The 54,918-nt window shown below is 58.7% G+C and carries 57 protein-coding genes and 2 tRNA genes (2 of these 59 running past the window's edge); 28 read left to right on the forward strand and 31 right to left on the reverse strand.

The window, feature by feature from the left end:
• The 5 genes from AC1RQB_RS15485 to AC1RQB_RS15505 all read right to left on the reverse strand — a co-directional run.
• A protein-coding gene (locus tag AC1RQB_RS15485; RefSeq protein WP_063341887.1) for an MFS transporter crosses the window boundary here: on the reverse strand, positions 1-868 show its 5' portion. It extends 671 nt beyond the left edge of the window; 868 of the gene's 1,539 nt are visible here — the first part of the coding sequence; it begins with the start codon at positions 866-868; the stop codon falls past the left edge of the window.
• Between the two features lie 250 nt (positions 869-1,118).
• Positions 1,119-2,039, reverse strand: a complete 921-nt coding sequence (locus AC1RQB_RS15490) for a LysR family transcriptional regulator (RefSeq protein ID WP_063341886.1) — start codon at positions 2,037-2,039, stop codon at positions 1,119-1,121.
• A gap of 124 nt (positions 2,040-2,163) precedes the next feature.
• Complete coding sequence (locus AC1RQB_RS15495; protein ID WP_063341885.1) at positions 2,164-4,512, reverse strand: FdhF/YdeP family oxidoreductase; 2,349 nt, start codon at positions 4,510-4,512, stop codon at positions 2,164-2,166.
• Positions 4,509-5,348 carry a formate dehydrogenase accessory sulfurtransferase FdhD gene (gene fdhD / locus AC1RQB_RS15500; protein ID WP_063341884.1) on the reverse strand — a complete coding sequence of 280 codons (840 nt, stop codon included), beginning with the start codon at positions 5,346-5,348 and terminating at the stop codon, positions 4,509-4,511. The genes AC1RQB_RS15495 and fdhD overlap by 4 nt, the downstream gene beginning before the upstream one ends.
• Before the next feature lie 91 nt (positions 5,349-5,439).
• Positions 5,440-6,327 carry a LysR family transcriptional regulator gene (locus tag AC1RQB_RS15505; protein WP_008068714.1) on the reverse strand — a complete coding sequence of 296 codons (888 nt, stop codon included), beginning with the start codon at positions 6,325-6,327 and terminating at the stop codon, positions 5,440-5,442.
• 137 nt (positions 6,328-6,464) lie between these two features.
• On the opposite strand from AC1RQB_RS15505, the gene lysM reads away from it, so the two are divergent.
• Entirely contained in the window at positions 6,465-6,905 is a 441-nt protein-coding gene (gene lysM, locus AC1RQB_RS15510; RefSeq protein ID WP_063341883.1) for a peptidoglycan-binding protein LysM, read from the forward strand.
• Positions 6,906-7,032: 127 nt separating this feature from the next.
• On the opposite strand, the gene yrfG is transcribed toward lysM, so the two are convergent.
• Positions 7,033-7,695 carry a GMP/IMP nucleotidase gene (yrfG, locus tag AC1RQB_RS15515; RefSeq protein ID WP_008068716.1) on the reverse strand — a complete coding sequence of 221 codons (663 nt, stop codon included), beginning with the start codon at positions 7,693-7,695 and terminating at the stop codon, positions 7,033-7,035.
• Between the two features lie 88 nt (positions 7,696-7,783).
• Between yrfG and nudE the strand changes: the two genes are divergently transcribed.
• Positions 7,784-8,350, forward strand: a complete 567-nt coding sequence (gene nudE / locus AC1RQB_RS15520) for an ADP compounds hydrolase NudE (protein ID WP_063341882.1) — start codon at positions 7,784-7,786, stop codon at positions 8,348-8,350.
• Positions 8,347-9,180, forward strand: coding sequence for a 3'(2'),5'-bisphosphate nucleotidase CysQ (gene cysQ / locus AC1RQB_RS15525; RefSeq protein ID WP_063341881.1), 834 nt, complete (start codon positions 8,347-8,349; stop codon positions 9,178-9,180). Before nudE ends, cysQ begins: the two co-directional genes overlap by 4 nt.
• A 117-nt stretch (positions 9,181-9,297) precedes the next feature.
• On the opposite strand, the gene AC1RQB_RS15530 is transcribed toward cysQ, so the two are convergent.
• The 5 genes from AC1RQB_RS15530 to AC1RQB_RS15550 form a co-directional block, all read right to left on the reverse strand.
• Positions 9,298-9,756: a YiiD C-terminal domain-containing protein gene (locus AC1RQB_RS15530; protein WP_008068720.1), complete on the reverse strand. Its 459-nt coding sequence runs from the start codon at positions 9,754-9,756 to the stop codon at positions 9,298-9,300.
• 40 nt (positions 9,757-9,796) lie between these two features.
• Positions 9,797-11,191, reverse strand: coding sequence for a sigma-54-dependent transcriptional regulator (locus tag AC1RQB_RS15535; protein WP_008068723.1), 1,395 nt, complete (start codon positions 11,189-11,191; stop codon positions 9,797-9,799).
• A complete protein-coding gene (locus AC1RQB_RS15540) occupies positions 11,188-12,996 on the reverse strand; it encodes a sensor histidine kinase (protein WP_063341880.1) in 1,809 nt (602 codons plus the stop codon). The genes AC1RQB_RS15535 and AC1RQB_RS15540 overlap by 4 nt, the downstream gene beginning before the upstream one ends.
• A gap of 106 nt (positions 12,997-13,102) precedes the next feature.
• A complete protein-coding gene (gene rfbC, locus AC1RQB_RS15545) occupies positions 13,103-13,648 on the reverse strand; it encodes a dTDP-4-dehydrorhamnose 3,5-epimerase (RefSeq protein ID WP_063341879.1) in 546 nt (181 codons plus the stop codon).
• Between the two features lie 141 nt (positions 13,649-13,789).
• Positions 13,790-14,314, reverse strand: coding sequence for a DUF3916 domain-containing protein (locus AC1RQB_RS15550; protein ID WP_081235250.1), 525 nt, complete (start codon positions 14,312-14,314; stop codon positions 13,790-13,792).
• Positions 14,315-14,534: 220 nt separating this feature from the next.
• On the opposite strand from AC1RQB_RS15550, the gene AC1RQB_RS15555 reads away from it, so the two are divergent.
• The 4 genes from AC1RQB_RS15555 (at position 14,535) to AC1RQB_RS15570 (ending at position 20,223) form a co-directional block, all read left to right on the forward strand.
• Positions 14,535-17,447 (forward strand): aminotransferase, encoded by a 2,913-nt coding sequence (locus AC1RQB_RS15555; RefSeq protein ID WP_063341878.1) that lies wholly within the window; start codon positions 14,535-14,537, stop codon positions 17,445-17,447.
• A 329-nt stretch (positions 17,448-17,776) separates the two neighbouring features.
• On the forward strand, positions 17,777-18,655 hold the full coding sequence (gene aguB / locus AC1RQB_RS15560; protein ID WP_008068730.1) for an N-carbamoylputrescine amidase: 879 nt from the start codon (positions 17,777-17,779) through the stop codon (positions 18,653-18,655).
• 3 nt (positions 18,656-18,658) lie between these two features.
• Positions 18,659-19,765, forward strand: coding sequence for an agmatine deiminase (gene aguA, locus AC1RQB_RS15565; RefSeq protein ID WP_008068731.1), 1,107 nt, complete (start codon positions 18,659-18,661; stop codon positions 19,763-19,765).
• Positions 19,766-20,010: 245 nt separating this feature from the next.
• The gene (locus tag AC1RQB_RS15570; RefSeq protein ID WP_008068732.1) at positions 20,011-20,223 is read left to right on the forward strand and encodes a hypothetical protein; all 213 of its coding nucleotides are present in this window, start codon (positions 20,011-20,013) and stop codon (positions 20,221-20,223) included.
• 114 nt (positions 20,224-20,337) lie between these two features.
• Here AC1RQB_RS15570 and AC1RQB_RS15575 read toward each other — a convergent pair whose 3' ends face one another.
• On the reverse strand, positions 20,338-22,431 hold the full coding sequence (locus AC1RQB_RS15575; protein WP_063341877.1) for a TonB-dependent receptor: 2,094 nt from the start codon (positions 22,429-22,431) through the stop codon (positions 20,338-20,340).
• Between the two features lie 254 nt (positions 22,432-22,685).
• Between AC1RQB_RS15575 and AC1RQB_RS15580 the strand changes: the two genes are divergently transcribed.
• From AC1RQB_RS15580 to AC1RQB_RS15610, 7 genes are all read left to right on the forward strand, one after another.
• The gene (locus tag AC1RQB_RS15580) at positions 22,686-23,357 is read left to right on the forward strand and encodes a DsbA family protein (RefSeq protein WP_063341876.1); all 672 of its coding nucleotides are present in this window, start codon (positions 22,686-22,688) and stop codon (positions 23,355-23,357) included.
• Between the two features lie 17 nt (positions 23,358-23,374).
• The gene (locus tag AC1RQB_RS15585; protein WP_063341875.1) at positions 23,375-23,770 is read left to right on the forward strand and encodes a nuclear transport factor 2 family protein; all 396 of its coding nucleotides are present in this window, start codon (positions 23,375-23,377) and stop codon (positions 23,768-23,770) included.
• Positions 23,771-24,005: 235 nt separating this feature from the next.
• Positions 24,006-25,292 (forward strand): OprD family porin, encoded by a 1,287-nt coding sequence (locus tag AC1RQB_RS15590; RefSeq protein ID WP_063341874.1) that lies wholly within the window; start codon positions 24,006-24,008, stop codon positions 25,290-25,292.
• Positions 25,293-25,524: 232 nt separating this feature from the next.
• On the forward strand, positions 25,525-26,271 hold the full coding sequence (locus tag AC1RQB_RS15595) for a 2OG-Fe dioxygenase family protein (protein ID WP_008005252.1): 747 nt from the start codon (positions 25,525-25,527) through the stop codon (positions 26,269-26,271).
• A 46-nt stretch (positions 26,272-26,317) separates the two neighbouring features.
• Positions 26,318-26,731 carry a GNAT family N-acetyltransferase gene (locus AC1RQB_RS15600; protein WP_177319480.1) on the forward strand — a complete coding sequence of 138 codons (414 nt, stop codon included), beginning with the start codon at positions 26,318-26,320 and terminating at the stop codon, positions 26,729-26,731.
• Entirely contained in the window at positions 26,728-27,444 is a 717-nt protein-coding gene (locus AC1RQB_RS15605) for an AzlC family ABC transporter permease (RefSeq protein ID WP_008068738.1), read from the forward strand. The genes AC1RQB_RS15600 and AC1RQB_RS15605 overlap by 4 nt, the downstream gene beginning before the upstream one ends.
• The gene (locus tag AC1RQB_RS15610; protein ID WP_008068739.1) at positions 27,423-27,740 is read left to right on the forward strand and encodes an AzlD domain-containing protein; all 318 of its coding nucleotides are present in this window, start codon (positions 27,423-27,425) and stop codon (positions 27,738-27,740) included. The genes AC1RQB_RS15605 and AC1RQB_RS15610 overlap by 22 nt, the downstream gene beginning before the upstream one ends.
• Here the strand turns inward: AC1RQB_RS15610 and AC1RQB_RS15615 are convergent.
• Positions 27,657-28,583, reverse strand: coding sequence for a LysR family transcriptional regulator (locus AC1RQB_RS15615; protein WP_063341873.1), 927 nt, complete (start codon positions 28,581-28,583; stop codon positions 27,657-27,659). The two genes, AC1RQB_RS15610 and AC1RQB_RS15615, sit on opposite strands and share 84 nt — an antisense overlap.
• Positions 28,584-29,318: 735 nt before the next feature.
• On the opposite strand from AC1RQB_RS15615, the gene AC1RQB_RS15620 reads away from it, so the two are divergent.
• Positions 29,319-29,540, forward strand: a complete 222-nt coding sequence (locus AC1RQB_RS15620) for a tautomerase family protein (RefSeq protein WP_007897514.1) — start codon at positions 29,319-29,321, stop codon at positions 29,538-29,540.
• Positions 29,541-29,582: 42 nt separating this feature from the next.
• Positions 29,583-30,293 (forward strand): SDR family NAD(P)-dependent oxidoreductase, encoded by a 711-nt coding sequence (locus AC1RQB_RS15625; protein WP_063341872.1) that lies wholly within the window; start codon positions 29,583-29,585, stop codon positions 30,291-30,293.
• Positions 30,294-30,359: 66 nt separating this feature from the next.
• Here the strand turns inward: AC1RQB_RS15625 and AC1RQB_RS15630 are convergent, their stop codons facing one another.
• Entirely contained in the window at positions 30,360-30,683 is a 324-nt protein-coding gene (locus AC1RQB_RS15630; RefSeq protein WP_063341871.1) for a hypothetical protein, read from the reverse strand.
• 296 nt (positions 30,684-30,979) lie between these two features.
• On the opposite strand from AC1RQB_RS15630, the gene AC1RQB_RS15635 reads away from it, so the two are divergent.
• Both AC1RQB_RS15635 and AC1RQB_RS15640 read left to right on the forward strand, forming a co-directional pair.
• Positions 30,980-31,729, forward strand: coding sequence for a hydroxypyruvate isomerase family protein (locus AC1RQB_RS15635; RefSeq protein WP_063343907.1), 750 nt, complete (start codon positions 30,980-30,982; stop codon positions 31,727-31,729).
• A 67-nt stretch (positions 31,730-31,796) separates the two neighbouring features.
• Positions 31,797-31,997 (forward strand): hypothetical protein, encoded by a 201-nt coding sequence (locus AC1RQB_RS15640; RefSeq protein ID WP_241824465.1) that lies wholly within the window; start codon positions 31,797-31,799, stop codon positions 31,995-31,997.
• A gap of 291 nt (positions 31,998-32,288) precedes the next feature.
• On the opposite strand, the gene AC1RQB_RS15645 is transcribed toward AC1RQB_RS15640, so the two are convergent.
• The 7 genes from AC1RQB_RS15645 to AC1RQB_RS15675 form a co-directional block, all read right to left on the reverse strand.
• Positions 32,289-32,364 (reverse strand) — tRNA-Thr (locus AC1RQB_RS15645).
• Between the two features lie 78 nt (positions 32,365-32,442).
• Positions 32,443-33,267, reverse strand: coding sequence for an FkbM family methyltransferase (locus tag AC1RQB_RS15650; RefSeq protein WP_063341869.1), 825 nt, complete (start codon positions 33,265-33,267; stop codon positions 32,443-32,445).
• Positions 33,268-33,610: 343 nt separating this feature from the next.
• Entirely contained in the window at positions 33,611-34,840 is a 1,230-nt protein-coding gene (locus tag AC1RQB_RS15655; protein WP_063341868.1) for a methyltransferase, read from the reverse strand.
• Positions 34,821-35,510, reverse strand: coding sequence for an ABC transporter permease (locus AC1RQB_RS15660; RefSeq protein WP_008068747.1), 690 nt, complete (start codon positions 35,508-35,510; stop codon positions 34,821-34,823). The genes AC1RQB_RS15655 and AC1RQB_RS15660 overlap by 20 nt, the downstream gene beginning before the upstream one ends.
• A complete protein-coding gene (locus AC1RQB_RS15665) occupies positions 35,507-36,202 on the reverse strand; it encodes an ABC transporter permease (protein WP_008068748.1) in 696 nt (231 codons plus the stop codon). Before AC1RQB_RS15665 ends, AC1RQB_RS15660 begins: the two co-directional genes overlap by 4 nt.
• A 78-nt stretch (positions 36,203-36,280) precedes the next feature.
• On the reverse strand, positions 36,281-37,027 hold the full coding sequence (locus tag AC1RQB_RS15670; protein ID WP_063341867.1) for an ABC transporter substrate-binding protein: 747 nt from the start codon (positions 37,025-37,027) through the stop codon (positions 36,281-36,283).
• A gap of 13 nt (positions 37,028-37,040) precedes the next feature.
• A complete protein-coding gene (locus AC1RQB_RS15675) occupies positions 37,041-37,814 on the reverse strand; it encodes an ABC transporter ATP-binding protein (RefSeq protein WP_008068763.1) in 774 nt (257 codons plus the stop codon).
• 552 nt (positions 37,815-38,366) lie between these two features.
• Here AC1RQB_RS15675 and gabP point away from each other — a divergent pair.
• Positions 38,367-39,761, forward strand: a complete 1,395-nt coding sequence (gene gabP / locus AC1RQB_RS15680; protein WP_063341866.1) for a GABA permease — start codon at positions 38,367-38,369, stop codon at positions 39,759-39,761.
• Positions 39,762-40,125: 364 nt separating this feature from the next.
• Positions 40,126-40,452: a hypothetical protein gene (locus AC1RQB_RS15685; protein ID WP_063341865.1), complete on the forward strand. Its 327-nt coding sequence runs from the start codon at positions 40,126-40,128 to the stop codon at positions 40,450-40,452.
• 84 nt (positions 40,453-40,536) lie between these two features.
• Here AC1RQB_RS15685 and AC1RQB_RS15690 read toward each other — a convergent pair whose 3' ends face one another.
• From AC1RQB_RS15690 to AC1RQB_RS15705, 4 genes are all read right to left on the reverse strand, one after another.
• The gene (locus tag AC1RQB_RS15690; protein WP_063341864.1) at positions 40,537-40,995 is read right to left on the reverse strand and encodes a hypothetical protein; all 459 of its coding nucleotides are present in this window, start codon (positions 40,993-40,995) and stop codon (positions 40,537-40,539) included.
• Positions 40,996-41,001: 6 nt separating this feature from the next.
• The gene (locus AC1RQB_RS15695; RefSeq protein WP_063341863.1) at positions 41,002-41,418 is read right to left on the reverse strand and encodes a hypothetical protein; all 417 of its coding nucleotides are present in this window, start codon (positions 41,416-41,418) and stop codon (positions 41,002-41,004) included.
• 37 nt (positions 41,419-41,455) lie between these two features.
• A complete protein-coding gene (locus AC1RQB_RS15700) occupies positions 41,456-42,430 on the reverse strand; it encodes an alpha/beta hydrolase family protein (protein ID WP_063341862.1) in 975 nt (324 codons plus the stop codon).
• Positions 42,431-42,499: 69 nt separating this feature from the next.
• The gene (locus AC1RQB_RS15705; protein WP_063341861.1) at positions 42,500-43,558 is read right to left on the reverse strand and encodes a PDDEXK nuclease domain-containing protein; all 1,059 of its coding nucleotides are present in this window, start codon (positions 43,556-43,558) and stop codon (positions 42,500-42,502) included.
• A 262-nt stretch (positions 43,559-43,820) separates the two neighbouring features.
• Between AC1RQB_RS15705 and AC1RQB_RS15710 the strand changes: the two genes are divergently transcribed.
• On the forward strand, positions 43,821-44,270 hold the full coding sequence (locus AC1RQB_RS15710; RefSeq protein ID WP_063341860.1) for a hypothetical protein: 450 nt from the start codon (positions 43,821-43,823) through the stop codon (positions 44,268-44,270).
• An 84-nt stretch (positions 44,271-44,354) separates the two neighbouring features.
• Here the strand turns inward: AC1RQB_RS15710 and AC1RQB_RS15715 are convergent.
• The 5 genes from AC1RQB_RS15715 to AC1RQB_RS15735 form a co-directional block, all read right to left on the reverse strand.
• A tRNA-Phe gene (locus AC1RQB_RS15715) sits at positions 44,355-44,430 on the reverse strand.
• 103 nt (positions 44,431-44,533) lie between these two features.
• The gene (locus tag AC1RQB_RS15720) at positions 44,534-44,806 is read right to left on the reverse strand and encodes an oxidative damage protection protein (protein WP_007897448.1); all 273 of its coding nucleotides are present in this window, start codon (positions 44,804-44,806) and stop codon (positions 44,534-44,536) included.
• A complete protein-coding gene (gene mutY, locus AC1RQB_RS15725; protein ID WP_063341859.1) occupies positions 44,803-45,870 on the reverse strand; it encodes an A/G-specific adenine glycosylase in 1,068 nt (355 codons plus the stop codon). The genes AC1RQB_RS15720 and mutY overlap by 4 nt, the downstream gene beginning before the upstream one ends.
• On the reverse strand, positions 45,867-48,101 hold the full coding sequence (locus AC1RQB_RS15730) for an AsmA family protein (protein ID WP_063341858.1): 2,235 nt from the start codon (positions 48,099-48,101) through the stop codon (positions 45,867-45,869). The genes mutY and AC1RQB_RS15730 overlap by 4 nt, the downstream gene beginning before the upstream one ends.
• A gap of 77 nt (positions 48,102-48,178) precedes the next feature.
• Positions 48,179-48,583 carry an acetyl-CoA sensor PanZ family protein gene (locus AC1RQB_RS15735; RefSeq protein WP_063341857.1) on the reverse strand — a complete coding sequence of 135 codons (405 nt, stop codon included), beginning with the start codon at positions 48,581-48,583 and terminating at the stop codon, positions 48,179-48,181.
• 258 nt (positions 48,584-48,841) lie between these two features.
• On the opposite strand from AC1RQB_RS15735, the gene AC1RQB_RS15740 reads away from it, so the two are divergent.
• The 7 genes from AC1RQB_RS15740 (at position 48,842) to AC1RQB_RS15770 (ending at position 54,708) form a co-directional block, all read left to right on the forward strand.
• A complete protein-coding gene (locus AC1RQB_RS15740; RefSeq protein WP_063341856.1) occupies positions 48,842-50,506 on the forward strand; it encodes an OFA family MFS transporter in 1,665 nt (554 codons plus the stop codon).
• Positions 50,507-50,777: 271 nt separating this feature from the next.
• The gene (hisB, locus tag AC1RQB_RS15745) at positions 50,778-51,371 is read left to right on the forward strand and encodes an imidazoleglycerol-phosphate dehydratase HisB (protein WP_007939452.1); all 594 of its coding nucleotides are present in this window, start codon (positions 50,778-50,780) and stop codon (positions 51,369-51,371) included.
• Positions 51,371-52,009, forward strand: coding sequence for an imidazole glycerol phosphate synthase subunit HisH (hisH, locus tag AC1RQB_RS15750; RefSeq protein WP_008068774.1), 639 nt, complete (start codon positions 51,371-51,373; stop codon positions 52,007-52,009). Before hisB ends, hisH begins: the two co-directional genes overlap by 1 nt.
• Positions 52,010-52,267 carry a DUF2164 domain-containing protein gene (locus AC1RQB_RS15755; RefSeq protein WP_063341855.1) on the forward strand — a complete coding sequence of 86 codons (258 nt, stop codon included), beginning with the start codon at positions 52,010-52,012 and terminating at the stop codon, positions 52,265-52,267. It begins immediately after the preceding gene.
• Positions 52,268-52,366: 99 nt separating this feature from the next.
• On the forward strand, positions 52,367-53,104 hold the full coding sequence (gene hisA / locus AC1RQB_RS15760; RefSeq protein WP_007897434.1) for a 1-(5-phosphoribosyl)-5-[(5-phosphoribosylamino)methylideneamino]imidazole-4-carboxamide isomerase: 738 nt from the start codon (positions 52,367-52,369) through the stop codon (positions 53,102-53,104).
• 9 nt (positions 53,105-53,113) lie between these two features.
• Positions 53,114-53,884, forward strand: coding sequence for an imidazole glycerol phosphate synthase subunit HisF (gene hisF, locus AC1RQB_RS15765; protein WP_007897430.1), 771 nt, complete (start codon positions 53,114-53,116; stop codon positions 53,882-53,884).
• A 68-nt stretch (positions 53,885-53,952) separates the two neighbouring features.
• Positions 53,953-54,708, forward strand: coding sequence for a substrate-binding periplasmic protein (locus tag AC1RQB_RS15770; RefSeq protein WP_063341854.1), 756 nt, complete (start codon positions 53,953-53,955; stop codon positions 54,706-54,708).
• A gap of 3 nt (positions 54,709-54,711) precedes the next feature.
• Here the strand turns inward: AC1RQB_RS15770 and AC1RQB_RS15775 are convergent, their stop codons facing one another.
• Positions 54,712-54,918, reverse strand: the final stretch of a protein-coding gene (locus AC1RQB_RS15775; protein WP_063341853.1) for a trypsin-like serine peptidase. 1,032 nt of this gene lie beyond the right edge of the window; the window shows 207 of its 1,239 coding nt (coding positions 1,033-1,239); the start codon falls outside the window, past its right edge; the stop codon is at positions 54,712-54,714.

The raw sequence follows: 54,918 nt of genomic DNA on the forward strand, positions 1-54,918 counted from the left end.
CGAACGACAGGTTGCGGATACCCAACATCTGCAACTTGAAGAACGGAATCGGTTGCGACCACTCATTGATCAGGAACAACACCAGCAACAGCAACCCGCCGCCGAGCAGTCCACAGATCAGGCTCGACTCGAACCAGTCCAGCCGATTGCCTTGCAGAATGCCGATCACCAGCATGCAGATCGCCGGGAACCCCAGCAGCAAGCCACGCCAGTTGAATGACTTGAAGCGTTCCAGCCGCAGCGGATCCTGGGGCAAACCGTAGGCCACCGCCGCCATGGCAAACAGGCACGGCACGACGATTTGCCAGAAGGTCCATTGCCAGCCGACGTACTCGGTCCACAACCCGGCCAGCGGTGTACCGAGACCGGGGCCGAAGGTTGCCGTCAGGGCATAACCGGCCAGGCCATAGAGTTTCACGTTGGCCGGCAGGAACCGCAGGGCAACGGTCATCAGCATCGGCGGCAACGCACCGCCTGCCAGGCCTTGGAAGGTGCGCATGACCAGCAGGCTTTCGTAATTCGGAGCGAACGGGCACAACACACCCAGCAGGGTGAATGCACTGATCGCGTACAGCGTGAAGCGGCGCAACGAAAACGTCACCGAACACCAAGGGGCAAACGCCATGGCGGCCACCGAGGTCGCGGTGTAACTGGCGACCAGCCAGGTGCCTTCGTCGTAACCGATGGACAACGCGCCGCGGATATCGGCCAGCGCGACTTTGGTCACCATCTCGTTCAGGCCCGACATCAGCACCGCCAGTAACACGCCCACCAGGCCGATGATGATTCGCGGGCCGAAGACCGGTGGCGCGACGGCGGCCGTTGGTTTGGCCGCAGCGAGAGGCGCCGTGACCGTGAGGGAAGTCATTACTGCAAGCTCCGGAAGGGGAATACCGAAGCATTTTAGGGAGCGTGGAAGGTTACGAAAATTGACTTATTGGCAGCTTATAAGTGTGTTTCATGCAGCAATCAAATCGGATGGCTGGCCAATTTTTGAAACGACACAGATCCCCTGTGGGAGCGGGCTTGCTCGCGAAGGCGGTGTGTCATTCAGCATTGATATTGACTGACATACCGCTTTCGCGAGCAAGCCCGCTCCCACAAGGGGTTGCGTCAACTCAGCTTGGTTGTGCGGCCAACCACGTCTCATCGCAACAAGTTTTGAGGGTTTCACGCATCCAGCGATGGGCCGGGTCCTTGTCGAAACGCGGGTGCCAGGCCTGGGTCAGCATCAGGGTTGGTAACGGGATCGGCAGGGTGAACGAGCGCAGTTTCAAGCCCAGGCGTCGCACGCTCAGCAATGCCTCCTTGGGCACCGGCAGAATCAGATCGGAATCCGGCAAGGCGAACATCGCCGCATGGAAACTCGGTGCAATCACCGCCACCCGCCGCTCCAGCCCCAAGGCGTTGAGCGCCGTGTCGATCGGCCCGCGGGCGATCCCGCGACGGGACATGCTGATATGGGAAAACCCGGCGTAACGTTCGGCGGTGATTTCTTCGTCGAACAACGGGTGATCTTCACGCACCAGCCCGACAAAGTGCGTGGAAAACAGGTTCTGAACCTTCACTTCCGGCATCAGCGGACGATTGTTGCTGACGCTTAAATCGATACGTCCTTCACGCAAGGCTTCGTCGTCTCCATCGCCCTCAGGAACGAAGCGCAATTCGCAATGCGGGGCCTGGCGTTCCATCGTGTCAAATAGCTTGCCGCCGTAAACGCCAACAAAGAAATCATTGGCGCGAATGCTGAACCGCCGGCGCAAACTGCCCAGCTCCACCTCATCGGCGGAGCGGAACAGCAAAGCGGCCTGCTCCACCAGGTCCCGCACCTGCTCGCGCAACTCCAGTGCCTTGGGCGTCGGCACCAAGCCTCGACCGGCGCGCACCAGAATCGGATCGCCAATGGCCTCGCGAATCCGCGTCAGCGTCCGGCTCATCGCCGCCGGGCTGAGGTTCATCCGCCGTGCAGCGCCTACCACACTGCCTTCATCGAGCAAGGCGTCGAGGGCGACCAACAGGTTCATGTCCGGGAGTTGCATGCTGAGCACTCGTGTCTGATCTGGATTGATCCAGACGCAATGCTAGCAAACATCTGCCTGACGAATGTATTGGCAGGTCTGTGAGAGCGAGCCTGCTCGCGATGGCGTCAGCTCAGACGCCGCGTTAAGCCGACTTGGCCAAAATCAACCCAGTCTCACTCGCCGCTTCCAAGCGAATCGCTACAAACTTCGATGTCGGCGTATGGCTGCCATCCCCGGTGCTTTCCAGCGGCACCAGCGGGTTCACTTCCGGATAGTAAGCGGCCGCTTGCCCGGCAGGAATGTCAAACGCCAGCAGCGTGAAACCCTTCACCCGACGCTCACGGCCATCATCCCAAATCGAAACAATGTCAGCCTTCTGCCCGGGTTTGAACCCGAGGCGAATGATGTCGGCTTCATTGACGAACAGCACATCGCGCTGACCTTTCACCCCGCGATAACGGTCATCAAGACCATAAATCGTGGTGTTGTACTGATCGTGGGAGCGCATCGACTGCATGATCAGGTCCGGCAGCACGCCGGTGGCGCGGGTGCGCTCATGCACTAGATGTTTGGGCAGCCTGTTCGCACGGAAGTTGGCCCGACTCGATGGGGTATTCCAGCGACGTGCACTGGCGCTGTTACCCAGGTAGAAACCACCCGGGTTCTGGATTTTCTCGTTGAAGTCCCGGAAGCCCGGGATGGTGTCGGCGATCAGGTCGCGGATGCGGCTGTAATCGGCCACCAGCCAGTTCCAGTCCACCGGTTTGCTGCCCAGGGTTGCGGCGGCGATCCCGGCGATGATTGCAGGCTCCGAGCGCATCTGGTTCGACAGTGGCTGAAGCTGACCGTTGGAGGCGTGGACCATGCTGAACGAGTCTTCCACGGTCACCGCTTGGGCGCCTTCGGCCTGGATATCGATGTCGGTACGACCCAGGCACGGCAGGATCAGCGCGTCTTTACCGTGGGCCAAATGGCTACGGTTGAGCTTGGTGCTGATCTGCACGGTCAGGTCGCAGTTGGCCAGAGCCTGGAAGGTACGCGCACTGTCCGGGGTGGCTTGGGCGAAATTGCCGCCCAGGCCGATGAAGACTTTCGAGCGGCCGTCGGCCATGGCGTGAATCGCCTCGACCACGTTGTGGCCGTTTTCACGGGGAACCTTGAACTGGAAGCGCCGCTCCAGAGCGTCGAGGAACGCCACCGGCGGACGTTCGTTGATGCCCATTGTCCGGTCGCCCTGCACATTGCTGTGGCCGCGCACCGGGCACAGACCGGCACCCGGCCGGCCGATGTTGCCGCGCAACAGCATCAGGTTGGCGATTTCCTGGATGGTCGCCACCGAATGACGATGCTGGGTGATGCCCATCGCCCAGCACATGATCACGTTCTTGCCCTTGGCGTACATGCGCGCCGCTTGCTCGATTTCCACCAGGGTCAGGCCGGACTGTTCGACAATCTGCTCCCACGGGGTGTCGTCGACGATGCCGAGGTATTCCAGAACGTTGACGCTGTGTTCATTGAGGAAGTCGTGGTCGAACACCGCAGGCTCACCAGCCTTCTGCGCATCGCGCTCCCATTGCAGCAGGAACTTGGCCATGCCGCGCATGATCGCCATGTCGCCGCCCAGTGCCGGGCGGAAGTACGCGGTGTTGGTCGGCTTGTCGCCGTTGGTGAGCATTTCCAGTGGGTGCTGTGGATGCTGAAAACGTTCCAGACCGCGTTCTTTCAGCGGGTTGATGCACACCACCTGAGCGCCGCGTTTCACCGCTTCGCGCAGGGGTTCGAGCATCCGCGGGTGGTTGGTGCCGGGGTTCTGGCCCCAGACGAAAATCGCATCGGCGTGTTCGAAATCATCGAAGGTCACGGTGCCTTTGCCGACGCCAACGCTCTGCGCCAACGCAACACCACTGGCTTCGTGACACATGTTTGAGCAGTCGGGGAAATTGTTGGTGCCATAGGCGCGCACGAACAATTGATAGAGGAACGCCGCTTCGTTGCTGGCGCGGCCCGAGGTGTAGAACTCGGCCTGATTCGGGCTCGACAGGCCGCGCAGATGTTTGGCGATCAGGGTGAAGGCATCATCCCAGCTGATGGGTTGGTAGCGATCGGTTTCGGCGTTGTAGCTCATCGGTTCGGTCAGGCGGCCCTGATATTCAAGCCAGTAGTCGCTCTGTTCCAGCAGCGAGGTGACGCTATGTTTGGCAAAGAATGCAGCGTCGACACGGCGTTTGGTCGCTTCCCAGTTCACCGCTTTAGCGCCGTTCTCGCAGAACATCACCATGCCCTTTTCCGGAGAATCGCCCCAGGCGCAACCGGGGCAGTCGAAGCCGCCGTTCTGGTTGGTCTTGAGCATTATGCGCAGGTTTTTCAGCGCGTTATCGCTGGTCAACCAGGCTTGGGCGACGCTGATCAGCGCACCCCAGCCACCGGCTGGGCCTTTGTAGGGCTTGTAGCGAGGGACAGGTTTCTGGTCGGCTTGACGATGTTGACTCACGCTTGATTCTCCGTCGCGGGGCTGTAGACCCGCGGCGCACTTTTCTGCGGCAGGTGGATGAGGTTGAGGTTGTGTCGACGGGCCCATTGCACGGCAAGGCCCGTGGGCGACGATAAACTGACCAGGGTCTGAATGCCGGCGCGTAAAACTTTCTGGATCAATTCAAGGCTGCAACGGCTGGTGACAATCGCCAGGCCGCCAGTGATCGGGATCTTCTGGCGGATCAACCCACCGATCAGCTTGTCGAGGGCGTTGTGTCGACCGATGTCTTCACGGCCCAGCAACAATTCGCCGTTGCCGTTCATGAACACCGCCGCATGTACCGCGCCGCAATGTTGGCCCAGCGGCTGGAATTCGCCGATGCGCTGGCGCAGGCCGTCCAGCCATTCGGTCGGGGGCAGTGGGGCGCCGGGCAAGACTTTGAGGTCGGGCAGCGCTTGCTCAACCGCTTCCACGCCGCAGAGACCACAACCACTGGTGCCAGCCAGTTGCCGACGCTGCTGCTTGAGGTTCCAGAAGGCACGATTGGCGATGGTCACTTGCGCGTATTGCGCCGAACCCGAGCCGCTGAGTTGCAAGTCGTAGATATCGCAAGCGTCTTCGATGATGCCGCTGCCGAGGCTGAAGCCGACGATGAAGTCTTCAAGATCCGTTGGCGTCACCAACATGACTGCCTGGCTGATGCCGTTATAGGCAATCGCCAACGCGACTTCCTCGGCCAGCGCGGTGCTGGCCGATTCGGTGTATTCAAGGTTGCAGTAACTGTACGTCTGGCTTGCGGCGGTCGCGGGCGTTTCAACGGCAGGCGCCGCGCGGTCAGGGCGCTTGGCGTTCATGGGCTCACCAACGGTTGGTCAGCTTTAAGCCTAGGCGCGTCAACGTGTCGCGTCTAATTGCTATTACTGATCTGCCGATAGATGACGTCGATCAAGAGTCGGCCATTGATTGTTGATAGATCGCGAAACAGGCTTCTGCAAGCGCCGAACGCGGAGCGCTACGACGCATGATCAGCCCCAGCCGGGCGAGGGTCTGGGCACTTTCTATGGGTTGCAGGCGTAAGTGATCGGTGAGGTTTTCTAGACCGCCTGCCAGCGGCATCACGGCGCAGCACAGGCCACCGTGTACCGCTTGTAACAATTGGTGGACCGCATCGGTTTGCAGCAACAGTTGGGGGGCCAAGCCACGGCTGTGGAAGTTATGGTCGATGGACTGGCGAAAATGCATGCCGCTGGTGAGCATGCCCAACGGCAGTTCAATCAACGATTTCCAACTTAAGGGCGCGTCGCCGAAGCTGAAGAAACGCTGATCGTAGAGCAAGCCCATGTGGGTTTCGCTGAAAGCCAGGGAATCGAAACGCTCACCGTCCAGACGCTCCAGGTACGACACCCCGAGGTCGAGACGGTTGTTCGCCAGCTGCTCGAGGATCTGCTCGGAACTCAGGGCCGAAAGTTCGAAGCGCAGGTTCGGGTGCTCGGCGTGCAGGCGCTGCATCAGCGGTACCGGGTCGAAACTCGACAGCGGCACCACGCCCAGGCGCAACGTACCCACGAGGTTGCCGCGACAGGCTGCCGCTTCGGCCTGCAAGCCGTCGTAGGCTGCCAGCACCGTACGCGCCCACGCCAGCACGCGCTCGCCCGGCGCGGTGAAACCTTCGAAGCGCTGGCCGCGGTTGACCAGCGGCAGTTCGAGTTCTTCTTCGAGGCTGCGCAGGCGCATGGACAGGGTCGGTTGGGTGATGTGGCAGCGCGCGGCGGCCTGGCCAAAGTGCCGGGTTTCGTCGAGAGCGATGAGGAATTTGAGCTGCTTGATGTCCATCTTCGCTCCAGGGCGTGGGCAAGGTTTGCGATTCTACCGCCTGCGCGGGGTTGGGTCATTGGTCGGCTGGGAACCGGGCTGTGCAAGGCTGGTCTAGTCTTTGGCGTCTGGAACCTAAACCCCAAGGAGAGCGCACCATGAGTATTTTTAGCTTTGTGAAAGAAGCAGGCGAAAAACTTATTGATCTGCTGACACCTGGCAATGCCAATGCCAGCGAGCAGTTGAAGGAACACATCCGCAAGGTCGGCCTGGGTAATCCGAATGTTCAGGCGACAATCCAGGGCGACAAAGTCATCGTCACCGGTGAAGTGGGGAGCCAGGAAGAGAAGGAAAAGATTCTGTTGGCCGTGGGCAATATCGCCGGTGTCGGCAGTGTTGATGACCAGATCACGGTGACCGGGCCGGTGGCGAAGGCCGCTCGCTTCGTTACGGTGAAAAAGGGCGACACCCTCAGCGCGATTTCCAAGGCCGAATACGGCGACGCGAACAAGTACAACAAAATCTTCGAGGCCAACAAACCTATGCTTTCGCACCCGGACAAGATCTATCCGGGGCAGGTGTTGCGGATTCCTGAGTAAGACTTGAGACCGTGTGATGGCCATCGCGGGCAAGCCTCGCTCCCACAGGTTTTGTGTCGTTCGCGTAGAGTGCACACGACACAAAACCTGTGGGAGCGTGGCTTGCCCGCGATGCAGGCGACTCGGTCTAAAGTCCTGCGATGAGCTCCCGATAATCCCCCACCGCCGCAAACTCGGCCGTGTCCTTGGGCCCTTTGCGGCTGTCCGGCTCGCTCACGGCCAGCAGATGCGCCACGCCAAAATTGCGCGCACTGCGCAGAATCGGCAACGTATCGTCGATAAACAGACTGCGCGCCGGATCGAAGCCGATGTCGGCTTGCAAGGCATCCCAGAACTGTGGGTTTTCCTTGGGGAAACCATAATCGTGAGAGCTGATCAAGCGCTCGAAATACGGCGCCAGTTCAATTCGTTCCAGCTTCAATGACAGCGAGTCGCGGTGGGCGTTGGTGATCAGTACCACGCGTTTGCCGGACCGTTTGATCGCCGCCAGAAAAGTGTCCGCATCCGGACGCAGGGCGATCAAGTGCGCGGTTTCGAGTTTCAGTTCGCGCACCGACAGCTTCAGCTCGGCGCTCCAGAAATCCAGGCAGTACCACTGCAACTGGCCGGCATTGCGTTCGAACAGCGGCTGTAATTCCAGCTCCGCCATGGCCCGGCTCACCCCGTGCAGCTCGGCATAACGCTGGGGCAGGTGCTCCATCCAGAAATGGTTGTCGTAGTGCAGGTCCAGCAGCGTGCCGTCCATATCCAGCAAAACGGTATCGATGTCATGCCAGGGCAGCAGGGACATAAAACTTCTCCAGCGGTAAAAAAGATATCCGGGATAAACAATCAGGATAGGCCGGGTATAGTAACCCGCTTACGCCAAGGAGCCTCTCATGCGCCAGAAACCCACCGTACTCGCCCGCGAGATCGTCGCCACCAGCCGTTTGTTCTGCGTCGAAGAGCTGAAGTTGCGCTTTTCCAATGGCGTGGAGCGTACTTACGAGCGTCTGGTCAGCAAAGGCACCGGCCATGGCGCGGTGATGATTGTGGCGATGCTCGACGCGGAGCACGCGGTGTTGGTGGAGGAATACTGCGGCGGCACCGATGCATACGAACTGTCCCTGCCCAAAGGTTTGATCGAGCCGGGCGAAGACGTGTTGGCGGCGGCCGAGCGCGAACTCATGGAAGAGGCCGGGTATGGCGCGCGACAGCTTGAACATTTGACCGAGTTGTCATTGTCACCGGGCTACATGAGCCAGAGGATCCAGGTGGTGCTGGCCACTGAGCTGTACGAAGAACGCCGGGAGGGTGATGAGCCCGAGCCGATGGGGGTGGAAAAGATCAACCTGCGTGAATTGTCGTCCCTGGCGCAGAATCCGCGATTCACCGAGGGCCGTGCCTTGGCGGCGCTGTATCTGGCCCGTGACTTACTGACTCAACGTGGGGTGTTTTTGCCGTGAACTTGAATTTTCCCCATCCGTTGATGGCGCCAGTCGTTGAACTGGCTTTGAAGGCTGGCGAGGCGATCCTGCCGTTCTGGCGCGTCAACGTTGGTGTCACTGCAAAGGCCGATGATTCCCCGGTCACCGCCGCCGACATGGCCGCTCATCACGTGATTCTGGCCGGGCTGACAGCGCTGGATCCGAGCATTCCGGTGCTGTCCGAAGAAGACGCCAATATCCCCCAGAGCGTGCGCACCGGGTGGCAGCGCTGGTGGCTGGTCGATCCGTTGGACGGGACCAAGGAGTTTATTTCCGGCAGCGAAGAGTTCACCGTCAACATTGCGCTGATCGAGCAGGGGCGGGTGGTGTTTGGCGTGGTGTCGATGCCGACCAACGGGCGCTTTTATGTCGGCGGTGCAGGGTTGGGTGCCTGGCGTGGTGATAAGGGTGCCGAGCCGTTGCCGATTCAGGTTCGCGAGGTTCCGGTGGCGGGTGAGCTTTTCACGGTGGTCGCCAGTCGTCGGCATTCGAGCCCTGAGCAGGAACGGTTACTCGCGGGGTTGAGTGACAGCCTGGGTGAGTTGCAACTGGCGAACATCGGCAGCTCGTTGAAATTTTGCCTGCTGGCGGAAGGGGCGGCGGATTGTTATCCGCGGTTGGCGCCGACTTCGCAGTGGGACACGGCGGCTGCGCAAGGCGTGCTGGAAGGTGCGGGCGGTGAGGTGCTGGATTTGAGCGGTGAGCCGTTCTGTTATCCAGCGCGGGAGTCGTTGCTGAATGAGTTTTTCCTGGCGCTGCCGGCTAAAGCGGCTTGGCGGGAGAAATTGCTGGCTTTGGCTCGGGGTTGAAGATCAAAGATAAGATCGTTCCCATGCTCCGCGTGGGAATGCCTCTAGGGACGCTCCGCGTCCAGTGACGCGGAGCGTCACGGGCTGCATTCCCACGCAGAGCGTGGGAACGATCAGTCATCGGTGAAGGACATACTGCCCGGTAAACCGCACCGCATCCTCTTCACTCCCGGTATTCACGATCCGTGAATGCAGCGTCAACCGCGCCCGACCGTACCGCTGATACATCGCCAGAAACTTCTTCCACACCGCCGCACTCGGTGCCTGGCAAATCGCCGTCGCGTCCATGGTGACCGGCAGTGGATAGCTGATCTGCCCTTCCTGAATCACGATGTGTCCGTCTTCGATGATGCCTTCTTCACGCAAACGCAAATGCAGCCAGCCCCAGCCGGCCAGCACTGCGCCGCAATACAGGCTGCCGCCGAACATGGTGCTCTTGTGATTGACGTTGGCCGCAAGCGGCAGGTGCAGGCGCAGTTGCTGATCGTGCCAGTCGAGCACTTTGAGGCCCATGTCCCGCGTGAGGGGGATGTCAGAATGGAGGATCGATTCCAGGTGACGACTGTCGCGGTTCATTCACGGGCCTTTTGTTTGAAGGGGATGATTTTACGGTAGCTCAATCAAGGTCGTCGGTGGGGCTGCTGGCGCCGCTGTCGCCGAAGTTCAGACCATGCTTGCGCAGTTTGTCGTGCAAGGTTTTGCGCGGAATCCCGAGCGCTTCGGCAAGGCTGCGCACGGAGCTGTGCGAGCGCGCCAGTTCGGCGGCAATCAAGCTCTTCTCGAAGTTCTCCACTTGCTCGCTCAGGCCGCCGCTGACCACTTCAATCGTGCTGCCGACGCCGCCATCCGGCGCACTGTTGTCCAGCGCCAGTTCCAGACCCAGGGCAAAGCGTTCGGCGGCGTTCTGCAGTTCACGTACATTGCCTGGCCAGGTGTGGCGCAATAGCAGCGCCCGGTGTCCCGGCTGCAATTCGTGGGGTGGCAAACCGTGGCGGGCGCTGGCTTCATCGGCGAAATGCTGGAACAGCATCAGCGCATCTTCGCCTCGCTCACGCAGCGGCGGAATGCGCAGCGGCGCGACGTTCAGGCGGTAATACAAGTCGGCACGGAAGCGGCCCTGATCAGCGGATTGACGCAGGTCCTCCTTGGTCGCGGCAATGATGCGGATGTCGAGCGGGATCAGCTGGTTGCCGCCCAAACGCTCGACGACCCGCTCTTGCAGCAAGCGCAGCAATTTCACCTGCACATCCAGGCTCATGCTTTCGATTTCATCGAGGAACAACGTGCCGCCATTGGCAAATTCGAACTTGCCGATGCGACGCTTCTGCGCGCCGGTAAACGCACCGGGCTCGTGACCGAACAGCTCGCTTTCCACCACCGACTCGGCCAGAGCCCCGGCGTTGATCGCCACGAATGGACCGTTACGCCGACTCGACAGGTCGTGCAGCGCGCGCGCCACCACTTCCTTGCCCGCACCGGTTTCGCCGAGGATCAGCACGTCGGCCTTGGTCGCCGCCAGTGCACCGATCTGCTCACGCAGGCGCAGCATCGGCGCTGATTGCCCGACGAGCCGAGCGCTCAGTTCGTTGCGATCGCTCAGGGCCAGACGCAGGCTGCGGTTGTCCAGCACCAGCCGGCGCAGGTCCAGGGCACGACGTACGCTGTCGAGCAGCGCGTCGCTGGCGAAAGGTTTTTCCAGAAAATCATAGGCTCCGGCACGCATGGCTTGAACGGCCAGCGGCACATCGCCGTGGCCGGTGATCAGCAGCACGGGTAGCTCCGGGTCCTGGGCGTGGAGTTCGGTCAGCAGTTCGAGGCCGTCCATGCCTGGCATGCGGATGTCACTGACCACCACGCCCGGCCAGTCACGCTCCAGCTGCCCGGCCAGGCCTTTGGCTTCAGCCAGCGGCAGGATTTTCAGGCCGGCCAGGTCCAGGGTCTGGCTCAGGGCCTGGCGCAGGTGGGGATCGTCGTCGATCAACACGACCTGGATGCGGTTGTCGATGGTCATGCACTTCGGTCCTCGGACGGTTGCAGGCTCACGCCCGGTGCGCCTGCGCGCAACTTCAGGGTAATCAGGGCGCCACCTTCCTTGTGGTTGGAGAACGACAATTCACCACCGAAGGCGCGCATCAGGGTGTCGCAGATCGCCAGCCCCAAGCCAAGCCCCTGAGTGCGGGTCTTGGTGGTGTAGAAGGGCTCGCCGGCACGCCCCAGCGCTTCCAGGCAGAACCCGGGGCCATTGTCGCGAATGTACAGATTGACGCCGTCGGCGGTGGACTCGGCACTCAACCAGAGTTTACGCGGCGGGCCTTTTTCCGTCAGGGCATCGAGGGCATTGGCCAGCAGGTTGCCGAGTACCTGGCGCAGACGGGTTTCCCCGGCCTCGACCCATAGGGTGGCAGCCGGCAGGTCACGGATCAGCTCGACTTCCATGCTGCGCCGACGCTTGGCCAATAATGCCAGCGCGTCGTCCAGTGCCGGTTGCAGGGCCACGCTTTCCGGGGCGTGACGATCACGCCGGGCGAAGGCGCGCAGGTGGGCGATGATCGAGGCCATGCGCCCGGTCAATTCGCTGATCAGCTTGAGGTTGCCGCGAGCATCCTCGGTGCGCTGATGATCGAGCAGCACTTCGGCGTTTTCCGCGTAGCTGCGAATTGCCGCCAGCGGTTGGTTGAGCTCATGGCTGATGCTCGCCGACATCGTCCCCAGCGCCGAGAGCTTGCCGGCCTGCACCAGGTCATCCTGCGCGCGCACCAGTTCCTGCTGAGCGTGTTCGCGCTCCAGCACTTCCTGCTTGAGTCGACGGTTGAGGCCTTCGAGGTCGCTGGTCCGTTCGGCGACCCGGCCTTCCAGTTCGTGGCGGGCCTTGCCTTCGAAGGCGATCCGCTCCAGGTAATGGCGTCGGCGTTGCATCATCAAGCCCAGCAGCAGCATCAATACCAGCAGCGTTGCGCCGCCAATGGCCACGACGGTGCGTACCGGACGATCGATCAGGGTGCGCGGCGCAAGGATACTGACGCTCCAACCGGTTTCTTCGATCTGCCGGGTTTGCGTCAGCCAGGCGTTGGTGTCGAGATTCAACGGCTTGGGATCGCGGGTCGGGTAGGGTTGAATCGCGGTGATGGCCTCGCGCTCTGCCTCGCTCAATGGGCGTGTCGAGCGAAAACGCCACTCGGGCCGCGACGTGAGGATGACCACGCCATTGTGGTCGGTGACCAACAGTTGTTCCGGGGTTTTGCCCCAGAGGCTTTCGGTATGGTCGAGGTCGACCTTGACCACCAGCACGCCGATGATTTTTTCGCGATCGCGTATCGCCGCCGCGAAGAAGTAACCGCGCTTGGCCGAGGTGGTGCCCAGGCCGAAGAAGCGCCCCAGACGCCCGGCCATGGCTTCGCTGAAATAAGGACGGAAAGCGAAATTGCGGCCAACGAAGCTGTCGTGTTTGTCCCAATTGGAGGCCGCCAGCGTCTTGCCGGTGGTGTCCATCAGGTACATGACTTCGGCGCCGGTCTGGGCACTGATGTTTTTCAGCAGGCGATTGGCATTGCCCTGAATCACGCCCTCGTCGGGTGCAGCCAATGTCGCACGCAGAGCAGGCAGCTCGCCGAGAATCTGCGGCAACACTTCATACCGATGCAGAGTGCCCAGCAGGTTGGCGACGTAAAGGTCGAGGGTCTGACGGTTCTGTCCGGCCAGTTCGCTGCGGTAGTAACGCTCGGCCAAATGCTCCAGAGGCCAAAGCAAGGGCGCCAGGCACAACGCGAGTAGCGCCAGGCTGCGCCAGCGGGGTCTGCGGGGGAGAGTGGGGGTCATGAGCATCAAGCGCCTATGGGTATAGACGCATTATGCCTAGGCTTGCGGGCGCAGTCTGCGCACCTGGGATCAAGTGCGCGCTGGCGGTGAAAATTCACACAGGAATTCAGGAAAAGACTTCAGCGTCCTTGAGGAGCGCGGCGGACTGATCCTTGGCTGATAGTTTCGGTGCTTCGTCCAACTGCCAGTCGATGCCCAGGTCCGGATCGTCCCAGCGAATGCTGCGCTCGGCCGACGGAGTGTAGTAGTCGGTGGTTTTGTAGAGGAACTCGGCGAAATCGCTCAGTACCACGAAACCATGGGCAAAACCTTCCGGTACCCAGAGTTGGCGATGGTTGTCGGCGGACAGGCGTACCGCCACCCATTTGCCGAAATGCGGCGAGCTGCGGCGAATATCCACCGCCACGTCCAGCACTTCACCGGCGGTGACGCGGACCAGTTTGCCCTGGGTGTTTTCCAGCTGGTAATGCAGGCCGCGCAGTACGCCTTTTTGCGAGCGGGAATGGTTGTCCTGAACGAACTGGGTGTTCAGGCCAGTTGCTTCCTGGAAAGCCTTGGCGTTGAAGCTCTCATAGAAGAAACCGCGCTCGTCACCAAATACCTTGGGTTCGATGATCAGAACACCGGGCAGGTCGGTGGTGACTACATTCATGGTGTTTCTCCGGCAATAGGCGTGATGGTCGACATTCTTACGCAAAGTGGCGGCGGGTGCGAGTGGGGCGGTGGTTCAGGGGATAAAATTCGTGAAGTCGCTGTATTTCCATCAGTAAAAAAACTGGTGATCTCTCACCTGTTAATCGACCTCACCGAAATACCACTGCTCGGCCTCATAGGGTTGTCCGTCGCAATCTTCAGCGGTAAAGCGCAAACCTCTTTCTTTCATCCCGTCCGGAAGAACGAGACCCCATTCCGTTGCGAGGCTTTTGTCCGCTGGGCAGTATTCACTATCGATTAGCGGGATGTGACTTCGGTGGTAGTCCAGATTGGTGTAAATGCAGATTTCGCTGGTGAACATGTCTGGCAGGCAGATAACCGTGATTACTCGACAGTCGATGGCATTTTCCGGTCTAGCCTGGCGTATGTGATGCGCTGCATTGATCATTTGTTGAGCGCATTCTTTGCGTATGGCAGTGGTCGCTTGTTTACCCTCTACCAGTGTCGTGATAACCGGAATTTTCCAGTTGCAGTATTTCTGTTCGAGCGTCAGATCGTCCGGAAAATAGCCCTCGAAGCGAGAGGCCCAGGCTGCGAGGCCTTTCAATCGACGTGGGATGTTTCGGATTTTTTTGTTTGAGAGTGCAAGGCGGCGCATCGTCATGGTGGCGACTTTATCCTGGGCGGTTGAAGAATCCTTTGTGGCTATAGGTTGGAATCAGGAACAGTGAAAGGCAATCCGAGATTGCTGTAGGAAAGTTCATCTGGGTGATCGCTGACCGGAAACTATCCCCAATGCCGACTCTCTGGCCGGTATAAGGGGGTTGCGCATCGCCCCAAGCAGTGGCGATATAAGCGCCTAATAAAATTTCAGGGGTTGTTGTATGCCGCTCGCCACGTTGATTCACCGCGCCAGTCTGCCCAGCCCGCAGGTGTCTGCGGCGCAAGCGCTTGAGCTGCTGGAAGAGCATTACGGGCTGAGCGGGCGGTTGCAGGCGCTTGGGAGCCAGCAGGATCTCAATTTCCGCGTCGACAGCGAGCAGGGGCGTTTTGTCCTGAAAATCTGCCGTGGTGATTACTCGGCGCTGGAGCTGCAAGCTCAACACGCAGCGCTCAAGCATCTGGCTGAACATTCCGGCGTGCCGGTGCCGGGAGTGATTGCTGCCAAAAATGGCGCAGACTTGCTCTCACTTGAGGTTGGGGGCCAAGCAGTGCATGTGCGTCTGCTTGATTACATCGACGGCCAGTCCCTGACGCACCTCAATCATCTAAGCCATTCAGTGGTCGCCGGTTTCGGTCGGCTCTGCGGCGAAATGGACCTGGCGCTGGCCGGTTTCAATCACCCAGGCCTTGAGCGCACCCTGCAATGGGACGCTCGCCACGCCAACGCGTTAATCGCTCATTTGCTGCCGGTGATCCAGGATGACCCGCAGCGAAAGCTGATCGCCGAAGCCGCTGAACAGGCCGAGCGCCATTTGCAGCCCTTGGTGGACAAGCTGCCGGTGCAGGCGATTCACATGGACATCACCGACGACAACGTAGTCTGGCAGCGGGATTCGCAGCGCCAATGGCAGTTGCACGGCGTCATCGATTTCGGCGACCTGGTCCGTACCTGGCGGATCACCGATCTGTCGGTGACCTGCGCCGCGCTGCTGCACCATGCCGATGGCGATCCGTTCTACATTTTGCCGGCGGTTCGGGCTTATCACGCGGTCAATCCGTTGCAGCATGAAGAGTTGCTGGCACTCTGGCCGTTGATCGTCGCCCGCTCGGCGGTGCTGGTGCTGAGTGGGGAACAGCAGGTCAGCATTGATCCGGGCAATGAGTACAGTCGCGACAACCTGACCCATGAGTGGGAAATTTTCCGTGTTGCCACATCGGTGCCGTTGGCGTTGATGGAGGCGGCGATTCTTACCGCCGTCGGTCAAAGCCTGCCGAGCATCGGCAGTGAAGACTTCGCGCCATTGTTGCCAAGTCTGGTGGGGCGTGAGTTTGCATTGATCGATCTGGGCGTGCTCAGTCCGCATTTCGAGGCGGGTAACTGGGAGCAGCAAGGGATCGATCTGCGTCTGCTGACTGAGGCCGCCGCGGCTCATGGTCTGGCGGCCAGTCGATATGGTCAGTATCGTCTGTCCCGCACCCGGCCGGACTGCGCCAGAGAACCGGATACTTTCCCGCTACACGTTGCGTTGCGAGTGCCCGATGGCACGGCGGTCGAAGCGCCGTTTGCCGGCGTTATCCATATCGAAGGGGAGAACTTGCTGCAACTGGATGGCCCAGAGCTCAGCGTCCGATTGTGGGGTGTGGCTCCATCGGTTCGCAGTAGCGCGGCGCTAGTCAAAGGCCAGGTGCTGGGTTCGGTCAGCGGGCCGTTGATCGTGCAGTTGTGCCGAAGTGCTCAGCTCGACGCGCCGTTGTTTTGCACGCCATCGCGCGCGGCAGCCTGGCAGGTATTGTGTCCTTCACCTGCCATGTTGTTGGGCCTGGCCTGTGATGCGCAAGAAGAGCTCGACTCGCAGACATTGCTGGCCCGCCGTGACGCGAGTTTCGCTCGTTCCCAGAAGCATTATTACGTCGACCCACCGCGCATCGAGCGCGGCTGGCGCAATCACCTGATCGACATGCAGGGTCGCTCTTACCTCGACATGCTCAACAACGTCGCGGTCCTGGGTCATGGCCATCCGCGCATGGCTGCCGTCGCCAGCCGGCAGTGGTCGTTGCTCAACACCAATTCGCGTTTTCACTACGCGGCGATTGCCGAGTTTTCCGAGCGTTTGTTGAAGCTGGCACCGGACAACATGGATCGCGTATTTCTGGTCAACAGCGGCACCGAGGCCAATGATCTGGCGATTCGCCTGGCCTGGGCCTACAGCGGCGGTCGCGACATGCTCAGCGTGCTGGAGGCGTATCACGGTTGGTCAGTCGCGGCGGACGCGGTCTCGACCTCGATTGCCGACAACCCCAAGGCCTTGAGCAGCCGTCCGGACTGGGTGCATCCAGTGACCGCGCCGAACACCTATCGCGGTGAATTTCGTGGTATCGACAGCGCACCGGACTACGTGCGCAGCGTCGAACACAACCTGGCGAAAATCGCCGAACAAAAACGCCAACTGGCCGGTTTCATCTGCGAGCCGGTGTACGGCAATGCCGGCGGTATCTCGTTGCCGCCGGGTTATTTGAAGCAGGTCTATGCGCTGGTCCGCGCTCAGGGCGGGGTATGCATCGCCGACGAAGTGCAGGTCGGTTACGGCCGCATGGGCAAATTCTTCTGGGGCTTCGAAGAGCAGGGCGTGGTGCCGGACATCATCACCATGGCCAAAGGCATGGGTAACGGCCAGCCGTTGGGCGCTGTCATTACCCGACGGGAAATTGCTGAAGCGCTGGAGGCCGAGGGTTACTTCTTCTCGTCAGCCGGTGGCAGCCCGGTCAGTTGCCAGATTGGCATGGCGGTGCTGGATGTGATGGAAGAAGAAAAACTCTGGGAGAACGCGCAGGTTGTGGGCGGGTATTTCAAAGAACGTCTTGAAGCGTTGATTGACCAGCATCCGTTGGTGGGAGCGGTGCATGGCTCCGGTTTTTATCTGGGCGTGGAGTTGATTCGCAATCGAGAAACCCTGGAGCCCGCGACTGAAGAAACCACGGCGTTGTGCGATCGCCTTCGTGAGTTGGGGATCTTCATGCAGCCGACGGGTGATTACCTGAACATTCTCAAGATCAAGCCGCCGATGGTTACGTCGCATCAGAGCGTGGATTTCTTCGTCGACATGCTGTCGAAGGTGTTGGACGAAGGGTTGTAAGACTTGAGATCGCTTTCGCGGGCAAGTCGGATCGCCGCACCGCTCGCTCCTACGGATCTATGTCGTTCGCGGAATATGCGCACGACACGGACCTGTAGGAGCGAGGCTTGCCCGCGAAGGCGTCATAAAGGCATGCATAAATCTCGATTGTTATCGGGTTTAAGTGAGAAATTTTTGATGGAAAGAATATTTATCGCTTTAAAAGCCGATTTTTATCGGCTATAAAGTCGCCACTGCCCACGGTGTGGATGAACCACGCCCGGTGCTGCCTCTTTCTGTCATCGGTCGATGCCACCCTCGACCCTCAGCACTTGCCCAGGAGATGATTCATGAGCCGTATCGTTACCGTCGCCGCTACCCAGATGGCCTGTTCCTGGGACCTTGAAGCCAACATCGAGACCGCTGAGAAGCTGGTCCGTGAGGCTGCGGCGAAAGGCGCGCAAATCATCCTGATCCAGGAGCTGTTCGAGGCGCCGTACTTCTGCCAGAAACCGAACCCTGATTACCTGCAGCTGGCCACGACGGTCGAAGACAACGTCGCCATCAAGCATTTCCAGAAGGTCGCCAAAGAATTGCAGGTTGTTCTGCCAATCAGCTTCTACGAGCTGGCCGGCCGCGCACGTTTCAATAGCATCGCGATCATCGATGCCGACGGCAGCAACCTCGGGATTTATCGTAAAAGCCACATTCCAGACGGCCCTGGCTACCACGAAAAGTACTACTTCAACCCGGGCGATACTGGCTTCAAAGTCTGGAATACCCGTTACGCGAAAATCGGCGTGGGTATCTGCTGGGATCAGTGGTTCCCTGAGTGCGCCCGCAGCATGGCGCTGCAAGGCGCGGAAATCCTGTTCTACCCGACCGCCATCGGCAGCGAGCCACACGACAAGACCATTTCGTCCCGCGATCATTGGCAGCGCGTGCAACAAGGCCATGCCGGCGCCAACCTGATGCCGCTGATTGCCAGCAACCGCATCGGCAACGAAGAGCAGGACGGCTACGACATTACCTTCTACGGCTCGTCGTTCATCGCCAACCAGTTTGGCGAGAAAGTCCAAGAGCTGAATGAAACAGAAGAAGGCATTCTGGTTCACAGTTTCGACCTCGATGAGCTGGAGCACATCCGCAGCGCATGGGGCTCATTCCGTGACCGTCGCCCGAACCTGTACGGCGCGATCAAAACCCTCGACGGTTCCCTGGAGTCCTGAACCATGACCACTTTGAACAGCACCCCTCGCACCGACGGCTTTTACATGCCCGCCGAATGGGCACCACAGACCCAGACCTGGATGGTCTGGCCCGAGCGCCCGGACAACTGGCGCCTGGGCGGCAAACCGGCGCAAGCCGCGCATGTGGCGGTGGCCAAGGCCATCGCGCGTTTCGAACCGGTGACCGTGGCGGTTTCCGCCGGCCAGTACGAAAATGCTCGCGCCCGTCTCGACGTGCCGAATATTCGTTTGGTGGAGATGTCCAGCGATGACGCCTGGGTTCGGGATACTGGCCCGACGTTCGTCATCAACAATCGCGGCGAAGTCCGTGGTGTGGATTGGGACTTCAATGCATGGGGCGGTTTTGACGGTGGTCTGTATTCGCCGTGGAACCGTGACTCGCAGGTGGCGGGCAAGATCCTCGAAATCGAGCGCAGCCCGCGCTATCGCACCGAAGGTTTTGTGCTCGAAGGCGGCTCGATCCATGTTGATGGCGAAGGCACCCTGATCACTACCGAAGAATGCTTGCTCAACCGCAATCGCAACCCGCACATGGACCGTGCGCAAATCGAAGCGGTGCTCAGCGCCAATCTGGCTGTGGATAAGATTATTTGGCTGCCGGACGGTTTGTTCAACGACGAAACCGACGGCCATGTGGATAACTTCTGCTGCTACGTGCGTCCGGGCGAAGTACTGCTGGCCTGGACCGACGACCCGCAGGACCCGAACTACCCGCGCTGTCAGGCGGCAATGAACGTGCTGCAAAACAGCACCGATGCCAAAGGGCGCCCATTCACGGTGCACAAGATGCCGATTCCTGGGCCGCTGTACGCGACCGAAGACGAGTGCGCTGGCGTGGATCCGGTAGACGGCACTCAGGAACGCAATCCAACCGTTCGCTTGGCCGGCTCTTATGTGAACTTCCTGATCGTCAATGGCGGCATCATCGCGCCGAGCTTCGACGACCCATTGGACGGTCCGGCCAAAGAGATTTTGCAGGCTTTGTTCCCGCAGCACGAAGTGGTCATGGTGCCGGGTCGCGAACTGTTACTGGGGGGCGGTAACATCCACTGCCTTACCCAACAACAGCCCGCGCCGCACAAGGAGTGAGTGAGGTTGTAACAGCCTGAGTTGATTGAAGAATCGATTGAGCAACGATTTAGCCTCGTTATTTCACACAAAGCCCGCAGCCCGTCAGGACTGCGGGCTTTTTTGTATCCACTTGTCGACACTTCGAAAACATTGGCACAGCTCTTGTATCTTCGATGGCGCAACATGGGGAGGGAGAGAACTTCGATGTTCTGTCATAAACCTTGGATAAGTTAGCCGCTCACAAACCAGGAGAGAGCGCTGAGATGAACGCCGAAATGAACGTCGTGAGCGAGCGGGCAATGCATCCCCTGGCAGTTAATAGCGAATCGCTCCAAGTCTTGGCGCAATGGTTGAAGTCCAATGGAACGCGTCAGATCAGAGAACCTGATCCGCGCCGGATGATGATCGAGCGCTACCCCGCTGGTTTATTCAGCGAGGCGGAACTGGAAGCACTGTGGGATGTGATGGAAGGATAAGAAGAAAAACAACGGATTGATAAAAGCGCTGCCGGGAAGGCGGCGCTTTTTTATGGGCGAAGGTTTTTATGATTGATCGTTCCCACGCAGAGCGTGGGAACGATCATCTTTCTCTTAAAAACTGTAAGTACCGGTCACGACCAGGCTCCGTGGTGCGCCCGGCTGGATCTGCGCCGCGCTGGTGGCTGACGAGTAATACTCGCGATCGGTGATGTTATTCAGCGCCGCCCGCAAATCCCAATCCTTGTGCCGGAACCCGGCCAAAGCATCCCAACGGCCATAACCTGGCAACACGGTGGTGTTGAGGTTGTCGGCGTAGCGCTGACCCACCAGGGTCAAACCGGTTTCGGCGTACCAGCCCATTTCCGGTTTCCAGGTCAGGAACAGGCTGCCGTTATGCTTGGCGACGTTGCTGATGCGTTTGCCTTCGAAGCCGTTGTTGTCCTTCTCGACTTTTGCGTCCTGCACGCCGACACCACCGCGCACGTACCAGTTGCCAGCGATCTTGCCGGTGCCGGTCAGCTCTATCCCGCGGGAGCGTTGCAGGCCGGTGAGCAAGGTCATGGTCGGATTGTTCGGGTCGCTGGTGCGACGGTTGGAGAGTTCCAGCTCGTAGATCGCCAGCGTAGTGCTCAGGCGATCGTCGAGCCAGTCGCTCTTCACGCCGATTTCCTTCTGCTTGGTCAGCTCGGGACTCAGATCGTTGCTGTTGCCGGCCGCGCCTGGCGTGATGCCGATCAAGCCGCCACCGACCGGGGAAAAGGTCTTGGTCCAGGAGGCGTAGAAGGAGTGATTCTGCAGCGGCGTCCAGACCACGCCTACGCGCGGGCTGGTGCTGTGGCTGTCGCGATCTTCGGAAATGTCCCGCAGCTTGTTGGTCGATTCGATATCAAAGGTGTCATAACGCAAACCGGCTAGCAGTTGCCATTGATCGTTCAGGCGCAGTTGATCCTGCACGTACACCGCACGGCTTTCGACTTCGGTATGGGTACTGCTCGACACCTGCATCCGCCCGGTATGGCGCAAGTCGCGATTCGGGTTGTACAGATCCAGTGCCGGTACCGGGGAGCTACCGCGCCCGGATGTCGCTGCGTTATACAACGTCGGATCGCGCCGTTGGCTGCCGATCTCGATACCGGTCAGCAAGCGATGCTCCAAGCCGAACGTGTCGAACCCGCCTTCCAGTTCGACGTTGTTATAGACGTTGCGGGTGGTCAGGTCCTGCTGCCAGTGCTGGCGCGTGACCTTGTTGGTCGCCGGGGTGTAGCCGGTCAGGTAGGTGTTGTCGAAATCGCTGTTGAGCTTGAATACACCCAGGGTATGGCGCAGCTGCCAGTTATCGCTGAGTTCATAGCTGAGTTTCGAGCGCAGGGATTGCGACTTGTCGTCGATGAAATCGTGCTCGCTGCCGTAGGTCGTGTCCCTTCCTACGTCTGCCGGGCGCCCGTTGACACCGGGGATGCCGCGATCCGGCGTACGGTTGTAGCGGCTGTATTCGTACTGCACCAACCAGTTCAGGTCGGGCGTCAGTTGCCAGCTCATCGACGGCGCGAACAGTTGGCGATTGCCGCTGACGCCATCGCGAAAACTGTTCTGGTCCATGTTGCCCATGTTCAGACGCAGGCTGATGTTCTCGCTTGGATCGGTGCTGAGGTCGGCATACAGGCTGCGCAGATCATCGCTGCCGCCTTGGGCCTCAATGGTCGAGCGACGACCGAACTCCGGCAGTTTGCTGACCCGGTTGACGATCCCGCCCTGGCTGCCACGGCCATACAAAACAGCGGCTGGGCCTTTGAGGACTTCGATGCGTTCGATGTTGTGCAAGTCGCGCACGTACTGGCTGTCGTCACGGATGCCATCGAGGTAGAAGTCGTTGCTGGCGTCGAAACCACGGATGCGCAGGCTGTCGAAGCGGGTGTCGGCACCGCTGCTGACGTTGGGCATGCCGCTCAGTGCCGTGCCCAGATCGTTGGTGCCGTAATCCACGACGTTCGCGGTTTTCACCGAATCGATGGCCTGCGGCACGTAGCGCACCGGTGTAGCCGTGCGGGTCGCAGTGCTGGTCTCCTTTACGCGTGGATCGTCAACTTGCGCTTCGGCGTTGATCGAAGTCTCGGGTAAAACAGTCGTGGCGGCACAGGTAAAACCTGCAGACAGGAAAGCAGAGAGCCCAAGGGTGATGGGCGTAAGGCGGGAGGGGGCAGGCATCTGAAGCGCATCCGGAAGGGTAGAGAAAATCGAGGGCGCGAATGGTAATGCTTGCTATTTACTTTCGTTAACTATTCTTGAACGGCACCCTTGTTTGATTGTTTCAAGTTATGTCGTGATTGGTACAAAGGTGCAACGGGGTCATTCGACCGATTCATGAAACAGACTGAAAGCCATTCCAGCGTTTTTCCGAAACTGTCTGGGGATTAATCTGCCGGCATTGAGTTTTCCTACTTTGTTGCCGGAGTCTTCCCATGATCCTTCATTACATTTACGACCCATTGTGCGGTTGGTGCTACGGCGCCAAACCATTGGTGCAAGCCGCCCAAGCGGTGTTGCCTGTCATCGCCCACGGTGGCGGCATGATGACCGGTGCCAATCGCCAGACCGTCTCGCCACAACTGCGTAACTACGTGATGCCTCACGACCGACGCATCGCCGAGTACACCGGCCAGCCGTTTGGAGAGGCGTATTTTGAGGGTTTGTTGCGCGATGAGACGGCAGTGTTCGATTCCGCGCCGCCGATTGCTGCCGTGCTGGCAGCCGAGCAGATCGCTGGCCGCGGGCTAGCATTGCTGGGGCGTTTGCAGACGGCTCATTACGTGGAAGGTCGACGCATCGCTGATAACGCCGTGCTGCTGGAACTCGCCACACAGACCGGCCTTGAACCCGAGGCGTTCCAACAGGCATTTAATGAAGCCGACACCGAGCGCCATATCAAGGACAGCCGCGCACTCCTGGCCAAGCTCGGCGGTCAGGGTTTCCCGACCTTTGCGCAGGAGCAGGATGGCCAGTTCACCTTGGTCGACATCGGCCCTTGGCTCGGCAAGCCGCAAGCCTTCGCTCAATGGTTGAGCCAGTCATTGGCGGCAAAAGAGTCTTCATCCGCGTTTCTAGCCTGTGGCCTCGACGGCTGCGCCCATTGAACTCACCTGGAGTCACCATGGATAACCTGAGCCTGATTAAAAGCACCTACGAAGGCGCCAACTCCCAGGAGAATGCGCGCAACACCGCCGCGGCGTTGGCCGATGACGCTCGCTGGACTGAGGCCGCAGGTTTCCCGTACGCCGGGACCTATGTCGGTTTCGACGCTATCGTCGAAAACGTCTTCAAGCGCCTGGCCACCGAGTGGGAAGATTTTCAGTTCAAGGTCGAGCACTACGTCGCACAGGGCGACAAGGTATTTGCCTACGGCAATTACAGCGGAATCTACAAAGCCACCGGCCGCCCGATGAATGCTCGGGTCGCTCACTTGTGGACCCTGGCCGATGGCAAAGTCACGCATTTCGAACAATTCGTCGACAGCCACACCGTGCAATTGGCTATCGCTGACAAGTGATTTCTTAGACGATTTTCGCCTATTCACAGACGATTCCTGAAATTGACACCTTATTAAGGGCGCAGATAGGATGCGCCCCACGCCTGTGGCTAACCGCCATGACTCACAAAACAATAAAAGGCCCGCCGCGAATTTTCGTGGGCGGGCCTTTTTGTTTTTGGGTGAAAAAAGAGCGCGATAGCGCCATTTCAGTGGTTCGACACAGCGCGTATCAACCCGTAATAAGGAAAATAACATGTTGTACAAGCGAATCAGCCTGATCGCATTGGGGATGTTGAGCGCCACTCAGGCTATGGCTAACGACCAGGCCGAATCCAAGGGTTTTGTTGAAGACAGCAGCCTCAAAGTGCTGCTGCGCAACGCCTATATCAATCGTGACTACAAGGACGGCCGACAGGACAAAGCCGAGTGGGGCCAAGCGGCCATCGGTACTTTCTCGTCCGGCTTCACCCAGGGCACCGTCGGTGTCGGTGTGGATGCCTTCGGTCTGTACGCACTGCGTCTGGACGGCGGCAAAGGCCGCAGCGGCGCCGGTGGTATCGACTTTTTCAAACAGGGCGACAGCGGCAACGCGGCGGACGACCTGTCAAAGGGTGGCGCGGCCGTCAAGTTCCGTCTCTCCAGCACCACGCTGACCTATGGCGACCAGATGCCGGCCCTGCCGGTGCTGAACTACGACAACTCGCGCCTGCTGCCAGAAAGCTACACCGGCACTTTGATCACCTCCAAGGAGATCAAAGGTCTGGAACTGAACGCCGGTCGCTTCACCGCCGAATCGCGCAAAAGTGCTGAAGGCCGTGACAGCGGTGGCTTGAAGTCGATCAACGTGTTGGGCGGTAGTTACCAGTTCACCGAACAGTTCAAGGCTGCGCTGTACGCGTCCGACGTCGAAGATGTATTGAAGAAGCAGTACGTGAACGCCAACTACGTGTTCCCGATCGACAAGGATCAGTCCCTGACCCTGGACTTCAACGGCTACCGCACCAAGCTGGACGATTCCTACGTCCGCGAAAGCGGTGCTACCGGCGACGACAACAAGATCTGGAGCCTGGCAGCGACCTTCGCCACCGGCCCGCACTCGTTCACACTCGCTCACCAACGCAGCACCGGCGACAGCAACCTGGGTTACGCCTACGGTGGCTACCAGAAGGATCAAGGTCGCGTCGGCGATGGCGGTAACACCATCTATCTGGCCAACTCCTACTGGTCCGACTTCAACGCCGAAGACGAACGCAGCTGGCAGTTGGGCTACGGTCTGGACTTCAGCGCATTCGGCATTCCTGGCCTGAGCTACAACTTTGCCTATGTGCGCGGTGACAACATCACCACCTCCACCAGCGAAGGCGGCACCGAGCGCGAGATCTTCAACCAGTTCAAGTACGTCGTGCAAAGTGGCCCGGCCAAAGACCTGAGCGTGAAGGTACGCAGCTCGATCCTGCGCGTGTCGCACAAATCCAGCGAGTACAACGTCAGCGGCAACGAACTGCGGGTGTTCGTGGATTACCCGATCAACATCTTCTGATGATCGGCTGAGTTGTTCAGACTCGATAAAGACCCCGACTGGTTCGGGGTTTTTTTTCGCCTCAGGACCGTAAGAAAATACGAAAAATGGCTGTTTTCGATCGCAGAAAGTCGAATTAAAGCAACTTCATAGCGCGTTTCAATCAGCGCTTGATATGCCTGAAATTCTTTCTCATGGGCCGCAAATCCCGCACCTACTAGATTAAGCCGCTAAATGCAGTGGAGACCTAGTAATGATCGTTTTGAACAGAGAAGTTGGCGAATCGCTACGGCGCGACAAATATGTCAACGTCCAGGGAGCTGACTTCAATCTCTTCGGTCATTTTTCCGACTTCGTCAGATTGACCAAAAGTTGGGAAAGCATGGAGCCGGACAGTTATTACGGCCAGGCCGATGCGGGCATGCGTTTCCGTCGTTACAGCGATTTCGAATACAACCCGGTCACCCGTGACTTGACGCAGCTGGAACACCGCGCCTACGTGCAATCGAAGGCCAACAACAGCTACGTCGGCGGACTGGAGCGGCACTTCCAGGATTTCTCCAACGAAGTCATCAATTCGCCGGTGATGCGCAGCCTCATCGATGCGGATTTCGAGGTGTACAAGAACGTATTGCCGCCGGAGTTGCACGACGAAATCTGGCAATGCCAGATCCATCAGATCCGCATCGAAATCAAGCCAGGCAAGCAACTGGAAATCACCCCCGAAGGCATTCATTGCGACGGTTATCCGTTCAGCGGTGTGCATTTCTGGGGCCGCAACAACGTGGATGGTGCCGAGAGCCGTTTGTATTCGGCCCAAGAGGAACAACTGGCGGCGACGACTTATCTGGAAATCCTCGACACCACCTACTTCCTTGATCGCGACATGCGTCACTACGTGACACCGGCACGCAACACCCACGCTCACGAAATGGCCTATCGGCAGATTCTGGCCATTTCCTTCTCGCGGCCCGGGACCGCTTTCGACATTGTTCGCTGAACAGCTAGACCCCATGTTGCACATCGCTGAGTGCCCTGCACCGGTGATGCTGCAGCGCGCGACGGCCAGGGATGCCCAGCGCCTGGAGTGCTTCTTTCGGCAATTCGAAGAAGTGTCGTTCTGTGAATGGCAGGACGCCAAATGCCTGCGCGGTGTGTTGGTGCAAAAAACCACTGCTGCGTTCCTCGCGCTCGATATCCGTGGCGAAGTAGTCGGCGCGGTGTTGGGCGGCATGCTCGGCAGCCGTGGCACCATCAATCACTTGGCGGTGAGCCCGGTGTATCGCAGCCAGGGCGTCGGTCAGCGCCTGGTGGAAGCGGCGTCGGCAGACATGAAACGGGTCGGTGTGCTGCGGATGTTCCTGTTCGTCGACGATGCTAACCTTGCCGGCAAACGTTTTTGGAGTGCCCAGGGCTTTTGCGAGCCGCGTGGCGAAACTACCTTTGAGAGGGACCTATGAATGAGACGTCCAGCAGCCAGCCGCTGATGGTCGAGCCCCAGCCCTCGCGCACGTTTGCTGAAGCCAGCCCGGTGATTGCGGGCTACTTCACAGTGTCGTTTGTGTTCGGTTTGATGGCCGTCAATGCCGGATTGCCTGTGTGGCTGCCGGTCGCGATGTGCCTGTTCGTCTATGCCGGTGCCTCGCAGTTCGCCGCCCTGGCGCTGATCTCCAGCGGCGCGTCGCTGACCACCATCATCCTCACTACGTTTCTGATCAATGCGCGGCACATGCTGATGTCGGTCTACATGGCCAAGGCCTTGCAGGCGATGGGGCTCAGTCGTCTTGAGCGCTGGTGTTATGCCGGCGGGCTGACCGATGAATCGTTCGCCTTCCACAGCGTCAAACTGGGCAAGGGCACGCCGGTCAATGTGCGTTATCTGATTGGCTTCAATCTGTATTGCCACACGTCGTGGGTACTGGGTGGTTTGCTGGGAGCAATCTGCGCGCAGTACGCGGCGCACCTGATCAAATATCAGCTCGACTATGCGCTGACCGCGATGATGCTCTACGTCCTGGTATCGCTGTGCAACACCCGCAATAAACTGATCGCCGCACTGGCCGCAGTCGCCTGCATGGGTGTCCTGAGCCTGATCGGCAGCTCACCCTTCAACGTATTTATCGCCACATTCGTGGGCTGCGGGGTGGGTGTATGCCTGACCAAACGTTCCTGATTCTGGTCGTCGTGCTAATGATGGCCGTGACGTTCCTGCCGCGTGCGTTGCCGCTGCAAGTGAACACCGACCATTGGCCGCCCTTCGTCGCCAGGGCGCTGGAATACCTGCCGGTGGCGATCGTCGCTGCAATCAGCCTTACGCCGCTGTTGATCAAGGATCAGCAGGTGCAGCTCGATCGCCCGGAATTCTATGCAGCGATTCCGACGTTGTTATGTGCGTATTTCAGCAAAAACCTCTTTCTCAGTGTGGCGGTTGGGACGGCTGCGTACATTGCGCTCGGGTCGTTCATGTAGCGACAGAGCGACCACGTCGTTCAAGGCCTGACCCGACAACTCGGGATTATTGACCGCCAACCGCACTTCGAGGGAGTCCTCGAAACCCGGGAAAATGGTCAGGCCGTTACGCAGCGCCGCTTCACGGGAAACCATGCCAAGGCCGTCCATTTGTGTGATCAACGACAGGGTCAGGGTCTCGCTGCAGGAATAGATCATCCGCTTGCCTGACTCGTAATGACCAAGGCCGGCGTCGAGAAAGCGCAAGAAGCTGTGGGAATACGGACAATCATCGGCAGGACGAACCTGAAACTTATTGCCGAGCAGCATCAGCGGATCGTTTTCCTGACCGCAATGGGCACCGACCACCTGCACCTGTACATGGGGCAGGGCAATGCTGGGTAACCCCGGTTGTTGCGGGCCGATCAGCACGGCCAGGTCGAAATCCTCATTCTTCAACTTGCTGAGGTTTTCCATCGACTCGGCGTAGCTGAATTCCAGTTGATAATCAGGAAACACCTCAATGAGGCGCCCGATCATTCGCCGGTTGAAGTCGGCCGAGAGCGTGGTGTTAAGTGCAACCTTGAGCGTGCGTTGCCCAGGCACTTTGAGCGCGGCGACTTTTTCTTCCAGTTGCCGCGTGGCGACCAACACTTTGTCCATGTAGGGCGTGAGCTCCGTGCCCTGCGTTGTCAGGGTCAGCCCCTTGTTGGAGCGACGAAACAACCGAAAACCGAACTGCTCTTCAACCTTGTTCAACTGCGCGGCCAATGCCTGCACGGTCAAACAGGAATGCTCTGCCGCTGCCGACAATGAGCCGGTCTGCACAATGCGCATGAGGTTACGTAAGGTTCTGCTATCCATTTGGGTAATGCCCTCTAAAGTGGGCTGGCTATTGTTGTGTACCTGGCCGCCGGGTAGGCGTCGGTCGCGTGCTGGCTATGATCCTGCACCTGAGCATGCTTGTCCCGAGTTTAGTAGCGAAATGATTCCGCGTCCGATGGTTTGAGGCTTACAGAGGATCGGGGTTTTGGTGGAGGGTAGGTGATCAGGGTCAAAGAAAAGGCCCGGATGGAGAGGTGTGGGCGTTTTTTGGAAGCAGCTAAACCTTTTTCCAGGGCAAAAAAAAGCAGCCTGATCAGGCTGCTTTCATGAATAGGTGCTTGATATTGTGCTCCCTCAAGCAGGGGAGGAGAGGTTTACCCGAGCGCTGATTTTCAGGTCATCAACGGGGCTCCTACATCGACTATTGCCACCTGAAGGCAGTCGGTTTCGCGCTCTCGATTAAATTTTCTTCCCGTGTGACGCGGGTGTCAACGGGTGTCTTTGACCGTGTGTCGGCGTCTTTCCGGCCGGTTTTTTCTTGGTCGGGGAGTGTCTGCAACATGTTATGCCCGAACACAAAATTTATGACACTCCTACCGCCTCGCAATGACGGTGAAGACTTTCGCAGCGAAAGAAAAGGTTCAGGGGCATAAACTCATTACACCACATCACTAATGATGTTCCCGTCCCCATCTTTATCCCCCTGAGCCAACCTCATACAGTCCTCTCCAACGCCTCTCCATCATTCGATGAGAGGGTCACTGGAGATTCCTCATGCCTTTCGTAAGCGTACGCATCACCCGCGATGGCGTTACCTCAGAGCAGAAAGCTCAGGTGATCGCCGAAATCACTGAAACCCTGGAACGTGTCCTCAACAAACGCCCGGACCTGACCCACATTGTGATCGAAGAAGTCGACACCGATAACTGGGGCTATGCCGGGATCACCACTACCCAATACCGCAAGCAACTGGCTGAGGCGCAAGGGCAGTCATGACCGCGTCCGTCAAAACCATTATTCAGTAGTAGAGGGTTCATCATGAGCAATTCGAAAAAAGTCATCGTTATTACTGGCGCCTCTCAAGGTCTCGGCGCAGGCATGGTCAAGGCCTTCCGTGATCTCGATTACCGGATCGTCGCCACTTCGCGTTCGATCCAGCCATCCACCGACCCGGACATCCTTACCGTTGCCGGCGACATCGGCGACCCGGCGATCGCCCAGCGAGTCATCCGTGAAACGATCGAACGTTTCGGCCGTATCGACACCTTGGTAAACAACGCCGGGATCTTCATCGCCAAGCCATTCACTGCCTACACTCCCGAGGACTATGCCGCGGTGCTGTCGGTGAACCTGAATGGTTTCTTCTACATCACCCAACTCGCGATTATCGAGATGGAAAAACAGGGCAGCGGCCACATCGTCAACATCACCACCAGCCTGGTGGACCACGCCATTGACGGCGTGCCGTCGGTATTGGCCTCGTTGACCAAAGGTGGATTGAACGCGGCGACCAAATCCCTGGCCATTGAGTATGCCAAGCGTGGCATTCGGGTGAATGCGGTTTCCCCGGGCATCATCAAGACACCGATGCATGGTGAGGAAACCCACGAAGCACTGGGAAGTTTGCACCCGGTTGGGCACATGGGAGAGATCAGCGATATTGCTCAGGCTGTGGTGTATCTGGACAGCGCCAACTTTGTCACCGGCGAGATCTTGCATGTTGATGGTGGGCAGAGTGCGGGGCACTGAGAGCGGTTCAGGAGTAGGGCGCTGTTCACAGCAAGGACGACGACCAGCGCTCTCATCCTTGAGTCATTAACCTCCGAACGGCGCTACCTTGATCGGTTCACCTTTCTTTGCGCATGACGGCGGATTGGTCATACCCAGCGTCAGCAGGTTGCCGCCGTTAATGATGCAGTTGAACTGCTGGTTATCATTGGTTTTCAGCGCGACATAAGTATTCGTGCCTTCAGTACGACGGCTGACAATACTCAAGTCAGAAGGTGAATAGCCCAACGCGCCGGCGCTCTGAGATTTGATCTGCTCATCGGTTAGCGTGTTGGTACTGCTGGCGATGGAGTTGCAGCCGGCCAGAGTGAACAACAGCGCACCCGCCAGGGTTATTTTGTGAAGAGTCATGGGAGTGTTCCTTACTCGTTTGTGTTTCTTTCGGTCGTGTGGTGCCACGTACTTACCGGAAATCACAACTGAGGAAAGCAGTGGCTTGTGAAGCGTAGCAGAGGGAGATCTGCTCATTAGTGGCTGAGAGACTTCTTGTGCTGACTGTTCAGGCCAATGCTGTTAGCCCCACGCCCCCCCAGAAGCAACAAAACCCTCGCATTGCTGCGAGGGCTTTGTTTTGATGCAGTGCTGGAGCTGCGAAGGATGCTCCAGGCTGATGATTTCATTTCTTCCCAAGGATGGATATTTACCTAATGCTCAAGTTCAACGCTCATCTCGGTTTCCAATTCAATGAATTGCCTTTTCTGCAACGCATCGAAGCCGCCGCCGCAGCGGGTTTTCGGGCGGTGGAGTTCCCGTCGCCCTATGAATTCGACGCGAGCCTCCTGGCAGACCACCTGGCGCAATACAGTCTGCCGTTGATTCAGTTCGCCGCACCGGCGGGCGTTACCAAAGGCATCGCTGCGTTGCAGGGCAAGGAAGAAGAGTTTCGCCACGGTTTGCTCCAGGCCGCCCGCTATGCAAAGGCGCTGGCATGTTCGGATGTCCACATCATGTCTGGCGTTACGACGCAGGATGACGCAGGACCTATCTTCGGAGGCAACCTGGAGTATGCCGTCAAGTACTTCGAGGATCAGGGATTGCGGCCGCTTATCGAAGTCATTTGTACGCAAGAGATGCCGGGCTATTACATGTCTGACTTCAGCAAGGCGCAACAGGTGCTGGAGACCTTCCCGAGTGTCGGGCTGATTCTCGATCTTTACCATGCTCAGCTTTTGACCGGAGATGCGGCAGATATTCTGGCTCGGTTTTATGACAGAACAGTCCATGTGCAAATAGCCGACTGCCCGGGGCGTCACGAACCGGGAACAGGGAACATAGACTTCGCAGCCTTGTTCGCCGCGCTGGAGCAGCGTGGCTACACAGGATGGATCGGGTGTGAATACCGTCCTTCCGGTTCCACTGTTGCGAGCCTTGACTGGATTAAACAGCTAAGTGCTTAGCGCTTGCGATGCGGGCGGGATTCGCATTTCACATCAAGCGGCTGTGCTGCGAGCCATCAGTGAACTAATGCAATACAGCGATACCGTCCGCGAAGAAAACCAAGACCTGCGCATCCCCTTCGCCAAAGCACTCCATGACCTCTATGCCGGACAGAAGTCCGACGCCGAGTTGACGGAAATGGTGCTGCTGATGCTGGAAGTGGAAACCGCCCCCTTGCTCGGCAAAGGGCCCCACGCAGGAGCGCCATCCGGGAACAACAACCTCTGAGAAGTGGAAAAAGGACAACTTTATCTTCCCAGATGGAAATCGTCGTATCCCTGGTTCGAGCAAAAAAGACCCGCACGATTTGAGCATACTGACAACGTCAACCTAGGCTTGGCGGGTGTATTGGTGTGCATTTCAGGTGGGTGCAGTCGCTCGTCAACGTCATGCTGAAGCGAATGTGTAACGGCAAGCGCGTAGGCGAATTTGGTGGGGCTATCAAGGTCGGGTGGAAGCAGATTCTCCAACCCCAGAAACAACAAAGCCCTCGTATTTCTACGAGGGCTTTGTTTTGTATGGTGCCGGCACCAGGAGTCGAACCCGGGACCTACTGATTACAAGTCAGTTGCTCTACCAACTGAGCTATACCGGCGTGTTAGGGCGACGATTATAGCGATTGGGTTGGTTCTGTAAACCCCTGAATTCAGACTATTTTTACGCCGGCGTTCGGTCAGGCGCGAACCAGCACTTTCTTGAGCTTCTGCAGGGCACGCCAGGCTCGGCTGTTTTGCATCGCCCGCAGCTGCGCTTCGGCGTGTTCGGCGCGTTGCAGGGCGGCGGCGAGGTGGTTTTCGGCGTCAGTGACGGGGTGGCTGAAGTTGTGGCCGCGGCAGAACTGGAATTCGTCCAGGTTGCATGGCGGAATGTCGAAGGCGGGTTTGAGGGCCAGGTGTTCTTCGGCGAGGTAGTAGGTGTTGATGCCGTCGAACAGGATGGGCTGGTAGCCGGCGCCGGTGACGAGGGTTTCCCAGGTCTGGTCGCGTTCCCATGGGGTTTCGATGAGGATGATCCATGGACGCCATCGGGTGAAGTCCATGCCGCGCAGGACGGTTTCTTCGTGGCCTTCGACGTCGATTTTCAGGAAGTGGATCGTGCGGTTCCCGGCGTGTTGTTCACAGATGGAGGCCAGGGTGCGGGATTTGACGGTTTGGCTGCGCACGTCCATGCCGGCGTCTTTGTGTTGCTGGGCCAGGGCCGGGTCGAGGGTCGACAGGCCGGTGCCGGCGATGCCGTAGAAGGTCAGGTCGTCGGCGCTTTCGCCGGCCACGCATTGCAGGTTGATGTCGTTGGGGCGTTGTTCGCACAGGGCGTCGTAATAATTTGGCATGGGTTCGACGTTGATGCCGGTCCAGCCGCGGTCATAAAAGGCCTTGGTGACGGAGTCCTGGGTGGGGTGGTTGGCCCCGATGTCGATGTAAAAGCCATTTTCGACGTATTTGAGGGCGCGCCACAGGCGGATGTCTTCGAAATTCTGGGCGTAAGAAATGAACATCACGGTCGCATCCTGTCGGTCAGATTTTTCTTGTTCATGGCCGCACTGTCGGCGTCCTTGTATGCGTGTATAGCAAGGGACGTTGCAAGGCGCAATTTTGCGCTATGGATGTCCGGTGTTCGGCGGTTATGTCGTTTTGATTAAATGCTTATGCACAATGGAGCAGGGGCGATGGCCTGTTCATTACGATTTTGTGAACTCGTTCTCATTTGTCTGCAAATGCCTGTTTTACCGGTTTTTTATAAGGGTGAACAAAAAATGACCAGCAGTGTTTAAGGCGTAAAACGGTGCGGATATTGGATCCATGATAATTCCATCAACAGAGTTATCCACAGGCTGTGGCTATTTAAGGACGTTCTGCCAGGAGTAGGAAATTGCGCGGCGTGAGTGGAGTTTTACAGAAGGTGCCGAGACGAACGGCGTAACCCTGTTCAATGAGGAAAAGTGCCCGATCAAGTACCAGCCACAGCTCCAGCGGCCGTCGGAAAAGGCCTCGTAGCAGCTCCAGATTGCGGACTTCAGCCAATCGCTGCCAACCGGCGGTTTCGAGTGTAGTCCAATCTGGGGCACCAACTGTGGATAAGTCTTTGAGTGCTGCCAGATCGCGGCAGTAATCGGCGAAAGGCTTGTCCAGCCAGGCGCTGGGCAGGGAAGGGGTTGGCAGGTATTCGTCGACGCCGCGCAGTTGCCGTTGCAGCAAGTCGAACGCCAGGCGCCGCGCCATGGAGGTGTCGCGCTGGCGTCGGACGCGAGCGCCGGCGGTGACGGTTTCGCTCATCGGCAGCGCAAGATCATCAACGGAGAGACGTAGGTCGGAGCGCTCAGCCGCGCGGGAAAGCGGCTGATAGGTGTTCGGACTGATCCGGTTGTAGCAGCACGGTGCGATGGCCAGTTGTTTGCAACCGGCGGCGCTGGCGAGCTGGATCAGTCGCACATGCAGATCACCGCAGGCGTGCAGCGCTACGGGCGTGTGTTCGGCGTTCAATAAGGAGGCTGCGCCTGGCGCGAGCACATCCTGCTCGACGTGCAACGCATGCAACTGATGACGCTGGCTGAGTGCCTGGCCGCTGGCGACCAGCGCCGGGTCGAACTCCAGGCACGTCAGTTGTTGCCCGGTTTGCAGCAGACGCCGCCCCAAATGGCCCTTGCCCGAACACCAATCCAGCCAATGCGTCGGTGCATGAGCAAACTGCAGGCGACCGGCGAACGCTTCAATCTGCTGCCATTTGCGCCCCGGCACATCCACATTCAATCGATGACTTGCCGCTTCAAGTGTACGAGCTGGTAATTCACCCACCGTGCTCAGGTCAGCAGACATCGCGGCCAATGAGGCAAATGGCTCCGGCGCATCAAGCAAACAAGGTTGGTTATGACTGCTTTCCGCATCCTCCAGTGACCGTCCGCGTAGCCAAAACGCCAACTCCGGGTAGGACGCTTCCCAGGGCAGTTGCAGGTGGGTAAACGGTCGAGGTTTCCATAGCGCCTGATGCTCGATCAGGAAAGCATCCAGCGCGGTGAAACGGGCGAGAAGGGCCTCGCCCGTCAGCACGCAGGAATCAACGCCCTTGGCAGGCATCGACGCGCAGCCAGCGCTCCAGCAGCTTGAAGCCACGAACCAGCACGTAAGCCATCAGCAGATAGAACATGCCCGCGGCGAAGAAAATCTCCACTGGCAGGTAGGTGCGGGCAATGATGGTGCGAGCCATGCCGGTCAATTCCAGCAAGGTTACGGTGCTGGCCAGGGCGCTGGCCTTGAGCATCAGGATCACTTCGTTGCTGTAGGCCGGCAGGCCGATGCGCGCCGCACGCGGCAGCATGATGTAGAACAGGGCTTTGGTCCGGGACATGCCCAGCGCCCGCGCCGCTTCAATCTCGCCCGGAGGAATCGCCTGGATCGCGCCGCGCAGGATTTCGGCGATATAGGCCGCGGTGTGCAGGGTCATGGTCGCGGTGGCGCACCAGAACGGACTGCGCAGGTAGGGCCACATCGAGCTGTTACGCACCGCGTCGAACTGCGCCAGGCCGTAGTAGACCAGGAACAGCTGAACCAGCAACGGCGTGCCGCGGAAAAAGAAGATGTAGCCGTAGGGGAATGCCCGCACGTACCAGAGTCGTGACGAGCGAGCGATGCCCAGCGGTATCGCCAGCAGCAACCCGGCGATCACGGCGATAGCCACCAGCTCCAGGGTCAGCGTCGCGCCCTGAGCCAGTTTTGGCAGCCACTTGATGATGACTTCCCAGTTCATTGGGTGCTCCTGGCGAAGCCGCGAGCGGCACGTCGTTCCATAAAGTGCATGCCGGTCATGGCCAGAATGGTCAGACCCAGATACATGAAGGCGGCCACCATATAAAAGGTGAACGGTTGCTTGGATATGGTCACGCCGATTTGTGTGTGACGCATGATTTCTTCCAGGCCGATGACGGAAACCAGCGCAGTGTCTTTCATCAGGATCATGAACAGGTTGCCCAGGCCGGGAAGGGCGATTCGCCACATCTGCGGCATGATCAGCCGGGTAAAGATGCGAAATTTCGACAGGCCCAAGGCCACGCCGGCTTCACGGTGACCCTTGGGGATCGCCAGAATCGCACCACGAAACACTTCCGTGGCGTAGGCGCCGAAGCACAGTCCCAGCGCAATCACGCCGGCGGCGAAGGCGTTGAGTTCGAGGTCGGGGTTGCCGAAGAACTCGCCCAAGGCACGCATCAAGTTGACTGTGCCGAAGTAGATCAACAGCACCCAGAGCAATTCCGGGATGCCGCGAACCAGCGTGGAATAAGTGCCGCCAAGCCATTGCAGCGGCTTGTACGGGGAAGTCTTGGCCAAGGCGCCGAGCAGACCGAGCACCAGCCCCAGGCACAAGGCCGAGAGTGCCAGTTTCACAGTCATCAGCGCACCAGCGGCGAGCGCCGGGCCGAATCCGTAGAGGTCGATAATCATGGATTTCTATTCAAATCGCGGCAGGCAATGCGAAGGACCGGCACCGTCAGAGAACGGCGCCGGCCAGGCAGCTCAGAATCAGTAGATGCTGAACGGGAAGTACTTGTCGTTGATCTTTTTGTAGGTGCCGTCAGCGACGATTTCTTTCAGCGCAGCGTCCAGCTTCTCGCGGATCGGGTCGTTCTTGCGCACAGCGATACCGATCTTGTCGCTTTCTTCCACCGGATCGCCCTTGAATTCGTAAGCACGGCCAGCGTCGCTTTTCAGCCATTCGTAGTTGACGTATTTGTCGGCGAGGATGCCGTCCAGACGACCCGAAGTCAGGTCCAGGTAGGCGTTTTCCTGGGTGTCGTAGAGTTTGATTTCGACGCCTTCCATGTTGTCTTCCAGCCAGGTGCCGGCCAGGGTCGCGCGTTGAGCGCCGATAACCTTGCCTTGCAACGAAGCCTTGTCGGTCTTGAAGTCGACGTTTTTCGGTGCGATGAACTGCAGCTTGTTGGAGTAGTACGGGGCGGTGAAGTCCACTGCTTGCTTGCGCTCGTCAGTGATCGACATCGAGGAGATCAGGAAGTCGAACTTCTTGGCGTTCAGCGCCGGGATGATGCCGTCCCAGTCGGACGTAACCACGGTGCACTCGACTTTCATCTTGGCGCACAGGGCATCGCCGATATCTTTGTCGAAGCCGACGACATTGCCACTGGCATCTTTGTTGTTGAACGGCGGGTAGGCCGCTTCGATGCCCATCTTCAAGGTCTCGGCGGCGGCACCGGCGCTGAAGGCCAGGGTGACAGCAGCGGCCAGGAAGATTTTTTTGTAGTTCTGCATGCGGGTAGCTCCGTTAGCGGTTGCTGGACATGAATTGTTTGCAGCGCGCCGAAAGCGGGTTTTCAAACACCTGCTGTGGCGATCCTTGTTCTTCGACCAGGCCTTGGTGAAGGAACACCACTTCGCTGGACACCTGACGGGCAAAGCTCATTTCGTGGGTCACCAGCAGCATGGTGCGGCCTTCTTCGGCCAATGCGCGGATGACATTAAGTACTTCCTGGACCATTTCCGGGTCAAGGGCGGAGGTGGGTTCGTCGAACAGAATGACCTTGGGCTGCATCGCCAGGGTGCGGGCGATGGCCGCGCGTTGCTGCTGGCCGCCGGAGAGTTGCGCCGGGTAGGCGTGGCGCTTGTCAGCGATGCCGACCTTGGCCAGCAAGGCTTCGGCGACTTCAATGGCTTCGGCCTTACTTTGGCCGAGTACGCGGCGCGGGGCTTCGATGATGTTGTCCAGCACGCTCATGTGCGGCCAGAGATTAAAGTTTTGAAATACAAAACCGATCTCGCTGCGCAGGCGATTGATCTGCTTGCCATCGGCAGCGACCAGTTCGCCGTTCTTGGCGGCTTTGAGCTTGAGTTCTTCGCCGGCGACCAGGATCTGGCCCTGATGCGGGTTTTCCAGCAGGTTGATGCAGCGCAGGAACGTGGACTTGCCGGAACCGGAGGAACCCAGGATCGAGATCACATCGCCGTCGCGGGCGGTCAGCGAGATGCCTTTGAGCACCTCAAGCTGTCCGTAGCGTTTGTGCAAGTTGCGGATTTCAAGCGCGGGCGTGGCCTCAGCCATGTGCGTTCCTCATAGTGTTTTGCGCTCCTGCTATTGGCGGCCTTCCTGGCGAGGCGGCCAAGCTAGCATAGCGTTCGAATGGCAGCCAACAGCGCTACGGACGGTAAACGGGTGGCATGTGGCAGGTTGTCGCATCGGCACAGCAGACTGTCGCCCCATCAACAACCGAACAGCCGTTTGAACGCGCTCGGGCGTGGCTGTCGCGTAAAAAAAGGCGCGATGTTGCCAGCTTTGTCGGGGTGTTGGAAGCGCCAACCGGACAAACGTTCCTGATCTGCACTTTTATTGTGCGCACCTGTATTTCTTGATGTGTTTTTGGTGCGCAGATTCGTTACTGAAGTGGGTGGCAGGGTAACGCTCTGGCGAAATGCCATTAATCTCAATGACTTGCGATAACTGCTCGATCTGCGTGCAGGCCCCGTGTAACGGGCGCGTGAAACATTTTGGCGCACTTATTGCGTGCAGAATAAGAAACGCCCTGTTGGATTCTTTTTACGAGAAGGGATTTCAGACCGGGCCGACGTCATCGCTTTACTTGCAAAGGTAGTTTTAATGAGCAGTAGCCAAAGCTCCTCCAATGGCCTTGAACAGGGGCTAAAACCGCGTCATGTGACCATGCTGTCGATTGCCGGAGTCATCGGCGCCGGCCTGTTCGTCGGCTCCGGCCACGCCATTGCCGCTGCTGGCCCGGCCGTGCTGTTGGCTTACGCGGCCGCCGGTGCCCTAGTGGTTCTGGTCATGCGAATGCTCGGCGAGATGGCCGTTGCGTCGCCAGACACAGGGTCCTTCTCGACGTACGCCGATCGCGCGATTGGTCACTGGGCCGGTTTCACCATCGGCTGGCTCTACTGGTGGTTCTGGGTTTTGGTCATCCCGCTGGAGGCTAACGCTGCCGCGACCATTTTGCATGCCTGGTTCCCGAACGTGGCGATCTGGGCCTTCACCTTGGTTATCACGTTGCTGCTGACGGCGACCAACCTGTTCAGTGTGAAGAATTATGGTGAGTTCGAGTTCTGGTTCGCCCTGGTCAAAGTCATAGCGATCATCGGCTTTATCGGTCTTGGCATTCTGGCAATCTTCGGCTTCCTGCCGACCAGCCAGGTCAGCGGCGTGTCGCATTTGTTTGACACTCAAGGCTTCCTGCCAAACGGCATGGGCGCGGTGCTGGGTGCCATCCTGACCACTATGTTTTCCTTCATGGGCACTGAGATCGTGACCATTGCGGCCGCGGAATCGAAGAACCCTGGCCAGCAGATTTCCAAGGCTACCAACTCGGTGATCTGGCGGATTGGCTTGTTCTACCTCGTCTCCATCTTCATTGTTGTGGCCTTGGTGCCATGGAATGACCCGATTCTGGCCAGTGTCGGTTCCTACCAGACCGTGCTGGAGCGCATGGGTATCCCGAATGCCAAGCTGATCGTCGATATTGTGGTTCTGGTTGCGGTAACCAGCTGCCTGAACTCGGCGCTCTACACTGCTTCGCGCATGATGTTCTCGTTGGGCAAACGCGGCGATGCGCCGGCCGTTTCCCAGCGCACCAACAGCAGCGGCACACCTTACTGGGCTGTGATGCTGTCGACCGCTGCTGCGTTTCTTGCAGTGTTCGCTAACTACGTGGCCCCGGCCGCTGTATTCGAATTCCTGCTGGCCAGCTCGGGCGCCATCGCGTTGCTGGTGTACCTGGTGATCGCGATTTCGCAACTGCGTATGCGCAAACAGCGTATGGCTCGCGGTGAAAAAATCGCCTTCAGCATGTGGCTGTTCCCGGGCCTGACCTACGCAGTGATCGTATTCATTGTCGCGGCCCTGACCATCATGCTGTTCCAGGAAGCCCATCGCGTGGAGATTCTCGCGACCGGCCTGCTAAGCGCACTCGTGGTGGCGGCGGGGTTGCTGGTAGCTCGACGTCGTCGCAACGAGAAGTTGACCGCAGCGATAGCGCGCTGAGTGTTCTGACTCAAAGTAAACGCGGTAGAAACACCGAACGACCGTCATCAGAAATGATCACGGTCGTTTTTGCTTTTTCGGTTGGCTATCTCATGGACAGAGTGATGGCTAAATAGTAGCCTTCTTGGCGAATGTGCATTTCGGTGTTTCCGGGATGCGATGGAGTTTCAGGACACGGATTGTTCGATGCCCCCAGCCTTCCTGGCTAAAGCACCCCGAGCCTTTCTTGCCTGCTCCCTCATCTGAAGAGTGTTCACAGATGCATTTGCGTGTACCTGTTGTTTATGACGGCAGGTCAGAGTCAGCGCTGCATGGAGATAGCCCGGCCGTTCAGCCAACCCATTGGGGCATCAAGGAGACAGGCATGGCGTTTACATCGGTTGTGTTCAAAAACCCTAACACCGGTGCCATGAAAGAAGCGCCAATCGGCTTCTCGTGGACGGTGTTTTTCTTTGGCTTTTTTCCGCCACTGTTCCGTGGTGATATCAAATGGGCAGCGATCATGTTCATTGTGGCCTGCTTCACTTTCGGCCTCAGCAACATCGTGTTCATGTTTATCTACAACAAACTCTACGTGCGTGACCTGATCGGTTCCGGCTACAAAGCTCAATCCATCGCCAGCGGCGACTTGAGCTATGTGAGCGCGAAGATCGGCATGGAAATTCCACGTCTGGAAGCTGTCTCTGGCTAAGATTTGAATTTTCGGGTGGTAAACAAAAAACGGGCGCAATCAGTGATGATTGCGCCCGTTTTTTGTTTGCCCGGGTTTCAGTTTTCAGACTGATTCGCCCTTTGACTCGCCTTCGTCCAGCGACTGACGATAACTGTCCAGCGCATCGCCAAAGTCGGTGATGAATTGCGGGTCGGTCAGCCAGGCCTGGGCGGCGTCGCGGTCCATGCCATCGGCCCACATGCGGTAGTCGATCAGCATGTCGGCGGCCAAATGTGTGGCGGCCATGGCTTCGTTGTCGGCGTTTTCCATGTCCAGCAGTTCTGGATGATCGCTGATGATTTCGGCGAGGTTCGACAGCAGGGTCAGCAGCATGTCGTTGCGGCTGGTAGCCTCGGCGTCACGCATTTTGCTGAACATCGCCAGGGTGTATTCCGGGATCGGCTCACCGATGTCGCCCAGATCATCGTCCAGCGCGGCGGGTTTTCTGCCGTGGATATTGATTTGCTTGGCTTTGATCTTGGCGCGTTTGGCGCGTTTCTGTTGCTTGTTCAGGGATGCCATGGGAACTCAGTCTGGTTTCTGTTGGGTTTGGGCTGCGATAGCGTCGGACGCCGCCACGTAGTCAGCCTGGAAGGCTGGGGATTCGATCCACGCCAGTGCGCCGGCTTCGTCCACTTCGGTGGACCATTGGCGATACTCGATCAGCGCGGCGACGATAAAGTCTGTCGCTGTTTCTTCGCCTTCCTGCTCCAGCACCAACGCGAGCAGCGGGTGTTCAAGGAAGGCCCTGCACATGGCTTGCTGGCTGATCTTTTGCGCGTCGATCATTTCTTTGAACAGATCAGTCAGGTCCACCGATTCGAAGTCGATGCGATCGTCGTTCGGGTCCAGCTCGACCGGCGCAGCGGCCCGCTGGGTGCGGTTCTGCTTGGCCTTGGCTTTGGCGCGGGAGGCGCGTTTGTTCTGCTTGTTGGCGGAGGCCATGGGCGTCGTTCCGTAATTCGTTGAGGGGGCGCATCCATCAACTGCGTGGCACTCGCCGCCCGGGTGTATCGGGGGCCAGCTCGCCGGTTCGCAGCCAGGACAATGCAATGGGCCATAGTGTGGCTTGGTATGCGCTACGAAAAAAGGCGAAATGTCCGACTTCTTCTTCGCCGATATCTTCAGGGGTGATTCGCAGGTGGGTGTTTGTACTGCCAGTGAAGTAGCCGAGCAGGCGTTCGATGGCCGCAATGGTGCCATAGGGATCGTCGCTGAGGCTGATCGCCAGGGTTTGGGCGGTGACATTGGCGAAGGGGAGCTGACCGTTTTTGGCGTGGATGACACGACCGCTGGGGCGTTTCTCGTATCTGGCGGTGGGCATGCTCCAGTCGCGGACTACACCGGCCGGGGTGTCTTCGAGCCAGCCGAGGCGTTTGCCGGGAAAATAGCCATAAAGCAGGGTCATCAATGGCATCGTCACGTGCCACTTCCCAAACATTCGCCAGCGATGGGTGGGGGCATAGTCGCGCCAGTAAGCGAACTGCGCACCCACCGTCACCAGGCGTCGGATCACATGCCCCGAGGTGCCCAACCCAGCCGCACAGCCACCGAAGCTGTGGCCGACGACATCGATGGGTTGCTGTGGAAATTCGCGTTGCGCTCTTTGCAACATCGCCTCGAAATCCAGCGCGCCCCAGTCGGACCAAGAAGCCTCAAGCCCCTTCAGCGATGCAGGGCGCGACTCGCCGATGCCGCGGTAGTCATAGGTGATCACGTCGAAGCCGTTGGCGAACAGGTAATCGGCAAAGCGCGAGTAGTGTCGGCAACGGACTGAAGTAGCGGCGTTGATGATCACCACTGGACGGGTTGGGTCTTGATTCGCATGCCGCCAGGTGAAGCCGCCAAGGATAAAGCCGTCGGAGGCGGGTTCCTTGAAAGATTCACCAGGTGTGCCGGTAGGTAACAGCAATTCAAGTTGCGTCGGGGCCAGTGAGGGCATGTCCTGCAAATTCATCGGCTTTGAACCTTTGCGGTTAGCCAACCACCATAGTCTTCACGCCGTTTATGAACAATCCACTCGTGCTTATCGGGACCTCTGCTTGAGTAACCGCTCCTCAAGCACCGCCCATTCCCGATCCAGTTCTGTGCGAAGTTCCTCCTCGCTCGGCAGCACCAGTCTGTAGGTACTGGCGAACAGTTGTTCATTGCCTTGCAGCACTGAATAGCGCACCACCGATTCATCTTTTTGCGCGCAGAGAATAAGGCCGACGGTGGGGCTATCCTCCGGTCCGCGCTTGAGGTCGTCGTACATGCGCACGTACATGTCCATCTGGCCGACATCCTGGTGGGTCAGTACGCCGCGCTTGAGGTCGAAGATGACGAAGCACTTGAGCAGGTAGTTGTAGAACACCAGGTCGATGTAGAAGTCTTTGCTCTCGGTACTGATGCGTTGCTGGCGAGCGATGAAGGCGAAGCCTTTGCCCAGTTCGAGCAGGAAGCCCTGGAGTTGATTGATCAATGCTTGTTCAAGTTCGCTTTCCTGGATCAAGCCCGCATTGGGCAGGCCGAGAAACTCCAGTAGCACGGGGTCCCGGATGAATTCCCGAGGGCTGGCGTTCATTTGCTGGATGTTGGTATCGGCTTCCTGTTTGACGGCGGACCGGTCGCGACTCGCCAGCAGGCGTTCGTAATAGAGGGTATTGATCTGGCGCTCGAGGGCGCGACTTGACCAGTTCTGCAGCGCAGATTCGTTCATGTACCAGTGGCGAGCGCTGTCGTTGTCGACTCGCAGCAGTCTGCGGTAGTGGGTCCAGCTCAATTCGGAACGCACTGCGTTCCAAATTGGAAAGGTCTGATAAAAGTCCCGCATGTATCGAAGGTTGCGTTCGTCAAAACCCTTCCCAAACTCCGACGTCAGTACTTTCGCCAGCGTCGATAGCAGTTGTTTGCCATACACCGCCCGCCGAGCGCCTTCCTGCTCGAACTCCACAATATGCCGTCCGATCTGCCAACAGGTTTGCACCTGAACGGTATCGACCGCTCGCAGCACCTTCTGACGCGCTTCACGGATCAACTCGCCAAGATTGCCGAGCAGTGAAGTGATCTGTGGATCTTGAGTGTTACCAGGTTTGAGGGAGCTCATGAGATTTTCCGCGGCTGAAGGAAACAGGCGGAAGAGGATGGCAAGAGAGTGAGGGGCCGCGATGCCGGGCGCGGCTGGTAAATCGGAAGGAAAGGCGAATTTGTTTTGCAGGACCGGGCCGACGGAAGCCCATGCATGAGGAGCGCATCACGTAGTCCGATTCGCAGTGAGCCCAAGTGCTAATCGATCTAAAACTTGAACATTCGGTAACAAATCTAAAAAGAGTAACGATTGGGTTCTGCGTAACCCGGGAGTCGCCATCATGAAGAACGTCCATTCATTCATGCTGCCCATCGCCGCCGTCGGCGTACTGATGTTTCCAGTCGTGCTTAACGCCGCCAGTCTTGAACCGATCGATCCCTCAGGCGTGCAAGTCCAGCAGCAACAGCAAAACGGGATTACTTACCTGTCCGGCGGTATCGGAGAGGATGAGGCTCGAGCCATTCAACAAACGCAGGGCTATAACCTGCACATGACTTTCTCCATCGGGGCGGAGGGCAAATATGTTCCGGATGTGAATCTGGTCATTCAGAAAGACCCGGGGCAACCCGTGCTGACACTGAGTGAGGCTGGCCCGTTGGTTTACGTACAGCTGCCACCTGGCAAGTACACCGTCGTCGCGACACGCAATGGTGAGGAACGGCGTGATACGGCGGAGGTAGGAAGTGGTGCTGCTCGCAATCTGGTCTTCCACTGGAATACGGAAAACTAGCCGAAGAGAGACGCTTGTACGATGCCTGATCAAATCGCAGGCATAAAAAAACCCTGAATCTTGCGATTCAGGGTTTTCGGTATTTGGTGCCCAGAGACGGAATCGAACCGCCGACACGGGGATTTTCAATCCCCTGCTCTACCGACTGAGCTATCTGGGCAACGGGGCGCATTAAACTGGTTTTTCAGGGGGTCGTCAAGAAAGTTTTCAAAAAAATTTTAATTATTACCGTCGCTTACGATCCACCCCCCGAAAAAGCGGGGTTATTCAGCCGGCGGAACGTAGCCTTCGGCCTTGGCGTATTCCTCGCCGGAAAAGAACTTGTCCATCTCGCCTTGAAGATATTTGCGATCTTCGGCGTTCATCATGTTCAGGCGCTTTTCGTTGATCAGCAGGGTCTGGTGTTTCTGCCAGTCGGCCCACGCCTTGGCCGAGACGTGGTCAAAAATGTCCTGGCCTTTTGCACCCGGAAATGGAGCGCGCTCCAGAGCGGGCAATTCTTCTTTGTACTTGCGGCACATGATGGTGCGGGTCATGACGACTCTCCTGCGTTCAATACGACGGCCGCGCGTTCGAGCAAGGTTTTGACCGGGGCGGCAAGGCCCAGGCGCGGCGGGGTGGCGAGGTTATACCAGAGCCAGTCGGCCTCGGCCACGTGATGGCCGGCCTCCTGGACCTGAACCAGCCAGGGTTCGATGGATAACTGAAAGTGGCTGAAGGTGTGCACCAGGCTCGGCAGTGCCTGTTGGCGGCCCAGTTCCAGCGAGTGCTGCGAAGCCAGATGTTGCAGGTCGTCGAGGTCGTCGAGTTCCGGCAAGCTCCAGAGACCGCCCCACAGGCCCGTGGAAGGGCGACGGTAAAGCAGAATCGCCCCTTCGCCGTTGGCGAGCATCGGCATCAGCGTGCGCTTCTGTGGCACGGCTTTGCGCGGCTTGGGGATCGGGTAGCGGGTTTCCAGGCCAAGCATGTGCGCCTCGCAGCCCTTTTCCAGCGGGCAGAGCAGGCAGCTCGGTTTGCTGCGGGTGCAGAGCGTGGCGCCCAGGTCCATCATCGCTTGGGTGTAGGCGTTGACCCGATCATATGGCGTAAAGCGCTCAGCGTTGGCCCACAGCTGTTTGGCAACCTTGGGCTCGCCCGGATAACCCTCTTGCGCGGTAAAACGCGCCAGCACCCGTTTGACGTTGCCATCGAGGATCGGCGCCCGCAGGCCCATGCTCAGGCTGGCAATCGCGCCGGCTGTGGACAGGCCGATACCCGGCAGATCGGTGAGTTTTTCCACATTACGGGGAAACTCGCCGCCATATTCAGCAACGATAATCTTCGCGGTCTTTTGCAGGTTGCGCGCGCGGGTGTAGTAACCGAGACCGGTCCACAGGTGCAGCACTTCGTCTTCCGGCGCGGCGGCCAGGGCTTCGACCGTCGGCAGCGAGGCCATGAAACGGTCGAAGTAGTTCAGCACCGTGCTGACTTGGGTCTGCTGCAACATGATTTCCGAGACCCACACCCGGTAAGGGGTGATGCCCTGCTGCCAAGGCAAATCGTGGCGGCCGTGGCGGTCGTACCAATCCAGTACCGCCGTTGAAAACTGCTCGGCTCTCATCGCTTGAACAGCCCCTTGAGCGCGTCTTTCAACTCCGGGCTGACTTTATCGCCAAGCTTCTCGTCGATTTTTTCGCTGATCCGCTCGCCAGCCAGTTTGCTTGCGACTTGTCCCATGCGTTCGTTGTCGAGACGGCAAGCCTTGGCACCCAGTTCCAGCGGACCACGGCAGCGCAGTGGCCACTCGATGCCGACGAAGCGCTCGCTGACCTGGCAGGCCGGGTCCGGCATATCGCTCTTGTCGCCTTCGACGATCACGCCGACGCGGTAATCCATGCCCAGCACCCGCAGGTCGATGTCGCCGTTACCGTTGACGGTCATGCCGGGGATGCGCACTTTCAGGTCCTGGTTACTGGCCACGCCGTTGTGGAAGATCAGGTTGCCCTTGAGCTCTTCGAACGGTGTGTCCTTGCCTCGTGGCTCGCCGGTGAGGGTTTTGCGATTCAGGGTGGCGATGCCTTTGCACAGTTGCTGCTCAAGATTGGCATTGAGCAGTACGCCATTGTTGATAACGAAACTGGCATTGCCGTTGAGGTTATCGATCAGCACGCTCTGGCTATTGCCGCTGCTGGTCAGCGCGCTATCGAGCGTAACCAGGCCTTGAACCGGGGGATTTTTCCCCTGGCTTTCGAGGATTTTTTCTACAGGCACTTTGCTGATGCGCGTCTGCATGTTCAGCGCCGGCACTTGCTGGCGCACGTCCAGGGTACCTTTGGCTTCGAAGTTGCCGTCGTACAGGTCGCCGCGCAGGTTCTCCAGCGTCAGCAGGCCGCCAAGGCCTGTGGCCTTGAGTGCTGCATTCTGAATCGGCAGTTTGTCGAGGGTCAGTTGGCCGAAGGTCAGGTCGGCGTTCACGTCGAGTTTGCTCAGACGTTCCACCGGCAACAGACGCTCGGTACTCCACGGGCCTTTGGTCGGCGAGGGTGGCAGCGGTGAGCTGCCTGCGCCGGCCATGGCCTCGTTCTCGGTGCTGGCCACTTCGGCCTGACGCACTTGTTTCGCGCTGTTGGCTTCGGCGGATTTTGGTGGCAAGTAACGATCGACGTTGAAGGTGTCAGCCTTGAGGTTCAGTCGCAGCGATTGCTTGGCGAAGTCCTCGACAGCGATGCGGCCGCTGAAAGTGCTGTCGTCGAGTTTCAGGTTGAGGTTGTCGAGGGACAAACTGGTCGGCGTACCGGCAACCTGGCTGGCCAGTTCGACTTTGCTCAGGCTGCCTTCGGCCATCGCCGGGAGTTTCTGGCCAATGCTGTCGACGAATTTCGCCAGATCGAACTGGGCAATCGACAGGCCGCCGCTGATTTGCGGGGTCTTGTCGAGGTCGTTGGCCTTCAGCTCACCCAAGGCGCGCAGCTGGTTGGCGGAGATTTTGATGCCGGTCCATTCGGCGACGTTGGCGGCTTTGTCCAGCAGCAACTGACCCTGAGCGGCGAAGGTCATGGTCTTGCCTTGCAGTGGATCGCCAGCGACTTCACCGGAGAGTTTCATGTCTTCGAATTTGTAACGCTGCAGCGCTCGCTCGAAACGCAACTCGCCGGCCAGCTCAGTCCGCATCCGCAGAACCGGTTGGTTGGTACCGAGGAACGCGGTGAGTTTGACCGGGATGTTGGTCGAGTCATGAACCGGGCCTGTGCTCAGCTGGATGCTTTCGGCGCTGAACTGCTTGCCGGTTCTCTCGTCGCTGTATTCAACGCGGGCGTTGTTGACGGTCAGGCTGTCGATGTCCAGGCGGATCGGCTGGGCCGGTTTTTCTGCCTGAGCGGTAGTCGCTGGCGCAGGTTCGCCGGTGGCGGCGGGCGGCTTGGCCGAGGTGCTCGGGGTGGCAGGCGCCGGGGCCTTGCCGATGTCTTCCCAATTGCCGTGGCCATCCTTGTCGCGATTCAGGCGCAGGTTCAGGCCTTCGACGCGCACATCGCTCATCTGCACTTCGCGGCGCAGCAGCGGAATCACGCGGACCGACAGGCCGAGCATCTGCAAGTCGGCGAACGGTTCGGTAGGCTTGGCCAGGGTCGCAACACTGGCTTCGTGCAATTCCAGGCCCAGCCAGGGAAACAGGCTCCAGCCGATATCGCCATTGAGCGTCAGCTCGATGTGGGCCTTGTCGCGGGCAATCTGGCGAATCTCGTCTTTATAGTCGTTGGGATCGAAGAGGTGGGTCAGGGCAAAGCCCAGCGCCACAATGATCAGCAACAGCCCGAGAAGTACCAGACCCAGGATTTTGCCGAACGCTTTCATGGGCGAGTCCTTGTATTAGTCGAATTCGAAATTTAGCCGGGGAGTATAGCGCTCCGAAGTGGCTGACCGGTCAGCGATCACGTCGGGAGCTCATCCAGCGGCACCTTCAGCTTAGCCGCCAGCGCTTGAGCTTCGAGGTGCCCAGCGGGCGCCAACAGCCGCAATGTCGCGCCCGATTGCGACGCCATTTTCTGCGCCTCGCTCACCAGGCGTTCTGCAACCCCACGACGACGAGTGATTTTTCGTACGCATAAATGGGACAAATGCCAGACGTCCTGGTGCTGTTGCAAACGTGCCGCACCCAACAGCCGATCATTGAAGCGGCCAGCGATCAGCGAGCCGTCAAGCAGGCAGCCTTCGATCAGCTGCAAATCCCCGGCGAATGGGGCAAGCAGCCACTCCGGTGCGTCGCGGTAGATTTTCTGCAGATCTTGCTGATCCTGATAAGTGGCTTGGTTCAGCAGCTCGACAATGATCGGCATGGCGCTTCCTTTGAAAAAGTTAATCCGCGTGAAAATATTTTTTTGCGGTTGTACGAGAACAGACGACATACAAAAAGGTGATATCAGTTTGGTTTTTCTGTCACCTGCAAATGGTAACCTCTGCCCGTTCGTCCGTCCCTTCTGCGACGTGATGTCGCACCCGAATGGAGCTTCACCTAAAAAAAGTCATGCCTGCGTGCATTAAGGCTGGGGGTGAAGAACGGCTGGCGAACCATACTAATAATTGGGGGAAACACCATGACTACGAGCATCACGGCGGACGGCATCAAAGCCGACCAGCCCGCGTTCCTGTCCAAGGAGCGCATCATCGCCAGGCCCGGTTTCAACCGTTGGCTGGTACCACCGGCCGCTCTGGCCATCCATCTGTGCATCGGCATGGCCTATGGCTTTTCGGTGTTCTGGTTGCCGTTGTCCAAAGCCCTGGGCGTCACCAAGGCCGTGACTTGCGCGCCGGACATGAGCTTCATCGCACAGGTCTTTTCGTCTCAATGCGACTGGCCGATCTCGATGCTCGGCTGGATCTACACGCTGTTCTTTATCTTCCTTGGCTGCTCGGCAGCGATCTGGGGCGGCTGGCTGGAACACGCAGGTCCTCGCAAGGCCGGTGTTGTGTCGGCACTGTGCTGGTGTGGTGGTCTGCTGATTTCAGCGCTGGGGGTCTATACCCACCAGATCTGGCTGATGTGGATCGGCTCCGGGGTCATTGGCGGTATTGGCCTGGGCCTGGGTTACATCTCGCCGGTCTCGACCCTGATCAAGTGGTTCCCGGACAAGCGCGGCATGGCGACCGGCATGGCGATCATGGGCTTCGGTGGAGGCGCGATGGTGGGTGCTCCACTGGCTGCAGCGCTGATGGGGCACTTCGCTTCGCCAACCAGCGTGGGCGTATGGCAGAGCTTCCTGGTAATGGCCGCGATCTACTTCGTGTTCATGATCGGTGGCGCGCTGTCCTACCGCGTTCCGCCAACCGGCTGGAAGCCTGAAGGCTGGACTGCTCCGGCAAAAAAAGCTTCGAACGCGATGATCACTCACCGTCACGTGCACGTGCATGTGGCGTGGAAGACCCCCCAATTCCGTCTGGTGTGGCTGGTGTTGTGCCTGAACGTTTCTGCGGGTATCGGCATCCTCGGCATGGCTTCGCCGCTGTTGCAGGAAGTCTTCGCCGGTAAATTGCTCGGCACCGATCAGACGTTTGGTCAGCTGGACGCCGGGCAACTTGCCTCGATCGCAGCGATTGCGGCCGGTTTCACCGGTTTGCTGAGCCTGTTCAACATTGGTGGCCGGTTCTTCTGGGCTTCGTTCTCGGATTACCTGGGTCGCAAGAACACCTACTTTGTATTCTTCGCCCTGGGTTTTGCGCTGTACGCGCTGATCCCGAACCTCGGTCACCTGGGCAGCGTCGCGCTGTTCGTGGCGGCGTTCTGCATCATCCTGTCGATGTACGGCGGTGGTTTTGCGACGGTGCCGGCGTATCTGGCTGACTTGTTCGGTACGCAAATGGTCGGTGCGATCCATGGTCGTCTGCTGACGGCCTGGGCGGCAGCGGGTGTGTTGGGGCCGGTGTTGGTGAACTACCTGCGTGAATATCAGCTGAGCATCGGCGTTGAACGTGCTGCGGCTTACGACATCACCCTGTACATCCTCGCGGGCCTGCTGGTGCTGGGTTTCATCTGCAACCTGCTGGTGCGTCCGGTGGCCGACAAGTACTTCATGACCGAGGCCGAACTGGCTGCCGAACAAGCGCTGGGCCACGACAAAGGTGCTGACGCCAGCACCGTGCTGGAATGGAAAGCGGATGCGGGCACCAAGCCTTTGGCGGTGGCTGCGTGGCTGGTTGTGGGCATTCCGTTGGCATGGGGTGTGTGGGTGACGCTGCAGAAAACTGCGGTGTTGTTCCACTAACGCAAAACCCCTGTGGGAGCGGGCTTGCTCGCGAAGAGGGCGTGTCAGTCGACATCAATGTTGCCTGACACACCGCTTTCGCGAGCAAGCCCGCTCCCACATTTGCTCTCCGTGGACACAGATTTTGTGTTTGGCGGCTTGTACTGACATGTCTATCCCCGACGGCAGGGGACTCACTCCGTCAGTGATATCACCTCTCGTGTTTCTGTTTAGCGCCCGCGACCCTATAATGGCTGCCTTTTTCGCCCCAATGATTTTTGCGGAGCTGGTGATGGCCGAACGTATGGCGTCTGTCGAGCGCGACACTCTGGAAACCCAGATCAAAGCCTCGATCAACCTGGATGGCACCGGAAAGGCCCGATTTGATATCGGTGTACCTTTTCTTGAGCACATGCTGGACCAGATCGCCCGTCACGGGCTGATCGACCTGGATATTGTCAGCAAGGGCGACCTGCATATCGACGACCACCACACGGTGGAAGACGTCGGTATCACCCTGGGTCAAGCCTTCACCAAAGCCATCGGCGACAAGAAAGGCATTCGTCGCTACGGCCACGCCTACGTGCCGCTCGATGAAGCGCTGTCGCGTGTGGTGATCGACTTCTCCGGTCGTCCAGGCCTGCAGATGCATGTTCCTTATACCCGCGCGACCGTCGGCGGTTTCGACGTTGACCTGTTCCAGGAATTTTTCCAGGGCTTCGTCAACCACGCTAACGTCACCCTGCACATCGACAATCTGCGTGGGCACAACACCCACCACCAGATCGAAACCGTGTTCAAGGCTTTCGGCCGCGCCCTGCGCATGGCTGTCGAGCTGGATGACCGCATGGCCGGGCAAATGCCGTCGACCAAAGGCGTTCTGTAATGCAGACGGTCGCGGTTATCGATTACGGCATGGGCAACCTGCACTCGGTGGCCAAGGCCCTCGAGCACGTCGGTGCCGGCAAGGTGCTGATCACCAGTGATGCCGATGTGATTCGCGAAGCCGACCGGGTGGTTTTCCCCGGTGTTGGTGCGATTCGCGATTGCATGGCGGAGATCCGTCGCCTGGGCTTCGACTCGCTGGTGCGTGAAGTCAGCCAGGACCGTCCGTTCCTCGGCATCTGCGTGGGCATGCAAGCCTTGCTCGACAGCAGCGAAGAGAACAACGGCGTGGACTGCATTGGCCTGTTCCCGGGTCAGGTGAAGTTCTTCGGCAAGGATTTGCACGAAGACGGCGAACACTTGAAAGTGCCGCACATGGGCTGGAACGAAGTGAAGCAGACGGTAGAACACCCGCTGTGGCACAACATTCCGGACCTGGCGCGTTTCTACTTCGTGCACAGCTACTACATCGCTGCCGGCAATGCGCGGCAGGTGGTCGGTAGCGGTCACTACGGGGTCGATTTCGCTGCGGCGCTGGCCGATGGCTCGCGTTTCGCCGTGCAGTTCCACCCGGAGAAGAGCCATACCCATGGCCTGCAATTGCTGCAGAACTTCGCGGCGTGGGATGGTCGCTGGTAAATGGCTGCCAAGAAGAAGCCGCCGATCCTGAGCCTCACTCCCGAGCAGGAGAACGAGGCCAATCACAAGATCAAACGCTTCATGGAGGACCGCTTCGAACTGGACCTGGGGTCGTTCGAAGCGGCTGAAATCCTTGAGCTGTTTACCCGCGAAATTGCTCCGCACTATTACAACAGGGCGATTTTCGATGTGCAGACGCACCTCAAAGAGAGGTTCGAAAGCATCGAAAGCGACCTGTGGGCGCTCGAGAAAGAATAGGGGCAGCTTCAAGCCGCAAGCTTCAAGCTGCAAGAATTGGTACACCGCTCGCTTGCAGCTTGTAGCTTGCAGCTTGCCGCTCTTTGACGAAGGAAAAGCATGCTAATTATTCCCGCTATCGATCTTAAAGACGGTGCCTGTGTTCGTCTGCGCCAGGGCCGCATGGAAGATTCCACGGTGTTCTCCGATGACCCGGTGAGCATGGCTGCCAAGTGGGTGGAAGGCGGTTGCCGCCGTCTGCATCTGGTCGACCTGAACGGTGCTTTCGAAGGCCAGCCGGTCAACGGCGAAGTAGTCACCGCCATCGCCAAGCGCTACCCGAACCTGCCGATTCAGATCGGCGGCGGTATCCGCTCCCTGGAAACCATTGAACACTACGTGAAAGCGGGCGTGAGCTACGTGATCATCGGCACCAAAGCCGTGAAAGATCCGGCTTTCGTTGCCGAGGCCTGCCGCGCGTTTCCGGGCAAAGTGATCGTCGGTCTGGATGCCAAAGACGGTTTTGTCGCCACTGACGGCTGGGCTGAAATCAGCACCATTCAGGTGATCGACCTGGCCAAGCAATTCGAAGCCGACGGCGTGTCTGCGATCGTTTATACCGACATCGCCAAAGACGGCATGATGCAGGGCTGCAACGTTTCGTACACCGCCGCTTTGGCCGCGGCGACGAAGATTCCGGTGATCGCTTCCGGCGGTATCCACAATCTGGGTGACATCAAGTCGCTGCTCGACGCCAAGGCGCCAGGCATCATCGGCGCCATCACCGGCCGGGCGATCTACGAAGGCACCCTCGATGTCGCTGAAGCACAAGCTTTCTGCGATTCGTACAAAGGCTGAGGACTGACCATGGCGCTGGCCAAACGCATCATCCCTTGCCTGGACGTGGATAACGGCCGGGTGGTCAAGGGCGTCAAGTTCGAGAACATTCGCGACGCCGGCGACCCGGTGGAAATCGCCCGTCGTTACGACGAGCAAGGTGCCGACGAGATTACCTTTCTCGACATCACCGCCAGCGTCGACGGTCGCGACACCACGCTGCATACCGTCGAACGCATGGCCAGCCAGGTGTTCATCCCGCTGACCGTGGGTGGCGGCGTGCGTACCGTGCAGGACATCCGTAACTTGCTCAATGCCGGTGCGGACAAGGTTTCGATCAACACCGCAGCAGTGTTCAACCCGGAGTTCGTCGGCGAAGCAGCTCAGCATTTCGGCTCGCAGTGCATCGTCGTCGCCATCGACGCGAAGAAAGTGTCCGGTCCGGGCGAAACCCCGCGCTGGGAAATCTTCACCCATGGCGGTCGCAAGCCAACCGGCCTCGACGCCGTTGAGTGGGCGAAGAAGATGGAAGGCTTGGGGGCCGGCGAAATCCTGCTGACCAGCATGGACCAGGACGGCATGAAAAACGGCTTCGACCTGGGTGTCACCCGCGCCATCAGTGATGCGCTGGGGATTCCGGTGATCGCGTCCGGCGGTGTTGGCAACTTGCAGCACTTGGCCGACGGCATCCTCGAAGGCCACGCCAGCGCGGTGCTGGCGGCGAGTATTTTCCACTTCGGCGAATACACCGTGCAGGAAGCCAAGGCTTACATGGCTCATCGCGGCATCGTGATGCGTTAAACAGGCCAGTGGACAGTATGGCGGGCTCAAGGCACTCTTGGGCACGCCATGGATTCCGGTAGCCCGACATGCTTAAACGTCTTCTTCTTGTCCTCGCCAGCGCTTCCCTGTTGTTCATCAACGGAGTTCACGCCGAAGAAAATCCCGGCACCGGTCTGGTGTTGCTGACGGAAAACTTCCCGCCGTACAACATGGCGAAGAACGGCAAGAATTTCGCTCAGGACGAGAATATCAATGGCATCGCCGTGGATATCGTCCGCGAGATGTTCAAACGCGCCGACATTACCTACAGCCTGACACTGCGTTTCCCTTGGGAGCGAATCTACAAACTCGCCCTGGAAAAACCTGGTTATGGCGTGTTCGTGATGGCACGGTTGCCGGACCGCGAGAAACTCTTCAAGTGGGTCGGCCCTATTGGCCCGGATGACTGGATCATGCTGGCCAAGGCCGATAGCAAGATCACCCTCGAGTCGCTGGAGCAGGCACGCAAATACAAGATCGGCGCCTACAAGGGCGATGCGATTGCCGAGACACTGGCCAAGCAAGGATTGAAACCGATTGTTGTGCTGCGCGATCAAGACAATGCAAAAAAACTGGTCAACGGCCAGATTGATCTGTGGGCCACTGGTGACCCGGCAGGCCGCTACCTGGCGCGCCAGGAAGGCGTGAACGGGCTCAAGACCGTGCTGCGCTTCAACAGCGCCGAGCTCTACCTGGCGCTGAACAAAGACGTGCCGGACGAAACTGTCGCCAAGCTGCAAGCCGCGCTGGATCAACTGCGCAAGGAAGGCATTGTTGACGACATCATGGGGCGCTATCTGTAGCAATTACCTCGATGGGGTCTGAAGCGCAGCGTCCGGCGTCGCGCTCAAGTACATGGCACTTGTAAACACGTTATTCAATGTCGCCCTTGTCAGCTGCTGTTCCCGTGAGGCGACACCGATAATACAGAGCGCATATGCGCCGCTTTGTGGCCCGATTTCAGTATTGATGTAAGCATTTCCTGCGCTGATGGCGGCGCTATAGTTGCGTGG

The sequence above is a fragment of the Pseudomonas sp. GW822-FHT02E03 genome, assembly GCF_058802325.1.

What these genes read in the sequence shown, in the direction of transcription:
- AC1RQB_RS15490 (WP_063341886.1), bottom strand. Translation starts at nt 2,039, where the DNA reads ATGCAACTCCCGGACATGAACCTGTTGGTCGCCCTCGACGCCTTGCTC.
- fdhD (WP_063341884.1), bottom strand. Translation starts at nt 5,348, where the DNA reads ATGAACGCCAAGCGCCCTGACCGCGCGGCGCCTGCCGTTGAAACGCCC.
- AC1RQB_RS15505 (WP_008068714.1), bottom strand. Translation starts at nt 6,327, where the DNA reads ATGGACATCAAGCAGCTCAAATTCCTCATCGCTCTCGACGAAACCCGG.
- lysM (WP_063341883.1), top strand. Translation starts at nt 6,465, where the DNA reads ATGAGTATTTTTAGCTTTGTGAAAGAAGCAGGCGAAAAACTTATTGAT.
- yrfG (WP_008068716.1), bottom strand. Translation starts at nt 7,695, where the DNA reads ATGTCCCTGCTGCCCTGGCATGACATCGATACCGTTTTGCTGGATATG.
- nudE (WP_063341882.1), top strand. Translation starts at nt 7,784, where the DNA reads ATGCGCCAGAAACCCACCGTACTCGCCCGCGAGATCGTCGCCACCAGC.
- AC1RQB_RS15530 (WP_008068720.1), bottom strand. Translation starts at nt 9,756, where the DNA reads ATGAACCGCGACAGTCGTCACCTGGAATCGATCCTCCATTCTGACATC.
- AC1RQB_RS15535 (WP_008068723.1), bottom strand. Translation starts at nt 11,191, where the DNA reads ATGACCATCGACAACCGCATCCAGGTCGTGTTGATCGACGACGATCCC.
- AC1RQB_RS15540 (WP_063341880.1), bottom strand. Translation starts at nt 12,996, where the DNA reads ATGACCCCCACTCTCCCCCGCAGACCCCGCTGGCGCAGCCTGGCGCTA.
- rfbC (WP_063341879.1), bottom strand. Translation starts at nt 13,648, where the DNA reads ATGAATGTAGTCACCACCGACCTGCCCGGTGTTCTGATCATCGAACCC.
- AC1RQB_RS15550 (WP_081235250.1), bottom strand. Translation starts at nt 14,314, where the DNA reads ATGACGATGCGCCGCCTTGCACTCTCAAACAAAAAAATCCGAAACATC.
- AC1RQB_RS15555 (WP_063341878.1), top strand. Translation starts at nt 14,535, where the DNA reads ATGCCGCTCGCCACGTTGATTCACCGCGCCAGTCTGCCCAGCCCGCAG.
- aguB (WP_008068730.1), top strand. Translation starts at nt 17,777, where the DNA reads ATGAGCCGTATCGTTACCGTCGCCGCTACCCAGATGGCCTGTTCCTGG.
- aguA (WP_008068731.1), top strand. Translation starts at nt 18,659, where the DNA reads ATGACCACTTTGAACAGCACCCCTCGCACCGACGGCTTTTACATGCCC.
- AC1RQB_RS15570 (WP_008068732.1), top strand. Translation starts at nt 20,011, where the DNA reads ATGAACGCCGAAATGAACGTCGTGAGCGAGCGGGCAATGCATCCCCTG.
- AC1RQB_RS15575 (WP_063341877.1), bottom strand. Translation starts at nt 22,431, where the DNA reads ATGCCTGCCCCCTCCCGCCTTACGCCCATCACCCTTGGGCTCTCTGCT.
- AC1RQB_RS15580 (WP_063341876.1), top strand. Translation starts at nt 22,686, where the DNA reads ATGATCCTTCATTACATTTACGACCCATTGTGCGGTTGGTGCTACGGC.
- AC1RQB_RS15585 (WP_063341875.1), top strand. Translation starts at nt 23,375, where the DNA reads ATGGATAACCTGAGCCTGATTAAAAGCACCTACGAAGGCGCCAACTCC.
- AC1RQB_RS15590 (WP_063341874.1), top strand. Translation starts at nt 24,006, where the DNA reads ATGTTGTACAAGCGAATCAGCCTGATCGCATTGGGGATGTTGAGCGCC.
- AC1RQB_RS15595 (WP_008005252.1), top strand. Translation starts at nt 25,525, where the DNA reads ATGATCGTTTTGAACAGAGAAGTTGGCGAATCGCTACGGCGCGACAAA.
- AC1RQB_RS15600 (WP_177319480.1), top strand. Translation starts at nt 26,318, where the DNA reads ATGCTGCAGCGCGCGACGGCCAGGGATGCCCAGCGCCTGGAGTGCTTC.
- AC1RQB_RS15605 (WP_008068738.1), top strand. Translation starts at nt 26,728, where the DNA reads ATGAATGAGACGTCCAGCAGCCAGCCGCTGATGGTCGAGCCCCAGCCC.
- AC1RQB_RS15610 (WP_008068739.1), top strand. Translation starts at nt 27,423, where the DNA reads ATGCCTGACCAAACGTTCCTGATTCTGGTCGTCGTGCTAATGATGGCC.
- AC1RQB_RS15615 (WP_063341873.1), bottom strand. Translation starts at nt 28,583, where the DNA reads ATGGATAGCAGAACCTTACGTAACCTCATGCGCATTGTGCAGACCGGC.
- AC1RQB_RS15620 (WP_007897514.1), top strand. Translation starts at nt 29,319, where the DNA reads ATGCCTTTCGTAAGCGTACGCATCACCCGCGATGGCGTTACCTCAGAG.
- AC1RQB_RS15625 (WP_063341872.1), top strand. Translation starts at nt 29,583, where the DNA reads ATGAGCAATTCGAAAAAAGTCATCGTTATTACTGGCGCCTCTCAAGGT.
- AC1RQB_RS15630 (WP_063341871.1), bottom strand. Translation starts at nt 30,683, where the DNA reads ATGACTCTTCACAAAATAACCCTGGCGGGTGCGCTGTTGTTCACTCTG.
- AC1RQB_RS15635 (WP_063343907.1), top strand. Translation starts at nt 30,980, where the DNA reads ATGCTCAAGTTCAACGCTCATCTCGGTTTCCAATTCAATGAATTGCCT.
- AC1RQB_RS15640 (WP_241824465.1), top strand. Translation starts at nt 31,797, where the DNA reads ATGCAATACAGCGATACCGTCCGCGAAGAAAACCAAGACCTGCGCATC.
- AC1RQB_RS15655 (WP_063341868.1), bottom strand. Translation starts at nt 34,840, where the DNA reads ATGCCTGCCAAGGGCGTTGATTCCTGCGTGCTGACGGGCGAGGCCCTT.
- AC1RQB_RS15660 (WP_008068747.1), bottom strand. Translation starts at nt 35,510, where the DNA reads ATGAACTGGGAAGTCATCATCAAGTGGCTGCCAAAACTGGCTCAGGGC.
- AC1RQB_RS15665 (WP_008068748.1), bottom strand. Translation starts at nt 36,202, where the DNA reads ATGATTATCGACCTCTACGGATTCGGCCCGGCGCTCGCCGCTGGTGCG.
- AC1RQB_RS15670 (WP_063341867.1), bottom strand. Translation starts at nt 37,027, where the DNA reads ATGCAGAACTACAAAAAAATCTTCCTGGCCGCTGCTGTCACCCTGGCC.
- AC1RQB_RS15675 (WP_008068763.1), bottom strand. Translation starts at nt 37,814, where the DNA reads ATGGCTGAGGCCACGCCCGCGCTTGAAATCCGCAACTTGCACAAACGC.
- gabP (WP_063341866.1), top strand. Translation starts at nt 38,367, where the DNA reads ATGAGCAGTAGCCAAAGCTCCTCCAATGGCCTTGAACAGGGGCTAAAA.
- AC1RQB_RS15685 (WP_063341865.1), top strand. Translation starts at nt 40,126, where the DNA reads ATGGCGTTTACATCGGTTGTGTTCAAAAACCCTAACACCGGTGCCATG.
- AC1RQB_RS15690 (WP_063341864.1), bottom strand. Translation starts at nt 40,995, where the DNA reads ATGGCATCCCTGAACAAGCAACAGAAACGCGCCAAACGCGCCAAGATC.
- AC1RQB_RS15695 (WP_063341863.1), bottom strand. Translation starts at nt 41,418, where the DNA reads ATGGCCTCCGCCAACAAGCAGAACAAACGCGCCTCCCGCGCCAAAGCC.
- AC1RQB_RS15700 (WP_063341862.1), bottom strand. Translation starts at nt 42,430, where the DNA reads ATGAATTTGCAGGACATGCCCTCACTGGCCCCGACGCAACTTGAATTG.
- AC1RQB_RS15705 (WP_063341861.1), bottom strand. Translation starts at nt 43,558, where the DNA reads ATGAGCTCCCTCAAACCTGGTAACACTCAAGATCCACAGATCACTTCA.
- AC1RQB_RS15710 (WP_063341860.1), top strand. Translation starts at nt 43,821, where the DNA reads ATGAAGAACGTCCATTCATTCATGCTGCCCATCGCCGCCGTCGGCGTA.
- AC1RQB_RS15720 (WP_007897448.1), bottom strand. Translation starts at nt 44,806, where the DNA reads ATGACCCGCACCATCATGTGCCGCAAGTACAAAGAAGAATTGCCCGCT.
- mutY (WP_063341859.1), bottom strand. Translation starts at nt 45,870, where the DNA reads ATGAGAGCCGAGCAGTTTTCAACGGCGGTACTGGATTGGTACGACCGC.
- AC1RQB_RS15730 (WP_063341858.1), bottom strand. Translation starts at nt 48,101, where the DNA reads ATGAAAGCGTTCGGCAAAATCCTGGGTCTGGTACTTCTCGGGCTGTTG.
- AC1RQB_RS15735 (WP_063341857.1), bottom strand. Translation starts at nt 48,583, where the DNA reads ATGCCGATCATTGTCGAGCTGCTGAACCAAGCCACTTATCAGGATCAG.
- AC1RQB_RS15740 (WP_063341856.1), top strand. Translation starts at nt 48,842, where the DNA reads ATGACTACGAGCATCACGGCGGACGGCATCAAAGCCGACCAGCCCGCG.
- hisB (WP_007939452.1), top strand. Translation starts at nt 50,778, where the DNA reads ATGGCCGAACGTATGGCGTCTGTCGAGCGCGACACTCTGGAAACCCAG.
- hisH (WP_008068774.1), top strand. Translation starts at nt 51,371, where the DNA reads ATGCAGACGGTCGCGGTTATCGATTACGGCATGGGCAACCTGCACTCG.
- AC1RQB_RS15755 (WP_063341855.1), top strand. Translation starts at nt 52,010, where the DNA reads ATGGCTGCCAAGAAGAAGCCGCCGATCCTGAGCCTCACTCCCGAGCAG.
- hisA (WP_007897434.1), top strand. Translation starts at nt 52,367, where the DNA reads ATGCTAATTATTCCCGCTATCGATCTTAAAGACGGTGCCTGTGTTCGT.
- hisF (WP_007897430.1), top strand. Translation starts at nt 53,114, where the DNA reads ATGGCGCTGGCCAAACGCATCATCCCTTGCCTGGACGTGGATAACGGC.
- AC1RQB_RS15770 (WP_063341854.1), top strand. Translation starts at nt 53,953, where the DNA reads ATGCTTAAACGTCTTCTTCTTGTCCTCGCCAGCGCTTCCCTGTTGTTC.